The 54,113-nt window shown below is 68.4% G+C and carries 46 protein-coding genes; 27 read left to right on the top strand and 19 right to left on the bottom strand.

The window, feature by feature from the left end:
- Positions 1 to 259 precede the first annotated feature (259 nt).
- The 5 genes from ML01_RS20970 to bchI all read right to left on the bottom strand — a co-directional run bounded on the left by ML01_RS20970 (position 260) and on the right by bchI (position 7,653).
- Positions 260 to 1,459 carry an efflux RND transporter periplasmic adaptor subunit gene (locus tag ML01_RS20970; RefSeq protein ID WP_162268071.1) on the bottom strand — a complete coding sequence of 400 codons (1,200 nt, stop codon included), beginning with the start codon at positions 1,457 to 1,459 and terminating at the stop codon, positions 260 to 262.
- Positions 1,460 to 1,595: 136 nt separating this feature from the next.
- Positions 1,596 to 3,482 (bottom strand): biosynthetic arginine decarboxylase, encoded by a 1,887-nt coding sequence (speA, locus tag ML01_RS20965; RefSeq protein WP_058557340.1) that lies wholly within the window; start codon positions 3,480 to 3,482, stop codon positions 1,596 to 1,598.
- Positions 3,483 to 3,742: 260 nt separating this feature from the next.
- Complete coding sequence (gene bchO, locus ML01_RS20960; RefSeq protein ID WP_058557339.1) at positions 3,743 to 4,636, bottom strand: alpha/beta fold hydrolase BchO; 894 nt, start codon at positions 4,634 to 4,636, stop codon at positions 3,743 to 3,745.
- Positions 4,637 to 4,780: 144 nt separating this feature from the next.
- Entirely contained in the window at positions 4,781 to 6,625 is a 1,845-nt protein-coding gene (locus tag ML01_RS20955) for a magnesium chelatase subunit D (protein ID WP_082674499.1), read from the bottom strand.
- On the bottom strand, positions 6,622 to 7,653 hold the full coding sequence (gene bchI, locus ML01_RS20950; RefSeq protein WP_058557344.1) for a magnesium chelatase ATPase subunit I: 1,032 nt from the start codon (positions 7,651 to 7,653) through the stop codon (positions 6,622 to 6,624). Before bchI ends, ML01_RS20955 begins: the two co-directional genes overlap by 4 nt.
- Positions 7,654 to 7,857: 204 nt before the next feature.
- Between bchI and ML01_RS20945 the strand changes: the two genes are divergently transcribed.
- Complete coding sequence (locus ML01_RS20945; RefSeq protein WP_058557338.1) at positions 7,858 to 9,306, top strand: AMP-binding protein; 1,449 nt, start codon at positions 7,858 to 7,860, stop codon at positions 9,304 to 9,306.
- A 1,188-nt stretch (positions 9,307 to 10,494) separates the two neighbouring features.
- On the opposite strand, the gene ML01_RS20940 is transcribed toward ML01_RS20945, so the two are convergent.
- From ML01_RS20940 to pmbA, 3 genes are read right to left on the bottom strand one after another with little or no spacing between them, the layout of a single operon-like run.
- A complete protein-coding gene (locus tag ML01_RS20940) occupies positions 10,495 to 10,836 on the bottom strand; it encodes a hypothetical protein (protein WP_058557337.1) in 342 nt (113 codons plus the stop codon).
- Positions 10,829 to 11,098: a hypothetical protein gene (locus ML01_RS20935; protein ID WP_058557336.1), complete on the bottom strand. Its 270-nt coding sequence runs from the start codon at positions 11,096 to 11,098 to the stop codon at positions 10,829 to 10,831. The genes ML01_RS20940 and ML01_RS20935 overlap by 8 nt, the downstream gene beginning before the upstream one ends.
- Positions 11,099 to 11,102: 4 nt before the next feature.
- Positions 11,103 to 12,452: a metalloprotease PmbA gene (pmbA, locus tag ML01_RS20930; RefSeq protein WP_058557335.1), complete on the bottom strand. Its 1,350-nt coding sequence runs from the start codon at positions 12,450 to 12,452 to the stop codon at positions 11,103 to 11,105.
- 148 nt (positions 12,453 to 12,600) lie between these two features.
- On the opposite strand from pmbA, the gene ML01_RS20925 reads away from it, so the two are divergent.
- The 4 genes from ML01_RS20925 (at position 12,601) to ML01_RS20910 (ending at position 16,766) form a co-directional block, all read left to right on the top strand.
- Positions 12,601 to 12,861, top strand: coding sequence for an AbrB/MazE/SpoVT family DNA-binding domain-containing protein (locus ML01_RS20925; protein WP_058557334.1), 261 nt, complete (start codon positions 12,601 to 12,603; stop codon positions 12,859 to 12,861).
- The gene (locus ML01_RS20920; protein WP_058557333.1) at positions 12,848 to 13,318 is read left to right on the top strand and encodes a type II toxin-antitoxin system VapC family toxin; all 471 of its coding nucleotides are present in this window, start codon (positions 12,848 to 12,850) and stop codon (positions 13,316 to 13,318) included. Before ML01_RS20925 ends, ML01_RS20920 begins: the two co-directional genes overlap by 14 nt.
- Before the next feature lie 102 nt (positions 13,319 to 13,420).
- Positions 13,421 to 15,418, top strand: a complete 1,998-nt coding sequence (locus ML01_RS20915; protein WP_058557332.1) for an ATP-binding protein — start codon at positions 13,421 to 13,423, stop codon at positions 15,416 to 15,418.
- A gap of 199 nt (positions 15,419 to 15,617) precedes the next feature.
- Positions 15,618 to 16,766 carry an RNA-binding domain-containing protein gene (locus ML01_RS20910; RefSeq protein ID WP_058557331.1) on the top strand — a complete coding sequence of 383 codons (1,149 nt, stop codon included), beginning with the start codon at positions 15,618 to 15,620 and terminating at the stop codon, positions 16,764 to 16,766.
- 70 nt (positions 16,767 to 16,836) lie between these two features.
- On the opposite strand, the gene ML01_RS31090 is transcribed toward ML01_RS20910, so the two are convergent.
- A complete protein-coding gene (locus tag ML01_RS31090) occupies positions 16,837 to 16,968 on the bottom strand; it encodes a hypothetical protein (protein WP_256363663.1) in 132 nt (43 codons plus the stop codon).
- A 123-nt stretch (positions 16,969 to 17,091) separates the two neighbouring features.
- Here ML01_RS31090 and ML01_RS20905 point away from each other — a divergent pair, with 123 nt between their 5' ends.
- The 7 genes from ML01_RS20905 to ML01_RS29125 all read left to right on the top strand — a co-directional run bounded on the left by ML01_RS20905 (position 17,092) and on the right by ML01_RS29125 (position 29,097).
- The gene (locus tag ML01_RS20905) at positions 17,092 to 24,480 is read left to right on the top strand and encodes a UvrD-helicase domain-containing protein (RefSeq protein WP_082674498.1); all 7,389 of its coding nucleotides are present in this window, start codon (positions 17,092 to 17,094) and stop codon (positions 24,478 to 24,480) included.
- A gap of 527 nt (positions 24,481 to 25,007) precedes the next feature.
- Complete coding sequence (locus ML01_RS20900) at positions 25,008 to 25,814, top strand: Rpn family recombination-promoting nuclease/putative transposase (RefSeq protein ID WP_058557329.1); 807 nt, start codon at positions 25,008 to 25,010, stop codon at positions 25,812 to 25,814.
- 17 nt (positions 25,815 to 25,831) lie between these two features.
- Positions 25,832 to 26,722, top strand: a complete 891-nt coding sequence (locus ML01_RS20895; protein ID WP_058557328.1) for an Rpn family recombination-promoting nuclease/putative transposase — start codon at positions 25,832 to 25,834, stop codon at positions 26,720 to 26,722.
- Between the two features lie 17 nt (positions 26,723 to 26,739).
- Entirely contained in the window at positions 26,740 to 27,567 is an 828-nt protein-coding gene (locus ML01_RS20890; RefSeq protein WP_058557343.1) for an Rpn family recombination-promoting nuclease/putative transposase, read from the top strand.
- A 17-nt stretch (positions 27,568 to 27,584) separates the two neighbouring features.
- Positions 27,585 to 28,496 (top strand): Rpn family recombination-promoting nuclease/putative transposase, encoded by a 912-nt coding sequence (locus tag ML01_RS20885; protein ID WP_058557327.1) that lies wholly within the window; start codon positions 27,585 to 27,587, stop codon positions 28,494 to 28,496.
- A 17-nt stretch (positions 28,497 to 28,513) separates the two neighbouring features.
- On the top strand, positions 28,514 to 28,960 hold the full coding sequence (locus ML01_RS31460) for a PD-(D/E)XK nuclease family transposase (RefSeq protein WP_058557326.1): 447 nt from the start codon (positions 28,514 to 28,516) through the stop codon (positions 28,958 to 28,960).
- Positions 28,960 to 29,097, top strand: a complete 138-nt coding sequence (locus ML01_RS29125; RefSeq protein ID WP_162268070.1) for a hypothetical protein — start codon at positions 28,960 to 28,962, stop codon at positions 29,095 to 29,097. Before ML01_RS31460 ends, ML01_RS29125 begins: the two co-directional genes overlap by 1 nt.
- Positions 29,098 to 29,346: 249 nt before the next feature.
- On the opposite strand, the gene tldD is transcribed toward ML01_RS29125, so the two are convergent.
- From tldD to ML01_RS20845, 7 genes are all read right to left on the bottom strand, one after another.
- A complete protein-coding gene (tldD, locus tag ML01_RS20875; RefSeq protein ID WP_058557325.1) occupies positions 29,347 to 30,789 on the bottom strand; it encodes a metalloprotease TldD in 1,443 nt (480 codons plus the stop codon).
- A gap of 289 nt (positions 30,790 to 31,078) precedes the next feature.
- Positions 31,079 to 31,906: a carbon-nitrogen hydrolase family protein gene (locus tag ML01_RS20870; RefSeq protein WP_058557324.1), complete on the bottom strand. Its 828-nt coding sequence runs from the start codon at positions 31,904 to 31,906 to the stop codon at positions 31,079 to 31,081.
- 308 nt (positions 31,907 to 32,214) lie between these two features.
- On the bottom strand, positions 32,215 to 36,348 hold the full coding sequence (locus ML01_RS20865; RefSeq protein ID WP_058557323.1) for a YhdP family protein: 4,134 nt from the start codon (positions 36,346 to 36,348) through the stop codon (positions 32,215 to 32,217).
- 93 nt (positions 36,349 to 36,441) lie between these two features.
- Positions 36,442 to 37,896 carry a ribonuclease G gene (rng, locus tag ML01_RS20860; RefSeq protein WP_058557322.1) on the bottom strand — a complete coding sequence of 485 codons (1,455 nt, stop codon included), beginning with the start codon at positions 37,894 to 37,896 and terminating at the stop codon, positions 36,442 to 36,444.
- 33 nt (positions 37,897 to 37,929) lie between these two features.
- Positions 37,930 to 38,547, bottom strand: coding sequence for a nucleoside triphosphate pyrophosphatase (locus ML01_RS20855; protein WP_058557321.1), 618 nt, complete (start codon positions 38,545 to 38,547; stop codon positions 37,930 to 37,932).
- A 19-nt stretch (positions 38,548 to 38,566) separates the two neighbouring features.
- The gene (gene rlmH, locus ML01_RS20850; RefSeq protein ID WP_058557320.1) at positions 38,567 to 39,067 is read right to left on the bottom strand and encodes a 23S rRNA (pseudouridine(1915)-N(3))-methyltransferase RlmH; all 501 of its coding nucleotides are present in this window, start codon (positions 39,065 to 39,067) and stop codon (positions 38,567 to 38,569) included.
- A gap of 18 nt (positions 39,068 to 39,085) precedes the next feature.
- Complete coding sequence (locus tag ML01_RS20845) at positions 39,086 to 39,691, bottom strand: tetratricopeptide repeat protein (protein ID WP_058557319.1); 606 nt, start codon at positions 39,689 to 39,691, stop codon at positions 39,086 to 39,088.
- 261 nt (positions 39,692 to 39,952) lie between these two features.
- On the opposite strand from ML01_RS20845, the gene ML01_RS20840 reads away from it, so the two are divergent.
- The 3 genes from ML01_RS20840 (at position 39,953) to ML01_RS29120 (ending at position 41,362) form a co-directional block, all read left to right on the top strand.
- Positions 39,953 to 40,360 carry a DUF4332 domain-containing protein gene (locus ML01_RS20840; RefSeq protein WP_058557318.1) on the top strand — a complete coding sequence of 136 codons (408 nt, stop codon included), beginning with the start codon at positions 39,953 to 39,955 and terminating at the stop codon, positions 40,358 to 40,360.
- Between the two features lie 193 nt (positions 40,361 to 40,553).
- Positions 40,554 to 41,087: a TIGR02281 family clan AA aspartic protease gene (locus ML01_RS20835; RefSeq protein ID WP_058557317.1), complete on the top strand. Its 534-nt coding sequence runs from the start codon at positions 40,554 to 40,556 to the stop codon at positions 41,085 to 41,087.
- A 128-nt stretch (positions 41,088 to 41,215) separates the two neighbouring features.
- The gene (locus ML01_RS29120) at positions 41,216 to 41,362 is read left to right on the top strand and encodes a hypothetical protein (protein ID WP_156427888.1); all 147 of its coding nucleotides are present in this window, start codon (positions 41,216 to 41,218) and stop codon (positions 41,360 to 41,362) included.
- Here ML01_RS29120 and ML01_RS20830 read toward each other — a convergent pair.
- Genes ML01_RS20830 through ML01_RS20820 form a run of 3 tightly spaced genes read right to left on the bottom strand, consistent with a single transcriptional unit; the run spans position 41,356 to position 43,231 of the window.
- Positions 41,356 to 41,967 carry a CDP-alcohol phosphatidyltransferase family protein gene (locus ML01_RS20830; protein ID WP_058557316.1) on the bottom strand — a complete coding sequence of 204 codons (612 nt, stop codon included), beginning with the start codon at positions 41,965 to 41,967 and terminating at the stop codon, positions 41,356 to 41,358. The two genes, ML01_RS29120 and ML01_RS20830, sit on opposite strands and share 7 nt — an antisense overlap.
- The gene (locus ML01_RS20825; RefSeq protein ID WP_058557315.1) at positions 41,964 to 42,716 is read right to left on the bottom strand and encodes an endonuclease/exonuclease/phosphatase family protein; all 753 of its coding nucleotides are present in this window, start codon (positions 42,714 to 42,716) and stop codon (positions 41,964 to 41,966) included. Before ML01_RS20825 ends, ML01_RS20830 begins: the two co-directional genes overlap by 4 nt.
- Before the next feature lie 41 nt (positions 42,717 to 42,757).
- Entirely contained in the window at positions 42,758 to 43,231 is a 474-nt protein-coding gene (locus ML01_RS20820) for a CDP-archaeol synthase (protein ID WP_173865206.1), read from the bottom strand.
- Between the two features lie 243 nt (positions 43,232 to 43,474).
- Here ML01_RS20820 and ML01_RS20815 point away from each other — a divergent pair, with 243 nt between their 5' ends.
- From ML01_RS20815 to pilQ, 12 genes are all read left to right on the top strand, one after another.
- Positions 43,475 to 44,476, top strand: coding sequence for a uracil-DNA glycosylase family protein (locus tag ML01_RS20815; protein ID WP_082674497.1), 1,002 nt, complete (start codon positions 43,475 to 43,477; stop codon positions 44,474 to 44,476).
- A 24-nt stretch (positions 44,477 to 44,500) separates the two neighbouring features.
- Positions 44,501 to 45,112 (top strand): heme-binding protein, encoded by a 612-nt coding sequence (locus tag ML01_RS20810; protein ID WP_058557313.1) that lies wholly within the window; start codon positions 44,501 to 44,503, stop codon positions 45,110 to 45,112.
- A 182-nt stretch (positions 45,113 to 45,294) separates the two neighbouring features.
- Positions 45,295 to 46,140, top strand: a complete 846-nt coding sequence (locus tag ML01_RS20805) for a sirohydrochlorin chelatase (RefSeq protein WP_058557312.1) — start codon at positions 45,295 to 45,297, stop codon at positions 46,138 to 46,140.
- 137 nt (positions 46,141 to 46,277) lie between these two features.
- On the top strand, positions 46,278 to 46,532 hold the full coding sequence (locus ML01_RS20800) for an AbrB/MazE/SpoVT family DNA-binding domain-containing protein (RefSeq protein WP_254045344.1): 255 nt from the start codon (positions 46,278 to 46,280) through the stop codon (positions 46,530 to 46,532).
- On the top strand, positions 46,522 to 46,875 hold the full coding sequence (locus ML01_RS20795) for a type II toxin-antitoxin system PemK/MazF family toxin (RefSeq protein WP_058557311.1): 354 nt from the start codon (positions 46,522 to 46,524) through the stop codon (positions 46,873 to 46,875). Before ML01_RS20800 ends, ML01_RS20795 begins: the two co-directional genes overlap by 11 nt.
- Before the next feature lie 111 nt (positions 46,876 to 46,986).
- Positions 46,987 to 47,490, top strand: coding sequence for a signal peptidase II (gene lspA, locus ML01_RS20790; RefSeq protein WP_058557310.1), 504 nt, complete (start codon positions 46,987 to 46,989; stop codon positions 47,488 to 47,490).
- A 370-nt stretch (positions 47,491 to 47,860) separates the two neighbouring features.
- The gene (locus tag ML01_RS20785; protein WP_058557309.1) at positions 47,861 to 48,925 is read left to right on the top strand and encodes a hypothetical protein; all 1,065 of its coding nucleotides are present in this window, start codon (positions 47,861 to 47,863) and stop codon (positions 48,923 to 48,925) included.
- A 246-nt stretch (positions 48,926 to 49,171) separates the two neighbouring features.
- Complete coding sequence (locus ML01_RS20780; protein ID WP_058557308.1) at positions 49,172 to 50,245, top strand: pilus assembly protein PilM; 1,074 nt, start codon at positions 49,172 to 49,174, stop codon at positions 50,243 to 50,245.
- 31 nt (positions 50,246 to 50,276) lie between these two features.
- On the top strand, positions 50,277 to 50,885 hold the full coding sequence (locus tag ML01_RS20775) for a PilN domain-containing protein (protein ID WP_058557307.1): 609 nt from the start codon (positions 50,277 to 50,279) through the stop codon (positions 50,883 to 50,885).
- Between the two features lie 55 nt (positions 50,886 to 50,940).
- Positions 50,941 to 51,549, top strand: a complete 609-nt coding sequence (locus ML01_RS20770; protein ID WP_058557306.1) for a type 4a pilus biogenesis protein PilO — start codon at positions 50,941 to 50,943, stop codon at positions 51,547 to 51,549.
- Positions 51,546 to 52,073, top strand: a complete 528-nt coding sequence (locus ML01_RS20765; RefSeq protein ID WP_254045343.1) for a pilus assembly protein PilP — start codon at positions 51,546 to 51,548, stop codon at positions 52,071 to 52,073. The genes ML01_RS20770 and ML01_RS20765 overlap by 4 nt, the downstream gene beginning before the upstream one ends.
- A gap of 166 nt (positions 52,074 to 52,239) precedes the next feature.
- Complete coding sequence (gene pilQ, locus ML01_RS20760) at positions 52,240 to 54,111, top strand: type IV pilus secretin family protein (RefSeq protein ID WP_082674496.1); 1,872 nt, start codon at positions 52,240 to 52,242, stop codon at positions 54,109 to 54,111.
- Positions 54,112 to 54,113: the final 2 nt, after the last annotated feature.

Raw genomic sequence — 54,113 nt, 5'->3', positions numbered from 1 at the left:
CTGGCAGAAGGCCACATGCGCGGTCGTCCGCCCGGCGGCGCGTCATGGGCAACCGCTCGGCTCGCGCGCCGCAGATCGCGCGCCGGGGGCATCGAGCCCCCGGCACGCGAAGCCGGCTGGAAAGCCGGCGGTCCCAGTCCGTGCCGGCGCGGTGTCGAGTCCGCTTGTCGGTCAAGGCGCTGCTCGCCATGGCCGTTTCCCTCACCCCGGCACTCTCCCAGGGGGAGAGGGAGACTCAGGAGCGCGCTGCGCGCGACTTTTATGGTAAAGTGGTTGACTTGACTGCTTGGGCTTGGGACGAAGTGCTCACGCTCGTTGGCTCTTTCGCCGCGGTCTCGGCGCTGTCCACGCGTGGCGGCGCCGGCTGCGGGGCGATGCTCTGGCCGGGGCGCAGCGACTCGTTGCCGAGCAGCACCAGCCGGTCGCCGTCGGCCAGGTCGCCGGACAGGATCTCCAGCCGGTCGCCATTGGCGCGGCCGGTCTCGACCGACACCGGGTAGGCCTTGAGGATGCCGTCCTCCTCGCGCACGCGCCAGACCTCGCGGCTGCCGTCGGCCTTGGCGACGACGGCGTCCCGCGGCACCGTCAGCACGCTGTCCTCGGCCCCGTTCAGGTCCACGCGCACCCGCGCGGACATGCCGGGCGCGAGGCGTCGCTCCGGGTTCGGGAGGTCGATGAGCACCGGAAAGGTGCGCGAGCGGGCGTCGCCGGCGGCCACGCGGGCGAACACCTTGCCGGAGAAGGTCTGCTGCGGCAGCGCATCGAAGCGCACCTCGGCCGTCGCGCCGCGGCTGACCCGGGTGTAGTCGGCCTGCGGCAGCGTCGCGCGGATGCGCAGCCGGTCCAGCGCCACCAGCTCCACCGCCGCCTCGTCGCGCTTCGCCCACTCGCCCACCTCGACCTCGCGTGCGACGATCATGCCGGCGAAGGGCGCGGCGAGCCGATGCCGGCGCCGGATCTCTTCGGCGCTCGCCAGCGCCGCCCGCTCGGCGGCGAGCGCCGCCGCGGCGATATCCACCCGCGCCTCGGCGGAGCGGATGTCGGTCTCCGACGCGTGCCGGCCTTGCTTGAGGCGCAGCAGCTCGTCGCGGATGCGGACCGCGTCCCGGTGGTTGGCCTCCGCCTCCTGCACGCGCGCGGCGGCGGCGTCCACGGTGTGAGCCTCCAGCCGGTCATCGAGGGTCAGGATCGGGTCGCCCTGCTCCACCAGGCTGCCTTCGTCCACGAACAGCTCCGTCACCAGCCCGTCCACCTTCGGCGACAGCGCCGCTCGCCGCGGGGCGACGGTGGTGCCGGAGAGCATGGTCTGCTCGCGCAACGCCTCGCGCTGCACCTCGGCGAGGGTCACCGGGACCGTCTCCGCGGCGGCGAACGAGGCGGCGAACGAGGCGGCGCTCGCCGCCAGCGCGAGCAGCCAGAGGCGCTCGCGAGCGCGCGGCCGGCTTAAGCGGAAGCTCATCATTCGCAAGGTCCCCAGCGTTCTCTTCAGTCCCGTGAATGTGGTGTTGCCGCGCCCGTTCACGAGCCCCGCTTGCGCGACCGATCGTCCGCCCTCAGCCCTCGGCCCTCGGCCCTTGGCCCTTGGCCCTCAGCCCTTAAAGACTCCCCAGGTAGGTATAACCGTACAGCCCCGCCTTTAGCTCCAGGTACAGCCGCTCGCGCTCGCCGCGCTCCAGATCGGCGGCCTCGATGCGGCGGCGGTACCGGGCCAGCAGCTCCCGGGGCTCGAAGTGCACGTAGCTCAGCAGCTCATCGGCGGAGTCGCCGCGCTCGGGTTCGGACAGGCGATAGCCGTCCGGGGCCTGCGGGTCCAGCGCGACGTTGACGGCGTCGGTGTCGCCGAACAGGTTGTGGATGTCGCCGAGGATCTCTTGGTAGGCACCGACCAGGAACACGCCGAGCAGGTAGGTCTCCTCGCGCGGGTCGAAGGCATGCACCGGCAGGCTGGCCTCGATGCCGTCCTGGTCCACGTACTGGCTGATGCAGCCGTCGGAGTCGCAGGTCAGGTCGTGCACGATGCCGCGCTCGGTCGGCACCTCGTCCAGCCGCTGCAAGGGCACGATGGGGAAGATTTGATCGATGGCCCAGACGTCCGGCAGCGACTGAAACAGCGAGAAGTTGCAGAACAGCTTGTCCGCCAGCTCGGCGTCGATGCGCTCCAGCAGCTCGCGCTGGCGGCGGCTCGCATGCGACAGCCGCGTGCGCAGGCGCCGGCACAGCGCCGCAAAGACCTCATCCGCACGGGCGCGCGCGGCGAGGTCGAGCCGCCCGGCCGCGAAGTCCGTACGTGCGGCCAACAGCGACGCCTCCGCCCGCTCGAAGAGCTCCAGCGGTGCCGCCGCATCGGCCGCCGCGAGCGCCGCTTCGAGCGCAGCAAGGTCCGCGCTCGCGGCCGGGCCGGCGGGCGCGGGCGCGCAGGCACCGAGCCCGCTCGCGCGCTCGCGGTCCACCACGTCGGTGATCAGCACGGCATGGTGCGCGGCCAGCGCGCGGCCGGACTCGGTGACGATGTTCGGGTCCGGCAGGCCGGCGCCGCGGCAGACCTCGGCCGCGGTGTCGATGATGGCGTCGGCGTAGTCGTCGAGACCGTAGCTGACCGAGCAGTAGGCGCGGGTGTGCGTGCCCTCGTAGTCGATGCCGAGGCCGCCGCCGATGTCGAGCGTCTCCACCGCGCAGCCGCGCTCGGCGAGCGCCGTGTAGAAGCGCGCCAGCTCGGTGACGCCGGCGCGGATGTCCGCGAGGTTCGGGATCTGCGAGCCCAGGTGCGCGTGCAGCAGCTTAAGCCAGCCGAGCCCGCCGACGGCCTCAAGCCGCGCCACCAGCGCGAGCACCTGCGGCGCCGACAGGCCGAACTTGGCCCGCTCACCGCCGCTGTTCTGCCAATTGCCGGCCGCCGCGGCGGCGAGCCGCGCGCGCACGCCGATGAGCGGCTCCACGCCGAGCCGGGCCGCCTCCTCGATGACCAGCTCCAGCTCCGAGGGCTTTTCGATGACGATGTGGACCTTGAGCCCGAGCCGCCGGCCGATGAGCGCGAGCCGGATGTAATCGCGGTCCTTGTAGCCGTTGCAGATGACGTTCTCGCCGTCGGGCACCAGCGCCAGCACCGCCATCAGCTCCGGCTTGCTGCCGGCTTCGAGCCCGATGCCGCCGGCGCTCAGGATGGCGCGCACGACGCTGCGCTGCTGGTTCACTTTGATCGGATAGACGGGCCGATAGGCGCCTTGCCAGCCGCGGCGGGCCATCGCCGCCTCGAAGGCGGCGCGCATGGCTCGCACGCGGTGGCGCAGGATGTCGTCGAAGCGCACCAGCACCGGCAGCGACAGGCCCTCGTCGCGCAGGCGCTGCACGAGCCGGGTGAGATCGATCTCGGTGGCGGCGGCGGGGTCCGGGCGCACGGCGAGGTGGCCCGCGGCGTTGACGCCGTAGTAGCCCTCGCCCCAGCGGGGGATGGCGTAGATGGATTCGCAGATGGGGGTGGACATGGCCGCCGGCGTCGGTTGCGGAGATTGCGCCGCAGTCTAGCGCGATCCCGGCGCAGGGCCAGAGCCTTAAACCGATCGCACGCCGGGCGGTGGAGGTGCCGCTGTCGCCGCGCGGGCCGACTCAAGTCGGCGTACCCAAGCGGCCGGCGAGACGCCCGCGATCCCAGTCCGCGCGCTCGCCCTTTCAAACTTCACCCTTCACCCTTCAAACTTCAAACTTCACCCTTCAAACTTCACCCTTCAAACTTCACCACGTGCCGTCAGTCGAGCCCGATGGCCTCGAAAATCAGCTCCGCCACAAAGGCCGGGTCTTCTTCATGCGCGAGGTGGCCGAACCCCCCCACCCGCTTCAACTGCGCCCGCGGGTCCACGGCGAGCACGCGCTCGGCTTCCGCTGGCGGCACCGTCTTGTCGTTGCCGAAGGCGACCAGCAGCAGCTCCGGTTCCAGCTCGGGCAGCTCGCGAGCCAGCGGCTCCAGGTCCCAGTTGGCCATCATGTTCAGCGCCGCGGCCAGGTGGCCCGGGCTGGCGATGAGGCGCCGGTAGAGGTCGATGTCGCGGGTCGTGAGCCGGGAGCCCGTGCTGTCCGCGAGCCGCACGACGCCCTTGGGGTCCCGGCGCGCGCCGTTGGAGACGAACCTGGGCAGGAAGGAATTGCGGGCAAAGAACTTGGCCGCTGGCGAGAACCACTTGCCGGCGAGGCCCTTGAGCGGCAGCAGCGCACCGGAGAGGCTCACGATGAGCCGCGGCTCGATCTCGCCATCCAGGGCCATCCGCACCAGCACCGCGGCGCCGGCGGAGTGGCCGACGGCGACCTCCGGCTCCAGATCGAGCGCCCGCAGCAGCGCCCCGACGCCGGCGGCCATGCACGGCAGGCAGATCTCCTTCGGCCCCGGCGTGCCGGTGAAGGCATGCCCCGGCAGGTCCGGCGCGACCACGGTGCAGCGCTCGGCGAGCAGCGGCAGCAGCCCGCCGAAGGAGTGCGTGGACGCCGCTGTGCCGTGCAGTAACAGCAGCACCGCCCCGCTCCCCGCCACCTGCACGTGCCAGCGCAAGCCGCCCGCCTCGACGAAGCGGCTCGCATCGCGGTTCGGCCAGTCCGCGCCGTCCCGTGTCCAGTCGAGCTTGTCTTGGAGAACCTTGGCGGAAGTCATTTTTGGAAGTGGCTAGGAGCTAAGGGGAAGTGGCTAGGGGCTAGGGGCTAGGAGCTAGGAGGAAGGGGCTAGGCGCTAGTGGTCTTCCTAGCACCTAGCACCTAGCACCTAGCACCTAGCACCCAGCACCTTCCTCCTAGCACCTCAAGAAACAGCTTGTACCGCCCCCGACAACGCCCTCGCATCCGCATGCGGCAAGGGCAGATAGACCGCCCCCATCTCGCGGGCGAGCTGCTCGGCGTCGGGGCGCGGGCGGGGCGACATATCTACCACCAGGGCCTTGAGCTCCGCGGTGCGGAAGGCGCGGGCGGAGGCGAGCGCGTCCTCGGTGGCCCGGGCGCGGCCGCCGATGCCGTCGCGGGTCACGTTGGCGCGGCCGTCGGTCAGCACCACGACCACCGGCGTGCCGCCACGCCGGCGCACGCCGTCGGCGAGCTCCACGGAGGCGTCGATGCCGCACGCGAGCGGCGTGCCGCCGCCGCCGGGCAGGCCGGCGAGGCTGCGCTTGGCGCGCACCAGGGAGCGCGTCGGCGGCAGCAGCAGCTCCGCGCCGGGGCCGCGGAAGGCGATCAGCGCGACCCGGTCGCGGCGCACGTAGCAATCCGCGAGCAGCAGCTCCACGGCGCCCTTGGCCTCGGCCAGGCGATGCAGCGCCGCGGAGCCGGAGGCGTCGACGACGAAGATGGTCGTGGTCTCGGAGCGCTGCTTGTAGCGCGTGACGCGGAAGTCGTCTTGGCGCACCTCGACCAGCACGGCGGTGCCGCCGGTGCCCGCCTGGCTGCGCTGCTCGCGCTCGGCCCGGCGCAGCCGCTGCCACGGGGCCGCGGCGCGCAGCGTGTCGATGACGGCGAGCCGGGCACCGGCGCCGGGCTCACCGCGGCGGGTGCCGGCGGGGCGCCCGCGTAGCGAGCCGTTCTGGCTCGCGCCGGACTTGCCGTGGCTGCGCGAGCGCGAGCGCATGGCGCCCATCTTGAGCAGCGCCAGCAGGTTGTCCGGGATGGCCGCCTGTGCCGCCTCCAGCACGACATCCTCCAGCGGCTTGTCGATGTCCTGCTCCGGGGACTGGTTGTCGGGGTTGTCGTCCTGGTTCTCTTCCGGCGGCGGCGGCTCCTCCGGCGACGGGGCGTCGTCGGGCTCGGGCATCGGGATGCGCGTCGCGCGCGGGGCGAGCACCAGCCGCGCGGCGGCGCTGACGTCGTCCATCGCGACGGCCTCGCGGCCGGCGAGCGCCGCGGCGGCGCGGGCGATGCGCTGCGCGAACAGGCTCGTGCGCAGCGAATCGACGCCGAGCGCGAGCGCCGTGCCGCAGATGGCCTGCAGCATGTCCTCCGGCACCTCGACCTGCGGCAGGCGCGCACGGGCGGCACGGATGCCGGCCGGGTCCTGGTCGCCGGGCAGCGCGGCCTGGTACGGGAGATCGTTCAGGTCGAGCAGGACGGCGAAACGGTCCTTCAGCGTGTCGGGCACCTGCTCCTCGTCGTTCGCGCCCTCGTCCAGCGCGATGACGCCGAAGCGCGTCGGCGTGCGCGCGGTGATGCCGTCGCGCTCCACCAGCACCTCGCCGGTGTCGAGCGCGGCGCTCAGATGCGCCGCCGTGTTGCGCGCGACGCGCTCGGCCATCGCGAGCAGCAGCACGCCGCCGTCCGCCTCGGCGAGCAGGCCGCGCTCGGCCACCGGGCGGCCCGCGTGCAGGGTCGCGGCGAGGTCGAGCCCGCCCAGCAGCCGCCCGTCGGCGATGTGCAGGGGCACGCGGCGGAACGGCTCCTCCGGCGGCAGCAGGTCGCGCAGCAGCTCCAGCCAGATGTCGCGCACCGGCCCCGGCAGCGCGCGCACGGAGATGCCGCCGACGCCGACCGGGTCCACGGCGAACAGCGCTGCGGCCAGGCAGGCGTCGTCCCAGCGCGCGGCGCGCTGGGCTGCGTGTTCCGCGGCGATGGCAGCCGCGTCGGCACTCGCTTGCCCGGACGCTGCCGGGGCGGGGCTACTCATGCGCCGAACAGCTCCTGCACGGCGCGGTTCACGCGGGTCGTGGAGCCCGCGTCGTCGAGCACGTTGCGGCGCAGCCGATGTCGGAGCGCGGGCGGTGCCACGCGCATTAAGTGCTTGTCCTCGACGACCATGTCGCCCTCCAGCGCCGCATAGGCGCGGGCGGCGCGGATCAGCGTCAGCTCGCCGCGCAGCCCGTCGGTGCCGAGCTTCATGCAGAGCTGCGAGGCGTGCTCCAGCGTCGCGTCCGGCACCTCGATGTCGGGCAGCTTCTCCTTCGCGTGCTCGATCTGCTTGCGGATCTTGCCGTCCTTGCGCTTGTGCTTCTCGATGAACGCGGCCGGGTCGCGCTCGAACTCATCGCGCAGCCGCACCACCTGCATGCGGGTCTTGAGGTCCTGCGGCGTCGTGACCTCCACCGACAGACCGAAGCGGTCGAGGAGCTGCGGGCGCAGCTCGCCTTCCTCCGGGTTGCCGCTGCCCACTAGTACGAAGCGGGCCGGGTGGCGCACGCTCAGGCCCTCGCGCTCGACCACGTTCTCGCCGCTGGCGGCGACGTCGAGCAGGGCGTCGACGAGGTGGTCCTCCAGCAGATTGGCCTCGTCGATGTACAGGAAGCCGCGGTGGGCACGGGCCAGCAGCCCGGGCTCGAAGCGCTTCTCGCCGCGGGTCAGCGCGGACTCGAGATCCAGCGCGCCGATGACGCGGTCCTCGGTGGCGCCGAGCGGCAGGTCCACCACCGGCACCGCGGCCTTGCGCACCTTGAAGTGGCCGCCCCGGGCCTTGGTCTCCCGGCAAGACACGCACAGGGTGCCTTCGCTCGCCTCCGGGTCGCAGTTGTACGCGCAGTTCTCGACCACCCGCATGGGCGGCAGCAGCGCGGCGAGGGCGCGGATGGCGGTGGACTTGCCGGTGCCGCGGTCACCGAACACGAGCACGCCGCCGATGCTCTGGTCCGTCGCCGCGATCAGGATCGCGAGCTTCATCTCGTCTTGGGCGACAATGGCGGAGAACGGGAAGGCGGCCGGCATGGGTTGATCCTGGAGGCTTGAGCTGAAGACGCGTGGCGACGTGATCGGCACCGCGGTGCGGCACCGCGCCGGGCGCATGGCACCGCGGGAACCTATCCCCCGGGGTTTTTCCGGTCAAGCCGGCAGGGGACTTTGTTTGCGTTGGCGCAGCGGATTGGCTTCTCCGGACCTGCATCGGGCCATCCTGCGGGCCATCCGGCCGGCATGGCGCTGCCCCCGGGCGCGGGCGTGTTCGGCATGACCGGCGACACAACGGCAGCGGCCGGAGCCGCCGCCGTGCCCGCCGACCTGCCGGCACTCCTGGGGCCGGGGCTCTGCTGGACCCACGCGGCGCTGTCCGAGCGCGCGGCTGAGCGGGCCGCCGAGCTCGCCGCGGCCGGTCTCCAGGCCGGCGACGTGGTGCTCTGCCCGGCGGATGATCCGCTGGACCTGATCGTGCTGCAGCAGGCGCTGCTCCGCCTCGGCGCCGGCCTGCTGCCCCATCCGGCCGGGCTGCCGGCGGCCGAGCAGGCGGCCTTGGCGGACGGAGTCGGTGCGGAGTGGTGCTGGCAGCGCGCTCGGCTGCTGCCGACCGGCCGGCGGCGCGCACAGGCCGAGGCCGACGCGGCGCCCACGCTCCTGATCCGCACCAGCGGCAGCAGCGGTGTGCCCAAGTTCGTCATGTTGACGGCAGCGCAGCTCGCGGCGTCCGCGCTACGGGTCAATGCGGCGCTGGCGCTCGCTGCCGACGAAGCCTGGCTGTGCTGCCTGCCGCTCGATCACATCGGCGGGCTCGCCATCGGCTGGCGCTGTGCGCTCGCCGGCGCGGCGATGTGCCTGCCGCACGGCGACCGCCGCCTTGCCCCGGGCTTCGATGCCGCCGCCGTGGCGGCGGCGCTCTCCACCCATCCGGTGACGCACCTGTCGCTGGTGCCGACCATGCTGGCGCGGCTGCTGGACCTGCTGCCCGCGCCGCCGCCGTCGCTGAAGGTGCTCTTGCTCGGCGGCCAGGCGTTGCACCCGGCACTCGCCAGGCGCGCCGCCGACGCCGGCTGGCCGCTCTGCGTCAGCTACGGCATGTCCGAGACGGGCTCGATGGTCGCGGTCGGCCGCTGGCGGGACGACGCTGCCACGGGCGCACGGGTCGGGCCGCTGCTGCCGGATGTTGAGCTGGATCTCGATGCGGTCGGAGACGACGCGCCGCACGGTCGCCTGCGGCTCCGCGGCCCCATGCTCATGGCTGGCTACGGCAACCCGGCGCGGCGGCCCGGCGTCGGGCTCGCCGACGGCTGGCTCGTCACCGCCGACCTGGGCCGGCTGGACGCGGACGGGGCGCTCTGCATCCTCGGCCGCGCCGACGATCTGGTGATCATTGGCGGCGAGCAGGTATCGCCGGCGGCGATCGAGGCCAAGCTCGCCGGCGCCCCCGGCGTGGGGGAGGTCGTCGTCGTCGCCGTGCCGCACCCGAGCTGGGGCGCGACACTGGCCGCCTGCTGGGTCGGCCCCGCCACGGCCGACACGCTGGCGGCCTGGTGCCGAGCCGAGCTGACGCCCCGCGAGCGCCCGCGGCTGTTCCGGCAGCTCGACGCGCTACCGCTGCTGGACTCCGGGAAGCCGGATCGGCGGGGGCTGATAGAAAGGGTGAAGCCTAAAAGGGTGAAGTTTGAAGGGTGAAGTTTGAAAGGGGGAGCTAAGAGTGAAAGGGTGAAGTTTGAAGGGTGAAGTTTGAAAGGGGGAGCTAAGAGTGAAAGGGTGAAGTTTGAAGGCCGGATCGGCGGGGGCTGATAGAAAGGGTGAAGAGTGAAAGGGTGAAGCCTAAAAGGGTGAAGTTTGAAGGGTGAAGTTTGAAAGGGGGAGCTAAGAGTGAAAGGGTGAAGTTTGAAGGGTAAAGTTTGAAAGGGGGAGCTAAGAGTGAAAGGGTGAAGTTTGAAGGGTAAAGTTTGAAAGGGGAAGTTTGAAAATGCGAGGCCGAAGGCACTGGCTTGGACCTTGGGCGAAGGCAGAAACAAACAGCAACGAGGCACTACTCCCCCGACCCGGCTCAGGACCGTCTCGATCACCTGCGCTGAGGTGCGGTTTCCATGCCTATGCCTCATGGGAAGATTGATGGGCATCAGAATAGCAAACCGCGCTAAGCGCTTTGCGCGCCGCGGCGGGTATGAAGGTGCACGCGCGGCTGGCGTGCAGCGGCGCGCGAAGCCGGCTGAAAGCCGGCGCTCCCAGTCCGCGGCTGACCGGGATCGCCGGCTTTCCAGCCGGCTCGGCGCCGACGCGGCTCGATGCCGCGTCGGCGGCGTCTGGGCCGACAAAAGGGCACATGCGGTCGTCCGCCCGGCGGCGCGGCATGGGCAACCGCCCGGCTCCCGTGCCGCAGATCGCGCGCCGGGGGCATCGAACCCCCGGCGCGCGAAGCCGGCTGAAAGCCGGCGCTCCCAGTCCCAGCCGGCTCGGCGCCAGCGCGGCTCGATGCCGCGTCGGCGGCGTCTGGGCCGACAAAAGGGCACATGCGGTCGTCCGCCCGGCGGCGCGGCATGGGCAACCGCCCGGCTCCCGTGCCGCAGATCGCGCGCCGGGGGCATCGAACCCCCGGCGCGCGAAGCCGGCTGAAAGCCGGCGCTCCCAGTCCGTGCCGGCTCGCGGTGCAGGACAAATAGCCGTCGCGCGTGCAGATGAGTCTTCGGCGGAGCGTCGGTCTGGCCAGGCGCGTCGGGATCGGGATCGGAATCGGTCGCGACTCGGTTCGATTTCGATTTCGATAGCGATTTCGATAGCGACGGGCACGACGCTCGGTCGGACGTGAAGTCCCTAGCCCCTAGACCCTAGCCCCTAGCCCCTAGCCCCTAGCCCCTAGCCCCTAGCCCCTCATTTAACGATGGGAATGTAGACAAACGCCCGCGGCACGTCGGCACCGACGATGTCGATGGCGATGGGGTCGAAGAAGTTGCCGAGGTCGACAGTCTTGCCGGCGGGGTAGGTGCCGAGCGTGATCCGGTTGCCGGTGACGCGGTACTCGCCGTCGCCTGGCGGCATTTCCAGCAGGACGCGGCAGGGGGAGATGGCGCAGGTGCCGGTCTGGCCGGGCGCGACCGTGACGGTGATGGCGCCGGACGGCCAGCGCTCGAGGCCGCCGCAGCCGGCGGTGAGGGCGGCGAGCAGAGCGGCGAGCGCGCCCGCGCAGCGGAGGTGGCCAAAACGCTTAGACACCGCGCACCGCCCGGTCCATGCGCGCCTTGGCCTGTTGCCAGTCGGCATCGCCGACGCCCTGCTGCACCGCGTGCTCCATCAGCGCGTAGGCGAGGCCGCGCGCGTCGGCGCCCATGTCCTTGAGCTTGGTGAGCTTGAACAGCCAGCCGGCACGCTCGAATTCCAGCGTGTTGACCAGGGCGTAGAGCGTGAGCGCATTGGCGGACTCGGGGGCGGCCTCGATGAGGGCCACAGTCTGCGCCAGGGCATCGCCGCCGGACATCGGGCTATTCCCCCGCCACCGTCATGCGCTCGATGAGCCAGGAGCCGGTGGTGATGCTGCTCGCGAAGTCGCAGTCGTTGCCGACGGCGACCAGGCCCCGGAACATGTCGGCGAGGTTGCCAGCGATGGTGATCTCCTCCACCGGATACTGGATCTCGCCGTGCTCGACCCAGAAGCCGGCGGCGCCGCGCGAGTAGTCGCCGGTGATCATCTTGACGCCCTGGCCCATCAGCGACGTGACGAAGAGCCCACGGTCCAAGCGGCGGATCATCGCGTCGCGGTCGTCGCTGCCGAGCGCGATGCTCAAGTTGCGCGCGCCGCCGGCGTTGCCGGTGGTGGTCAGCCCGAGCTTGCAGGCGGAGTAGTGGTCCAGCAGCCAGGTCTTGAGCACGCCGTCGGTGACGACGTCCTTCGCCTTGGTGGCGACGCCGTCGCCGTCGAAGGGCGCGCTGGCGAGGCCGCGCAGGCGGTGCGGTTCCTCGAAGATGCGCACGAAGCCCGGAAAGATCGGCTGCTCCAGCTTGCCGAGCAGGAAGCTCGTCTCGCGGAACAGGTTGCCGCCGTTGATGGCGCCGGCAAGGCTGCGCAAGAGCCCGGTCGCCACGTCGGCGCGGAACAGCACGGGCACCTCGCAGGTGCCGAGTCGCCGGGCGTTGAGGCGGGCCACGGTGCGCTCGGCGGCGCGCCGCCCGACGGCCTCGGCGGGCTCCATGTCCGCCGGGGAGCGGGCGGAGGTCCACCAGTAGTCCCGCTGCATGGACTCGCCGTCCTTCGCGACGACGGCGCAGCTCAGCTCATGCCGGGTGCCGGGATAGCCGCCGACGAAGCCGTGGCTGTTGCCATACACCGAGAGCCCCGCCGTGGTGCTGAAGCTCGCGCCCTCGGAGTTGACGATGCGCGAGTCGGCGCCGCGGGCGGCGTCTTCGCAGCGAATCGCGATCTCGACGGCCTCCTCGACGGCGATGTCCCAGGGGTGGTTCAGGTCCAGGTCCGGCACCGCGCTCGCCATCAGCTCGGCCGGGGCGAGGCCGGCACAGCGATCCGCCTGCGTGTGGGTCGCGATGCTGCAGGCCTGGCGCACGGCATCGCGCACCGCGTCCGGGCTCAAATCCGACGTGCTCGCCGAGCCCTTGCGATGGCCGAAGTAGACGCTGATGCCGAGCCCGTTGTCGCGCGTGTGCTCGACGGTCTCGACCTCGCCCAAGCGCACCGACAGCTCCAGGCCGGCGGTGTTGCTCACCACCGCCTCGGCCGCCGAGGCGCCGCGGCGCTTGGCCTCTTTCAGCAGGTCTTCAATGGTCTGTTCGAGCCGCGCGAGCTGTTCGGCACTGTCGGCCGTGGCCAAGTTGGACATGATGGATGCTTTGCGCTCCCTGTTGCGTGTCACGTTGGGCGGGATTGTGGGGGGTTCGCGGCCGGTTGCAAACCGCTGTCGCGTTGTGCGCCTGCGCCGGGCGTAGTAGGCTCGCGCTTCTTACCGAGTAAGAGATCGGACGTTGAGCATGTCTACAGTCACCGTATCCGACAAGGGCCAAGTCGTCATCCCCGCCGCCATTCGGCGCCGCCTGGGCCTGGTGCCGGGCAGCAAGCTGGATTTCGAGCTGGAAGGCGACAGTATCCGGGTACGCCCATTGAAGTCGATACCGCCGTCCCGCGCCGAGGACGGCTACGGCTTGCTGCGCTGCGACCTGCCCGGGGAGCGGCGCTTGACCGATTTCGATGTGGCCGAGGCGATGCGGGCCGAGGACGATGATCGCCCTTGATACCAACGTCCTCGCCCGTTTCTATGTCGATGATCCGGGTGACCCGGAGGCCGTCAGGCAGCGACCCATCGCCCGGGCAATCATGACGCAGAGCGCGAGCCTCTTCGTGCCCCTCACCGTGACGCTGGAGCTCGAATGGGTGCTGCGCGCCTTCTACCGCTTCGAGGCGGCGCAGGTCGCGCGCGTGTTCGAGCACCTGCTCGGGCTCGGTCACGTCAACACCGAGGACTCCGAGCGCATCGCCACCGCCCTGCCGCTGACCGCGAGCGGCATGGACTTCGCCGACGCCTTGCACCTTGCCGGCAGCGGCCATTGCGAGGCCCTGTACAGCTTTGACGATCGGCGCTTCGCGCACCGCGCCAGGCGGCTGGGCAGCGCCATACCGGTCGTTGTGCCCACGACGCGGGAGGGAGCGGACGGCGGCTCCTCTGCCGACCTCGGCGCAGCGGACGAGTGACCGTCTTGAGCGCCATGTCCCGAGCGCCAAATCTCGAGCGCCATGTCCGACATGGCCATATCCGACATGGATTCGCTTGGCTGCATCTGACGGACTCCCCTTATGAGCGCGATCCTGCCCATCAACATCCGGGAACTGCTGCACTTCCGCGGTGTCGAGTCTGCGCGCGTGGAGCTCAAGAAGTCGTGGGACGAGAAGACGACCGGGCTCCAAGTCCTGCACGCTATCTGTGCCTTCGCCAACGACTTCCAGAACCTCAATGGCGGCTACGTCGTGCTCGGCGTCGCAGAGACCGGAGGTGTAGCGGAGCTGCCGCCGGTCGGTCTGGACCCTGCCGCCATCGAAGGTATCCAGCGCTGGATCCGCGGCCGCTGCAACCAGCTCGACCCGGTTTATCAGCCGGTCCTGTCGCCGGAGATGGTCGACGACCGGCACATCCTGGTGATCTGGGCGCCGGGCAGCGAGAGCCGGGTGCATCGCGCCCCGCGCAGCCTCGACAAGGGTGCCGAACACCGTGCCTATGTGCGGCTTGGCGCCGAAACGGTCGAGGCCAAAGGCGATATCGAGCGCGAGCTGATGGCGCTGACTGCCAAGGTGCCGTACGACGACCGCCGAGCCACGGACGTTGCCGTCGAGAAGCTGCGCATCGGCCGCGTCCGGGAGTTTCTGAGCGACATCAAGAGCGCCCTGTCGGACGAGCAGGAATCGCTGGAGGTCTATCGGCGCCTCAAGATCGTCTCGCCGGTAAACGGCCACTACGCGCCGCGCAATGCCGGCCTGCTCTTCTTCTCCGACGACCCGGAGGAGTGGTTCCGGGGCGCGCGAATCGAGGTGGTCCAGTTCGCCGCCGATGCATCAGGCAACGTGCTCGAGGAACGAGTCTTCCGCGGCCCGCTCCATCATCAGCTACGCGAGGCCATCGGTTATCTGCAAAGCCTCTCGACGCAGCATTTGCAGAAGCTCCCCGACCGCCCCGAGGTGAAAGGCTGGGTCAGCTTTCCGCTGCCGGCCATGGAGGAGGCCCTGGTGAACGCCATCTACCACCGCAGCTACGATGGTGAGCCGGAACCGACCAAGGTCTATCTCTATCCGGACCGCATCGAAGTCATCAGCTATCCCGGTCCGGTGCCGGGCATCAGGCCGGAGCACTTGGCGCCCGGCGCCCGCGTGCCGCCGGTGCCCGCCCGCAATCGCCGGGTGGGTGAATTCCTGAAGGAGCTGCGGCTGGCGGAAGGCCGCGGCACCGGCATACCCAAGGTCTACCGGGCCATGCAGCAGAACGGCTCGCCGCTGCCGCGCTTCAGCTTCGACACGGACCGGACGTATTTCCAGGTCACGCTGCCGGCGCACCCGGAGTATGTCGCCATCGTGGCGCTGCGGGATGCGGCGCACATGCGGGCGATCGGCGAAGAACATGCGGCAACCGAACGCATCGAAGCCGCTTTTACAGAACATCCGGCATCGGAAACCTTGGCAACCGCGCTGATCGAAGACTTGGCAGCCCAAGGACGGCTCACGGGCGCCGCCGAGGTCTTCGATCGCTTCATGGCCTCTCCAGGTTCTGTCGGCGGTGCACGTCCGATCATTGCTTTCGCGAAAGCGTTGCTCGACGACCGGCAAGACATGGAAGCGAAGCGGATCCTGGACAAGCTGCCCGCAATGATGAGCGCAGAGGCAGCATCCGACGCTGCGATCGCAGAGCGGCGGGCCGGCAGACAAGAGCTTGCGCATCGGTACTTCGATCGCGCCGGAGACGAAGTCTACCGTGACGTTCGGGCCCTGCATGAGTTCGCCCAAACCAAGATCTGGCTGGCAGAGAAGCAGCGACAGGCGCGGCCCAAGAAGCGGACGAGCCCCTATCAACGCGATGCACGACAGCGCCTGTTGCGCGAGGCGCAGGAAATGCTGAAGCGGGTTCTGCAAATGGATGCGCCACCGACTCGCCTCGCTTGGGCCTGGTTCGACTTGGGCCGGGTGTTGAACTGGATGCGGGCGCCGTGGCGGGAGATCGAGCGAGCATTCAACCATGCGATCGACTTGCAGCCGAACGAGGTCCGCTTTCGCGAAACATTCGATCGCATACGCGCGGCTCGTCGATAGCGTGTCCGGACGCCCAATCCCGGCGCCGCAGGGTTCACGTCTTGCGAGCGCAGGCAAACGCGGGCCGCCTCGTCGCACCGCCCGCTGTCTGCCTGGTGGGTGCCCGAATCCAGGATGCTATCTTCTACCGTTCTCAAGGCAGGCGCGCTGCCTTGGCAGCGCTTGGCAGCCCGCGCCCTTCTCTGCGAGACACCATCCCATGGACACTCAGACACTGCTTGACGCCTTGCGTCGCGGCGAGGACAGCCGGCAGCAATTCAAGGTCGATGTGACTAACGTCGATGCCTTGGCCGCGGAGCTGGTGGCCTTTGCCAACGCCGCCGGCGGCCGGCTCATCATCGGCGTCGACGACCGTGGCGATGTACGGGGCTTGACGCGCGACGACATCGCGCGTCTGAACCAGCTCGTATCCAACGCCGCCTCCCAAGCCGTTCGCCCGCCGATCAATCCTCTGACCGACAACGTCGCCACCGACCAAGGGCTGGTCATGGTCGTGACCGTCGCGCCCGGGCTCAACCGGCCGTACATGGACGGCAAAGGCCGCATCTGGGTCAAGAGCGGCGCGGACAAGCGTCAAGTGACCGCGCGCGAAGAGATGCAACGGATGTTCCAGGACGCGGGCCTGGTTCAGGCGGAGGCCGTACCGGTACCGGGGGCCGCGATCGCGGATTTGGACCTGCTGTTGCTGCGCGATTACCTGGAGCGCCGCTACGGTCTGCCGCTCGACACAGAGGATCTGCCTCGGTTACTGGAAAACTTGGACTTGGCGCGCAATGGCGTCCCGAACCTGGCCGGCCTGCTGTTGTTCGGGCGTCGGCCGCAGCGCTTCAAGCCGGCGTTCATGATCAAGGCGGTTGCCTTTGCGGGCACCGGGATACACGAGACGGCCTACCGCGACAGCGAGGACATCGAGGGCGCGATGCCCAACCTGTATAAGACGGCCCATGGTTTCGTGCTGCGGCAGCTGCGCCGGCTCCAGCGCGGCCAGGGCGTCAACTCGCCCGGGTTGCTCGAGGTGCCGGCGATCGTGTTCGAGGAGCTGCTGGTCAACGCGCTGATCCATCGGGACTATTTCATCTCCGCGCCGATTCGGCTGCTGGTGTTCGACGACCGCATCGAGATCATCAGCCCGGGCCATCTGCCCAACCACCTCACCACGGCACAGGTCCGCTACGGGGTGTCGAACATGCGCAACCCGGTCCTCGCCTCCCACGGTGCCTACCTGCTGCCCTACCGGGGCATCGGCAGCGGCATCCTGCGCGCCTACGCCGCCTATCCCGACATCGAGTTGATCGACGACCGCGACGGGCGGCAGTTCAAGGCGGTTGTGGCGCGACCTGAGGGCTAGTGGCTCCGGTGCCGAGATGCCCCCGGCGGCGCTCCCGTAGCCAACGCGCCGGCGCCGCCTGCGAAGGCCGTCAGCCCCCGGTCCCGCCCGCGGTCAGCCCATCCACCCGCAGGGTCGGCTGACCGACGCCGACGGGGATGCTTTGGCCGTCCTTGCCGCCGGTGCCCACGCCCTCATCGTGCATCAGGTCGTTGCCGGCCATGCTGATGCGCAGTACCGGGCTGAGTTTTGGTCGGAGCTATAATCAAGACCGTCCGCAACACGATGAGCTCATTAAACTGCGCTTGGACTGCCAACGCCCGCCTTGACCACCACCGCCTGACCAATGGAAAAATATACACGCGGAAAAGCCCGCGCCAGCATTGAATCGCTGTTTGCTCAATTTCCCTTTCGTGGGCTCATTGAAGAGTGGAACAGCGAACGTCAGTTTGGATTTGCCAGGGCATCGGGTAAACCCGAAAGGCTCCTTCTGCATCTGACCGGCAACAGTGGCCCGTTCCTGGATCGCAGCATCGACCTGAGCGGTAAGGAATGTCTCTTCGCAGTCGGCTGCTGTCCCGCTGCCCGAGACGAGCATAAAGCCCAAGCAGTGCGCTGGGTGCTCTCCGACGTACTTCCCAAACTACCGGATGACTATACGGCCGCGCGCGCGGTGGATCTGGCCTCGCGCCACGACGATGCGTTGCTGGAACTGTTGCGGGCCGATTGGTATAGAAGACTCTGGTCCGGCAACGCCCCTGGCTGTGCCCTGCAGGACCCTGAACTGCTGCGCGTCTTGTCCGAACGCATCATTCATCTCACAAGTCTGAAACGCCTCGAAGCAATCATCGGCATGCTGCCGCAGGCGCCGATGATGATCGGACCCGCCGGAGACAGGCTCTTGCCAGACCTGCTGAGGTCGGCTGAAAACCAGGTTATAGAGCTTGTGCAGCACGGTCCCTTGGGGAACCTGGCCGAATTCCTGCGGGAAGTGCCGCAGCAGTTGTCGGCAGGCTTTCACAGCGCCGCGATTGCGGGGATTGAGCGCCGCCCGCCCGGCGAGATCGCCGGCCTGGACGTTAACGCCATGCTTGATGCGCTGACGCCAGAATTGCGTCCCGATGCCGCCCGCTTGCTGGCTGCCCGCGACGCGGAACTTGCCAAAAGCTCGGTCGTGCTGCGCTGCATCGGGGCGGAGGGACAGCGGGCGCTCCTCGCAGCGCGCGCTATCGCTGTCGATATTGAGAGTGACGGCCGGCAAATTTTTCAAGTCGGCTATGCTTCCGCGAAGGATCGCCGGCTGATCGCGATTCCTGCGGATGAAGACGAACCGTCAGCGATCCGAACACTTCAATCCCTATGTGAATGCCGCTGGGTGGTTGGTCACAATATCGCCGCATGGGACTTGCCAGTACTTAGTCGGACGGGCTCTTGGTCTTCGAAGGCAATTGCCGGGATCTGGGATACATTGCTTGTTTCTTTTGTACTAGAGCCCTGGCGGCCCTATCACGCCTTGGCCACTTCCGATGCCGCCCACCGCGCGGACGCCGATGCGCAGGCTGCATGGGAGCTTTTCAACGAACAAGCAGCGGCATTGGATGGCACCTATGCCCGGCTCTTGATTGACGGATCGCCGGCGTGCTTTGCCAAGGTGCTCGACCGCGCACTCAAGCGCATGCCGAATCGGTGCTACCCGCCCGTCCCACCTTTCCTGACCGTCAATGAAGACGGGAGTCGGCCCGCCCGCGTCGTATTGCCGGAGGAACGCTTACGGGACTGCGCTTGGGTGCCGGGCGTCCGCTATGAATGGCCCTCCGGCTGCCCAGGGCCGGAAGATCGCTTGCTTTTGCCCTCGGTCCTGGAGAGACTGCTCGCCGCGAATCCCAGCTGGGGTCTGCATGAGCATCTGCTCTTCGTTGCTGTGAAGGATGCGATGCGGCACTCGGTGGAGGTGCTTCCCAGAATGCTGCCGTTTTGGCTTCGCGATAAAACTCAGTCGTTTATCGATCAAGCGATCGCCGACGCGGACTCGGAGCCAATGCCGGCCGCCCTTGCGCAGACTGGTAAATGGCGCGTAATCCCGTACTCCGCCCTGGCGCGGATGCCTTTGTCAGAGCGGAATGCATTCTTGCGGGAGGCAGAGGAGCCGTATCGCGAACTGGCACCGGTTGAACTGCTCCACCGGCAACAAATTCTGACCGATGGTGAACTGGGGCAGTTGGCGCCTGAACTGTCTACCGTGCAAGGTCTGGGCGCCGTGACCTTCGCCGCGAAGGCGCAGCAAGTCGCGCATCTGCTCGGCCATGCCCACGAAGCTGGCTGCTTGTACTGGATCGCCCATCGCGCCGTTGCAGGGACGATGTCACCTTGGAGCCTCTGGAGGAGCGGGCCCGCAATGGACGATCGAGACCTGCAGGCGGAAACGGCCCTCGCGCCTGCCCCGCCGCCCAACCTGTGCCTTCCTCGCTGGGTTGATCCCGATCTCGGCCAGCCCCTGGAGCAGGAACAAATCTGGCCAAGCAGCGCAAACCGAGCCGCGTACTGGGAAGGCGCAGTAGCGCGCTTTCTGTCCGTGCGGAACGGGACATCTGTGGCAGAGGGCGGACTGGACCTGCTGCTGATCGAGTACACCGAGGAAAAGGGGATGCTGGCGGCTTTCTTTCAGGAGCTTGGAATTGGGGTCGACCCCCAGCATTCCCCCATGCAGGCGTTAGTGCGTTCACGAGCTTACGCCGGGCGTGGGGTCGCCGTCGATACATTGGCAAGGGCTCGCGCATGGACCGAGGCGTCGGCATTGCTGGACGTGGATCTGCGTATCGTCGTCGAGGCTCTCCCGCTCGACCGTTGGGGCATGGCGGTACCCATTGTCGAGGTGGATCGTCCCGACGCCTTCGGCGAATCAGACGGCGATACCGCGGCCGAAGAGGAACCCGAGAGCAATGAATCGGACGATGTTACCGACACCGGGCAGCGTCCGTTGCAATCCTTTTCGGCGGAACAATACGACGCAGGGTTGAAGCGCTTTGGACCGGCCTGGCTTTCATCGATGTTTTACACACGGGTGATCTTCGTGATCGACCCACGTATGGCGCATCTCACCTGGGGAAAGATGGAAAAGGTGGCAGCCGATTCTGCCGCAAAAATGGCACTACGTCCGCTCACCGAGGTGCAACGGGAGCGATTTGATCCGCTTCGAGAGGCCCTAGGCGAGATCGCTCGCCAACCGCAGCCTCGAAAATTTGCCGACTATGAGAACTTCTTTGTTACCCATTGGAAACGACATAATTCGAGTATCACAGGCTTCAAGCGGGATACCCAGCGGCCGGTGATCGAGGCAATTATCAGCGATGAGAGCGACTTGTTGGTACGGCTCCCCACCGGAGAAGGCAAATCGGTCTTGTTCCAAGTGCCGGCCTTATTCGCCGGTCTGCATACGAGGCGGCTGACGCTGGTCATCGCTCCGCTGCGAGCGTTGATGCGCGACCAAGTCGTTGCGCTGTGGCGTCTGGGCTTTTTTCAATCCGTAGATTACCTGAGCGGAGATCGGGAGCCTTGGGAGGACGCAGAAGTCCTGCAAGGTCTGCTCGACAACCGCATTACGATGCTGTTTGTCGCGCCGGAGCGCTTCCGGACGGCGCGCTTTCGGCACGCTTTGCGGCGGCGCTACCAGGCCGATGAAGGTCTCCAATACTTCGTCGTCGATGAAGCACATTGCGTCAGTCAATGGGGATTCGAGTTTCGACCCGACTATCTTTTCCTTATGGACGAGTGGGCAGCACATTTTAAGCAACCCGGCGCCGAGTCGCGCGCCCTGCTGTTCTCGGCGACCGTGACCAAGGCGGTCGAGAATGATCTCATGCGGATGTGTGCGCCGCGGAACGGGCAGGCCATGCGTTCAGAGCCGACCGAGTATCGCCACCCAATCCGCGATCACATTCGGTTGGTCACAAAGCGGGTCGGACAGCCGCTGTTCGGCGACAAGGGTTCGGTTGACGCACGCTTCGGGGAGCTTGAGCGCATCGTTCGGGACGCCTCGCCGAACACTCGGAAGAGTGTTGTGCTTGTGTTCGTTGCGCGCCAACGCGACGCGCAGGACATCTCCAAGCGGCTCCGTCATGCGCTACCAGATGCGTTTCGCCCCGCCTTTTTCCATGCCGGGCTGCCTCCGGAGGAGCGGCTTTCCGTCTACAGGCGCGTCAAGGAGGGCGATGTCAATGTGCTGGTAGCGACCAAGGCCTTCGGTATGGGCATGGACATCCCGAACATCCATTGGTGTGTGCACCTTTCGCCGCCGACCTATTTGGAGGACTACCTGCAAGAGGTCGGGCGCACAGGCCGCAGCGAGCAGGCCAGAGCGGACGCGGGTCTGAACCGCGTCACATGCTCGCTCTTGTTTCACGACGACGACTTCGCCCGCAACCATGAGTTGGTACGTCGAAACCTGATCCAACCGCCCGACTTGGTGACGCTCTGGGACACGCTAGTGGGCCGAGCGGAGGCCATGCAGGACCGTCGCACCGTCGTGCTGCCAAGGGATGCGGTACCGGGGCTCACGGGTGACCGGTTGCATAAGGCCCTTTCGTGGCTTGAGCGCGCGCCGGCGTCACGCCTGAGGATCGTCGGCTACTTGCCGGACGTCTTACGCGTGGAGATTCATCCGCACACACTGAGGTCTTCCGCTTCCGGCGGAGCTTCGACCGCTCGGGTTGCCGAGTTTCTTGTAGCAACATTGTCGGGCGCGGCAGGAGTTACGGTTACGCCTGCTGCGAGCGGCCCAATTGGTCAATTGGGCGAGTGGCTTAAGGGGTTTGTCGGTTTCTTTCTCGACAGATCGCCCGGCAGCGCCGACAGAGGTGCCAATGCATCAGCCGGCGCCTATGGAGCGAAGGTCGCGATGGAACTGAACCTGGGCGCTGTGCTCCGGGGCGCTGGGCTGTCGCGCAGAGAGGAAGTGTATCGCGCCCTTGCGGAACTTGAGCGACGGGGCGCCGTGCGGATTCCCCGAAGGATCAGTTTTCGCCCCGGCAGGAACCTCGGTGCTGAGGTTATGAGTTGGGCTGCGGTGGATGCATTGCTCAAGCTGATCTTGACGGCGAGCGACCATGAGCGCGAGTTGTCCCTAGCGGAGCTTGAACACGTGGTCGAAAGACTGGCGGATGAACAGAGACGAACAGATCCACAGTCCGCTAGAGCGCAGCTTGAGGTGACGGCACGGACCGTGATTCGACTCTGCAACAAGGCCGGGCTGCGCATTCGCGAGCGGCTTAACCATGCCAATGAGCTTGTTTACGCTTATCACCTCGCGCCGGGACGGCTAAGGTCTGTGGAACGGCGGGTTTCAGACATCTGCGCCCTGGCCAAAGAAGTGTCTCGCAGGCTCAGGCCCATGGGGGACAATCCCGTCCTTGAGCTCAAAGCGCTGCTTGGATTGCTTGGCGCCCAGAACAGGTTTCGTGACCTTGCCGACGCCCTGCGCCTGCTCAGCGGTTTGTCGTTATATGCGTCTCAGCAGGAACTTGTACCCTTCAGCTATGTGCTTACGCTGGAACGGCTTGAGCCGCTGGTTGATGATCTGGAGGCATCGGCGCCAAAGGACAGGGAAATGTTCACCAGGCTCGCAGAGACAAACCGAATGGCGGAGGTGCGGTCGTTTGCGATGGAGTTGTATGCCCAACTCGATGGCGACGATCGGCGCGCCTTCGTCGACGATTACTTCGCATGCGCCGGTCCAGATGACCTTGAGGGACTCATCGCCCGCGCCGTGGGCAATATCGACGACCCGGCAGTGCCTCAGGCGATTCGCGAGATTCTTAGCAAGGTCCGAGGCTTCGCCATGGAAGAGGCCCTGACCCGCTTACACGACGGCGAGGAGCCGAGCCAGTACGCGGTTGTGACCACACCGTGGAATCGTAACCTGTTGGTCAACGCCGGACCTGGTGCCGGGAAAACCCTGGTGCTGATGACGCGGGCCGCGCACCTGATCCACCAGCAAGGTCTCCAGCCGGATCAGATCCTGATCCTCGCGTTCAACCGGGCGGTGGTTCATGAGATCCGGGCGCGCATCAAGAGGCTGTTTGATCAGCTCGGCTATGGTGCCTATGTCCGACGTCTCCAGGTGCACACTTTCCACTCGTTCGCGAAGATTTGGACACGCAAGGCGATAGCCGAGGAACCCTATGACGCGGACAGCTTGAGCAAACTGATGCCGGAGTTGCTTAAAAGCTGCCTGGCGAGGGAGGGGTTTGCGCAGGAGGTGACCCACGGGGTGCGCGCGATCCTGGTCGATGAGTTCCAGGACATGGATGATACTCGCTACGAACTGCTTAAAGTGCTCCATGGCGCTGCGGGAGGAGCGGGAATCATGGTGATCGGGGACGACGACCAGGACATCCTGCGCTGGGAGCGCAGAGCGAACCCGGTCGAGGGGCGAGAGTATTTCGAGTGGTTTCAGCGCGATTTCGTGGACGTGGATGTCCTGGACCTTCGTGTCAATTTCCGGTCTGGTCGGCAGATTGTGGAGCTCTCCCAACGGCTTTTGGCGAACGTCCTTGAAGGCGTCAGCCCTCGCGGTAAGAGCGGTGCGCAACTCAGAGCGCGCTCGACCGCGGATGCAGGATTCATCGATCAGAAGCTTGACTTGATGGCTTTGCCAGATCGCGTGCAAGAGTGCATTGACGCGGGCGAATCCATGGCAATTCTCTGTCGGACCAATTCCGAAGCGTATCAGCATTATGTTGCGCTCCGTGCTCGGTTTCCCGCTGTTCAACTTCAAGGCTGCGCGAATGTGCGATTGGCGTCGCTGCGCCATGTCGGCCTATGGCTTGACGCCTGCGAAACTAAGCTCGACCGAGATGGAGACCGGCCTCTTGACAAGCTGTTGGGGAGGGAGATCTACAGTGACTACAGCCAATGTAACATCCCGGAATGTCAACCGGACGGGGCCAGGGCCACAGGCGTATTCATCGGGTTCCTGTGGGATGCGACATCGGAGGAGAGCGGGCGCGCGACTCTTTCGGATCATGTGCAATGGGTGAGGGAGATGCGCCTTGATGATTATACGCGCGCGTTTGCCAAGTCCGAGATGAAGAAGTGGGTAGAGTATCGGCATAATCATCTCAAAGGCTCGAACGTTGTGGTATCCACTATTCACAAGGTGAAGGGCCTTGAGTTCGACCGGGTTGCCCTGCTGCCGTCCGACTCGAAGTTCAACCCTGAACTTCACGAGCAGAATTTGTGTCGGGCGGATGAGGCGCGGCTGTTCTATGTCGGAATGACGAGGGCAAAGGCACAGCTATACTTCAAGCTCGGCGACCGAGAAAACGCCTGGGTGAGCAACAAAGCACATCTGGGCAAGGCAGAGCAACGAATCCACTTGTCGGGCGCGCCAGACGAGGTTTTCCTATCCTGGCCGGGGTTCGATCAAGGCATACAGGAGTACATTCGTGAGCGGGTGCAAGTTGGTGATCGACTGGAGTTGCATTGCACTGCGGTGAGAAACCCGGCCTTCCGACACCAAGGCAAGTTAGTCGGGTTGCTCTCTACGCAAGCGGGAGCCCCTTGCGAAGGGCTACGTGGATGTTGCGAGCGGTGGTCCGGTGAGATGCGGGTTTACGCCGTTTATCGGCAGCCGGTCGATGACGCGGCCGTCGCGAAGTGGCCCGAAATCATCCCATCGTGCAGAGAGCAAGGCTGGCTGTACACGATTTTGGTGACCGGCTTTCTCAGCGGCGTGTAATGGGCGCGATCGCCAGCATCTTTGGCGTGAGGCGGCGAGGAGACCCCGACGCTCAGGCTGGAGGTGTTCTACCTGCTCCTGGTGCGCAAGCGAAGCATGCGGCCCTCCGACGTGCGCGAGGAGGGCAGCTTCGCCGAGCCGCGCATCTTTACCCGGCGCCTTGCGAGCGAAGACGCCAGGCTGGCGCCTCGGCGGCGAGGACGATCTGTACCCTAGTCTTGTCGCGGCCCGCGATGGGGAATTCCGGTGACAGTTTACTTAATGCATTGAGTACGACGGTCCCCTGCAATGGCGCGTTTACCGGATCGTGATCCGCGAACTGGCGGGGACGGTGTACTCAATGCCCTGCACCCTCGTTGCGGAGATAGCGGAGGTTCCAACACGAACCATACGAAACCGGTCGGCGATCCGCGAAGGGTTCGGTCGACGGCTGGGGTTCTGCCTCACATCGCATGTCATGCACGGTAGCTGCGGTTTCTGACCGGGCCGGCCTCCCCGTGGCGCCGGTGACAGGCTATGCTCCGCACATGCGCCACGCCATCGACCCGAAAATCGACTGCGTCTTCAAGGCCCTGCTCGGCGCGGAGGCCAACCGCGGCCTGCTCGTGCACTTCCTGAACGCCATGCTCGGCGCGGAACTGCCGGCGCCGATCGTGGACGCGGTCATCCTCAACCCCTACAACGAGCGCGAGTTCCTCGACGACAAGCTCAGCATCGTCGATGTGAAGGCGCGCGACGCGACCGGCTGTCTGTACCAGATCGAGATCCAGCTCTTGAATCTGCCGGAGCTGCCGGCGCGCATTCTCTACGGCTGGGCCGACCTCTACAGCGCGCAGCTCGCGAGCGGCGAGGACTATCTTGAGCTCAAGCCCACCTACGCCATCTGGCTCTTGGGCGAGACGCTGCTCCCGAACGTGCCCGGCTACGCGCACCGCTATCGCTTCTGCGACGCCATGGGCCGTGCGCTGATCGACCACGGCTGTATTGCGGTGTTCGAGCTGCCCAAGTTTGCCGCCGTAGAGGTCCAGACAGAAGAAGAACGCTGGCTCAAGTTCTTCGTCGAGGGCGAGCACCTGGACCCGGACAATCTGCCCGAGTGGATGAATACCCCGGAGATGCGACAAGCCATGAGCACCACGCAAGGCTTTTCCGAGAAAGAGCGCGCCTATCACGCCTATCAGGCGCGGCAGAACTACCTGCGCCAGCAGAAGACCATCCAGCGCCATATCGACGCCCTCACCGCGCAGATCGAACAGGAGCGCGCGGAAAAGCAGGCCGCCCTCGCCGAGATCGAGCGCCTGAAGGCCCAGCTCAAGGACGCGTCGGCGGACTGATAGCGGATGCTCCGCACATGCGCCACGCCATCGACCCGAAAATCGACTGCGTCTTCAAGGCCCTGCTCGGCGCGGAGGCCAACCGCGGCCTGCTCGTGCACTTCCTGAACGCCATGCTCGGCGCGGAACTGCGGGCGCCGATCGTGGACGCGGTCATCCTCAACCCCTACAACGAGCGCGAGTTCCTCGACGACAAGCTCAGCATCGTCGATGTGAAGGCGCGCGACGCGACCGGCTGCCTGTACCAGATCGAGATCCAGCTCTTGAATCTGCCGGAGCTGCCGGCACGCATCCTCTACGGCTGGGCCGACCTCTACAGCGCGCAGCTCGCGAGCGGCGAGGACTATCTTGAGCTCAAGCCCACCTACGCCATCTGGCTCTTGGGCGAGACGCTGCTCCCGAACGTGCCCGGCTACGCGCACCGCTACCGCTTCTGCGACGCCAAGGGCCGTACGCTGATCGACCACGGCTGTATTGCGGTGTTCGAGCTGCCCAAGTTTGCCGCCGTAAAGGTCCAGACAGAAGAAGAACGCTGGCTCAAGTTCTTCGTCGAGGGCGAGCACCTGGACCCGGACAATCTGCCCGAGTGGATGAACACCCCGGAGATGCGACAAGCCATGAGCACCACGCAAGGCTTTTCCGAGAAAGAGCGCGCCTATCACGCCTATCAGGCGCGGCAGAACTACCTGCGCCAGCAGAAGACCATCCAGCGCCACATCGACGCCCTCACCGCCCAGATCGAGCGCGAGCGGGCGGAGAAGGACCGCGCGCAGGCGGAGATAGAGCGCGAGCGTGCGGAGAAACACCGCGCACAGGCGGAGAAGGAACAAGAACGCGCGGAGAAGCAGGCCGCCCTCGCCGAGATCGAGCGCCTGAAGGCCCAACTCAAGGACGCGACGGCGGACTGATGGCGGATGCTCTGCATATGCGCCACGCCATCGACCCGAAAATCGACTGCGTCTTCAAGGCCCTGCTCGGCGCGGAGGCCAACCGCGGCCTGCTCGTGCACTTCCTGAACGCCATGCTCGGCTCCGAACTGCCGGCGCCGATCGTGGACGCGGTCATCCTCAACCCCTACAACGAGCGCGAGTTCCTCGACGACAAGCTCAGCATCGTCGATGTGAAGGCGCGCGACGCGACCGGCTGCCTGTACCAGATCGAGATCCAGCTCTTGAATCTGCCGGAGCTGCCGGCGCGCATCCTCTACGGCTGGGCCGACCTCTACAGCGCGCAGCTCGCGAGCGGCGAGGACTATCTTGAGCTCAAGCCCACCTACGCCATCTGGCTCTTGGGCGAGACGCTGCTCCCGAACGTGCCCGGCTACGCGCACCGCTACCGCTTCTGCGACGCCATGGGCCGTACGCTGATCGACCACGGCTGTATTGCGGTGTTCGAGCTGCCCAAGTTTGCCGCCGTAAAGGTCCAGACAGAAGAAGAACGCTGGCTCAAGTTCTTCGTCGAGGGCGAGCACCTGGACCCGGACAATCTGCCCGAGTGGATGAACACCCCGGAGATGCGACAAGCCATGAGCACCACGCAAGGCTTTTCCGAGAAAGAGCGCGCCTATCACGCCTATCAGGCGCGGCAGAACTACCTGCGCCAGCAGAAGACCATCCAGCGCCACATCGACGCCCTCACCGCGCAGATCGAGCGCGAGCGGGCGGAAAAGGAACAGGAGCGCGCGGAGAAGCAGACCGCCCTCGCCGAGATCGAGCGCCTGAAGGCCCAGCTCAAGGACGCGTCCGCGGACTGATAGCGGATGCTCCGCATATGCGCCACGCCATCGACCCGAAAATCGACTGCGTCTTCAAGGCCCTGCTCGGCGCGGAGGCCAACCGCGGCCTGCTCGTGCACTTCCTGAACGCCATGCTCGGCGCGGAGCTGCCGGCGCCGATCGTGGACGCGGTCATCCTCAACCCCTACAACGAGCGGGAATTCCTCGACGACAAGCTCAGCATCGTCGATGTGAAGGCGCGCGACGCGACCGGCTGCCTGTACCAGATCGAGATTCAGCTCTTGAATCTGCCGGAGCTGCCGGCGCGCATCCTCTACGGCTGGGCCGACCTCTACAGCGCGCAGCTCGCGAGCGGCGAGGACTATCTTGAGCTCAAGCCCACCTACGCCATCTGGCTCTTGGGCGAGACGCTGCTCCCGAACGTGCCCGGCTACGCGCACCGCTACCGCTTCTGCGACGCCAAGGGCCGTACGCTGATCGACCACGGCTGTATTGCGGTGTTCGAGCTGCCCAAGTTTGCCGCCGTAGAGGTCCAGACAGAAGAAGAACGCTGGCTCAAGTTCTTCGTCGAGGGCGAGCACCTGGACCCGGACAATCTGCCCGAGTGGATGAACACCCCGGAGATGCGACAAGCCATGAGCACCACGCAAGGCTTTTCCGAGAAAGAGCGCGCCTATCACGCCTATCAGGCGCGGCAGAACTACCTGCGCCAGCAGAAGACCATCCAGCGCCACATCGACGCCCTCACCGCCCAGATCGAGCGCGAGCGGGCGGAGAAGGACCGCGCGCAGGCGGAGATAGAGCGCGAGCGTGCGGAGAAACACCGCGCACAGGCGGAGAAGGAACAAGAGCGCGCCGAGAAGGAACAAGAGCGCGCGGAGAAGCAGGCCGCCCTCGCGGAGGTCGAGCGCTTGAAGGCCAAGCTCAAGGACGCGTCGGCGGACTGATAGCGGATGCTCCGCATATGCGCCGCCCCATTGACCCGAAAATCGACTGCGTCTTCAAGGCCCTGCTCGGCGCGGAGGCCAACCGCGGCCTGCTCGTGCACTTCCTGAACGCCATGCTCGGCGCGGAACTGCGGGCGCCGATCGTGGACGTGGTCATCCTCAACCACTACAACGAGCGGGAATTCCTCGACGACAAGCTCAGCATCGTCGATGTGAAGGCACGCGACGCGAGCTGCTGCCTGTACCAGATCGAGATAGCCTTGCCGCGGCCCAAGATCGGCGGCGCGGGTGTTGCTGCCCGAGCCGCGCTGAGCGCAGGATGCGGGCGACGAGCAGTCCACCTTGAAGCGAATCGGGAACCACGATGCAAGCGATCGAGTTCCAGACCGAAGTTCAAGATGGCGTCGTGCGCCTGCCAGCGGACGCGCAATTGGCGGAAGGACGGTCTGTGCGTGTCATCCTGATGTACGACGAGGAAGAGGATGCGGCGGTCGCGGCTGCGGAGACCGATGAGCACCGGCAGGGCGCCATCGCCAGGCTGATGCGAAACCCGCTTGTCGCGTCCGGGTTCACCCCTCTGTCGCGGGACGAGGCCCATTAGCGCTGATGCACTCCGAGATCCGCACTCGCACTGCGCACTTCTTCCTTTCGCCGAGCGGCTGCGCATCGTCAATCCCTTTGCGTCTCGAGACGCTCCAGTTAAAGCCGAGCCCGCCTCCGGGCATCGGCCAGCGTTCGCAGCGACCGAGGTCGGGCGGCGGCAGGGTTTCGGCTCACGCGGGACCGCGGCGCATGCGTCGCACTCGCGTACGCCACTGCCCAGCCCTGCTGCGGCTGACATCCGCTGTCGTCAGCCGCCGGTGCCGCCCACGGTGAGCCCATCCACCCGCAGCGTCGGCTGGCCGACGCCGACGGGGACGCTCTGGCCGTCCTTGCCGCAGGTGCCGACACCCTCGTCGAGCTTGAGGTCGTTGCCGATCATGCTGACGCGGGTCAGCACGTCCGGGCCGTTGCCGACCAGGGTCGCGCCTTTCACCGGTCGGCCGATCTTGCCGTTCTCGATCAGGTAGGCCTCGCTCGCGGAGAAGGTGAACTTACCGTTGGTGATGTCCACCTGCCCGCCGCCGAAGTTGACCGCGTACAGGCCCTTGTCCACGGAGGCGATGATCTCGGCGGGATCCTTGTCGCCCGGCAGCATGTAGGTGTTGGTCATGCGCGGCATCGGCAGGTGCGCGTAGGACTCGCGCCGACCGTTGCCGGTGGGCGCCATGCCCATCAGGCGAGCGTTCAGGCGGTCCTGCATGTAGCCGGCGAGGATGCCGTCCTCGATCAGCGTGGTGCAGGAGGTCGGCGTGCCCTCGTCATCGACGCTGAGCGAGCCACGGCGCTCCGGCAGCGTGCCATCGTCCACCACCGTAACGCCGGGGGCCGCGACGCGCTCGCCCATGCGCCCGGCGAAGGCCGAGGTGCCCTTGCGGTTGAAGTCGCCCTCCAGCCCGTGGCCGACGGCCTCATGCAGCAGCACGCCGGGCCAGCCGGCACCGAGCACGACGGTCATGGTGCCGGCCGGTGCCGGACCGGCCTCCAGATTCACCAGCGCCTGACGCACGGCCTCGCGCGCGAAGCCCAGCGCCCGGTCGTGCTCCAGGAAGAAGCTCAAGTCGCGGCGCGCGCCGCCGCCGCTGTGGGCCTGCTCGCGGCGCCCGTCTTGCTCGACGACGACGCTGACGTTGCAGCGGATCAGCGGGCGAACGTCGGCGCTCATGCGACCGTCGTCCGCGAGCACCAGGATCGTATCCTGCACGGCGACGAGGCTCGCGATGACCTGGGTCACGCGCGGATCGGCATCCCGCGCCGCCGCGTCGATGCGGTGCAGCAGCTCCACCTTGGCGGCGTCGTCCATGCTCTCGATGGGATTCAGCGCCTGGTACAGCGGCACTGGCAACGCGGCGTTGCCCGTGCGCACGCTGCCATGGGCACCGCTGCCGGCGATGGCGCGGGCGGCGTCCGCGGCCAGCGCCAGGGCCGGGAACTGGAGCTCGTCGGAGTACGCAAAGCCGGTCTTCTCGCCGGCAATCGCCCGGATGCCGGCGCCCTGCTCGATGCTGAAGCTGCCGTCGCGGATGATGCCGTCCTCCAGCACCCAGGACTGGAGCCGGCTGGACTGAAAATAGATGTCGGCGGCATCGATGGCCGGGCTGTGCAGGGCGCCGAGCAGGCGCTCCAAATGACCGTCGTCGAGCCCGGTGGGGGTCAGGATCTGGCCGCGGGCGATGGCAAGGTTGTCGGACATGTTTATGAGTACGGAGTACGCGGTACGGAGTACGGGGGGCTGGCGTCCGGGTTGCGACGAGGCATCCGGATCGGGCTCCGCGCTGTGTGGCTGTTGTCGAAACAGGTTGGGATCATCATGCCCCTGCGCAACGCTCGCACCCCGCTTCGGCCTCACCGAATCTTACACGCCCCCCGCACTCCATACTCCGCTAACGTACTCCGCAATGCCCCCGTACTCCGCACTCCCCGTACCCCGTACTCCCCGTACTCCGTACCCCGTACTCCGTACTCCGTACTCCGTACTCCTTTCAACGGCACCTCAACCGCCGATGCTCCAACACCGGAAACGTCCGCCGCACGGAGTCCTGAAAACCTCGGTCGATGGGCGAGCAGATGCAGCCGGTGCCGCGCGGCACCTGCGCGAGGATGGCGCCCCAGGGGTCCACGATCATGCTGTGACCGTGGGTCTCGCGGCCGCTCAGGTGATAGCCGCCCTGCGCGGCGGCGATGACGTAGGCCAGGTTCTCGATGGCCCTAGCGCGCACCAGGGTCTCCCAGTGCGCCTTGCCGGTGACCGCGGTAAAGGCTGCCGGCAGCGCGATGATCTCCACACCGCTGTCCAGCATGTACCGCACCAGCTCCGGGAAGCGCAGGTCGTAGCAGATGACGAGGCCAAGCCGGCCGAAGGGCGTGTCGACGACGACGGGCTCGGTGCCGGGCTCGATGGTCGCTGATTCCTGGTAGCGCTCGTCGGCGCCCGGCAGTTTGACATCGAACAGATGCATCTTGTCGTAGCGGGCGACGCAGAGGCCCTGGTCGTTGTAGACCAGCGCCGCGGCGCGCAGACGCTCCGGCGTCGATGAGCGCAACGGCACCGTGCCGCCGACGAGCCAGATGCCGAAGCGCGCGGCGATGTCGGACAGGAACTGCTGCAACGGGCCGTCGCCGTCGGCCTCCGCCAGCGGCAGCGTGTCCCGCTCCGAGCGGCCCATGAAGGCAAAGTTCTCGGGCAGCACCACCAGGGCGGCGCCCGCTTCGGCGGCGTCGCGGATGAGCCGCTCCGCCTCCAGCAGGTTGGCGTTCACGTTCGGGCCGGTGGCCATCTGCAGGGCCGCGACCCGAGGTTTTGTCGTCATTTTAGGTATCGCTCCGTCCGCGTGCGCCGGCGGGCTTGCAGTCCGGGTGACAGGCGCGTGACGATTTGGTCAGAACCCCGCAAAGATAACACCACGCCGGCCCCTGCGCGTGCTGCGCAGCGACTCGGAGTCCGCATAGGCCTTAGGAACCGTTCCGCCGGGATCGAAATCGAAATCGAAATCGCAATTGCCAGCCTTAGCGGCATTTGGCTCAAGCAGCATCGAACCGCAAAACCCTTAGGCTCGTGCGATGTCGCTCACCGTCGATCTCGATAGCGATAGCGATAGCGATAGCGATAGCGATAGCGTTAATCGTTGTCCAGGAATGGACTCGCCGGGCGTTCAAGCGCGCCGCCGCGACGCCCGCTGTGCCCGCGCTCGGCGGGCACCACGGGCGGCGCTGCATGTCCGGTCGCCTCCGGCAGCAACAGGTCCGGCAGGGAGCGCGCAGCACCATTGCCGGCGACGCGGCGCACCTGCGGCGACGACCAGGGACCGGTGACCTGGTACTCGTGGCTCGCGAGCTGATCCATCGCATCGCCGCTCAGCTTGTCGGCGAGCAGCACGGCCGCCCCCACCAGCGGTCCGCCGGCCACCGCGCCGGCGATGGCCATGCCAGTGCCGATCTTCGGCGTCACGCGCAGCGTCTGGTCGAAGGTCTCGTCGTCGAGGTCGATGACGCCGCGCACGCGGATGTCTGCCGTAGAGGCGAGGATGTCGAGCTGGCTGATGCGGGCCTCGCCGCTGCCGATGATGAGCTTGCCGCGGATCGCGTCGAACGCGAAGCCGGTGTCCACGACGTCGCTGAAGTCGAGGCTGAGGCGCCGCCCGATGGCCTCCAGGTTCAAGGCGCCGAGCATGCGGCCGACGCCCGGCTCCACCTCCAGCATGCGCCCGGCGCCGATGTCGAGGGCGAGGCTGCCGCGGGCGCGAGTCAGCGCAAAGCCCTGTGGTGCGCCGGGCCAGGACAGGGCGAGCGTCGCATCGGACGGTGCGCCGCTGAGCGCGTTGTAGAAGCCCGCGTGGCGCAGCCACTCGCCGAGGTCGTCGCTGCGCAGCTCCATGGCGATGTCCGTCTCGGTGTAGCCGGTGGCGTCCCGGGTCCAGCTACCGGTGCCGCTGGCGCTGACCAGGGACCCGGTCAGCGACAGCTCCGTGGCGCGCAGGCCGCTTGGGGTGCGCTCGGTGTCGAGCCGCAGCCGGCCGAGCTCATCCGGCCCGCGGTGCAGCGCTTCGATGAGCACGGACAGCGCGGGCAGGGCGCGTGGATCGGGGCTCGCGGGCCCTTGTGTCCGCTCGCCCCGGGCCGCGAGCAGCGGGGCGATATCAAGGTTGTCGAGGCGCACCTTGAGCGGCCCGCCGGCGCGCCCCGGCAACACCAGGCTGGCGCTGTTGCCGGCGGCGTCCACGCCGATGCGCCAGCCGCCGGCGTCGCTCGGCGCCAGCGCGGCGCGGACATCGGCGAAGCGCAGCGGGCCGACGCTCACGGCGGCAGCGCTGAGCCGAACGGGCTGCAGCGGCAGCGCCGGCGCCGCGCCGCTGTCGGCGCCGCTGCCCTGAAACAGCGCCGCGTGCTCGCGTTGCCAGGCGAGCCAGGCGTCGATGTCGAGCCGGCCCAGGTCGCCGGCCACCGCGATGCCGGGCCGCTCCGGCAGCCGCTCCGGCAGCCGGTTCAGGTCCACCGCGATGCGCGCGGGCCGCAGCGCGTCGGCGTCGCCGACGAGCTCGGCGCGGGCACCGAGGTCGCCCAAGCGCGCGCTCAAGTCGATGGGCGCACTCGGCACGAGGCGCGTCGTGACCGTCAACGGCCGTGCTGCGCCGGCCGACTTGCCGAAGGGCGCGGGCAGGTCCAGCGCGACCCCGGCAAGGTCCGACGTGAGCTCAAGATCGAGCGGCGGCGCGGCCTCGGTGGCGTCGTCGTTGGCCAGCGACGCGAGCAGCGTCCAGTCGATGCTGCCCGTCGCCAGCGTCCACCAGGGGCTCGGCAGCGCCGCGGCGAGCTTCCCGACAGCGGTGCTCCCGCGCACCTTGATCTCGGTGTCGCCAGGATCGTCGTCCCCGGCCGGCGGCTGTGTCTCGATGTCGACGGCAAGCGCCTGCTCGCCGAGCCTGGCGGCGATGCCCTCCGCGCGCAGCCCCGTGTTGTCGAAGGCAAGGGCGCCCGCGATATCCGTGAGCGTCAGATCGGCCGCCCGCAGCGTCACCGTCGCGTCGTCGCCGAAGCCGAGCTCCCCCGCGTAGCCGACCTCCCCGCCGGGCATGAGCGGGAGGTCGATGGTCAACGAAAGCGCCCCGCTGCCGCTCGCGGCCAGTGCCTCCGGGATGCCGCCGACCCTGTCCGCCAGCGGCGTATCGGCGAGAAAGTCGAGCCCGTCCGCGAGCGGCCCTGCGCCCTCCGCCTCGATGTGCAGCAGCGCCGGCACCCAGAGGTTCGGCAGCCGCGCGCTCCCGTCCAGCACCTCGACGCCGAGGATGCGGGCGCTCGCGACCTCGATGGTCAGGCCGCGCTGCTCGAAGCGCAGCGTCGCCGCGACGTCGCGCAACGGCGGCCAGTCGCCGCCGCGGCCCGGGGCGCGATCGCGCTGCATGCCCGGCTCGTCTTCGGCCGGGCGCGGCGGGTCGTAGTCGAGCACACCGTCGGCGACCCGCAGCACCAGCTCGAAGCGCCCGTCGTTGGCATCGAACGGATGCCGGGACAGGTCCCCGCGCAGCAAGAGGTCGGCGCTGTCGAGTCGGCCGGCGACGACGGCCCGCGCGAGCCAGTCCTCCAGGTCATCGCCCATCGCCGATACCGGCAGGTAGCGCGGCATCGCCGCGGCGGTGCCGCCGCGAAAGTGGCTGTGCATGTCCACGAAGGGGCCGCCGTCCGGCGCACCGAGCCGCAGATCGAGGCGGCTCAGGCTCTCTACGTCCGCGGTGTCGGCGGCCAGCGCGTTGCTCCAGAGCCGCACGCCGCCGCCGGGCTCCACCCGCCATTGCAGCAGCCCGGCGAGGCGCGTGAGCGTGAGCGGCGCGATGAGGTGCGGGCGCAGGTCCAGGTGCACGCCGTTGCCGCCGAGCGCAACGGCGCCGGCACCGGGGGCGGCGGAGAAGCCGATATCGAGCCCGTCCACGGCCGGTATTGGCCCCGACGGCGGCGCATCGCCGCCCGGCGCGGGGCCGAGCCCCAGGTCGGTGAGCCGGCCCTGCACGAGCCAATCCGGGGCCGCCGCCGCGTCGGCACCGGCCGCGGACGGCAGCACGAGGCGGAGCCTGAGGTCCTCCAACCGTCCTTCGACGCGCCCGTCGAGCACCGAGCGCAGCGCGGGCGGCAGCCGCTCCGCCAGCGCCGACGGCGCGCCGAAGCGGGCGATGCCGGCCAGCCGCGCCAGCGGCAGCCCGCCGAAGCGCACCGCCAGCGCCTCGCGGCCGGCCATGCGCAGCCGGAGCGAGGTCGTCTCCGCCCCGCGCAGGCCGCCGAAGAGCTTGAGCGTCGGCGCGTCGAGCCGCCAGCCGTCCGGCTCCGCCCGCCAGCGCAGCAGGCCGCCGATGTCGCCGAGATCGAGCTGCTGCGGTGCCGCGGCGGCGGCCGCATCCGGCGTGGCGGCGGTGCGGCGCAGCACGAGGTCGTCGAGCCAGATTCGGGTGGTCGCTCGCGTAACGCCGCCGTCTTCGAGGCCAAGCCAGGTGCTCACATGGACGCCGTCCGTCGCGAGCCGGAGCCATGCCGGCAGCCGCCCGCGCAGCACGCGGGCGAGATTGCTGCCGCGCCAGTCCGCGTAGAGGCGCCCGGACCAGCGCTCGGGGCGGGCGGCGGGCCCGGTCAGGTCCGCGAGCAGCGTGAGCTCGCCGGCGGGATCGCCGGGCGGTGTGGCGGCGACGCGCAGGCGGTGCGCGGAACCGTCGTTGACGAGGTCGAGCCGCTCAATGCCGAAGGCCAGCGCCGGCACGCCGGCGTGGGCGTCGGTGTAGAAGATCTCGCTGTCGGCGAGGCTGAGGCGTCCCTGGCGCAGGAAGAACCTTGCCGCACCGCCGTCGCCGCCGCCGAGCCTGTCCAGCCCGCGCACGCCGATGCGCCCGTCCAGACCGCGGCGCACCTCAATGCGCGCGCCCACCAGCGTGACGCCGACGATGCGCGGGGCCAGCGCCTGCAGCGAGGCACGCAGATCGAGGTTGACGCGCAACGCCCGGAGCGCGAGCAGCGGCTCGCCGTCGTGCGGGTCGCGCAGGCGCGCGTCATTGAGCGTGAGCTCCGGCCGCAGGCCGCGCAGCGTCACCCCGAGCTGCCCGACGCTGACCTCGGCACCGAGATGACGGCCAAGCCCCTCCGCCAGCAGGTTGCGCAGGCCGTCCGCATGCGGCAGCGCGAGCCTGACTGCAAGCGTCAGCACCGCGAACGCGATGATGAGCAGCGCGCCGAGGCCGATGAGCCGGCGCAGGAGCCGGACGGCGAGGCGGGTCATGTCACCGGCCCCGGCGCGGCGGTGGGCCTGCGGTGCTCGGTGACGGCGGCGCGGCGAAGCATGGACAGCGGATCGAGACCGGGTACGGCCGGCTCAGATGAGCACCACGTCGTACTGCTCTTGGGTGTAGAGGGCCTCCGCCTGCAGCCGGATGGGCTTGCGGATGAACTCCTCCAGCTCCGCAAGGTGGCCGGACTCCTCGTCCAGAAGCCGGTCGATGACCTCTTGGGAGGCCAGCACCAGCAAAGTCTCCACCTCGAACTGCCGAGCCTCACGCAGGATCTCGCGGAAGATCTCGTAGCAGGTGGTCTCGGCGGTCTTGAGCGAGCCGCGCCCGCCGCAGCAGGGGCAGGGCTGACACAGCACGTGCTCCAGCGACTCGCGGGTACGCTTGCGGGTCATCTCCACCAGGCCCAGCGCCGAGACCTCGGTGATGTGCGTCTTTGCATGATCCCTGGCGAGGCACTTCTCCAGCGCTCTCAGCACCTGGCGCTTGTGCTCGTCATCGGTCATGTCGATGAAGTCGATGATGATGATGCCGCCCAAGTTCCTCAGGCGCAGTTGCCGGCAGATGGCCTGGGCCGCCTCCAGGTTGGTCTTGAAGATGGTCTCTTCGAGGTTGCGATGGCCGACGAAGGCGCCCGTGTTGACGTCGATGGTCGTCATCGCCTCGGTCTGATCGATGACCAGATGACCGCCGGACTTGAGCTGCACCTTGCGCTCCAAGGCCTTGCGGATCTCGTCCTCGACGCCGTAGAGATCGAACAGCGGTCGCTCGCCGACGTAGTACTCGACCCGTTCGACGATCTCCGGGATGTACTTGGTCGCGAACGCGGCGGCCTTCTCCATGGTGGTGCGCGAATCGATGCGCACCCGCTCCACCTCCGGCGTCACCAGGTCCCGCAGCGCCCGCAGCGCGAGCGGCAGATCGTCGTGGATGGGGCCTACGTCGTCGCCGGCGTCGCAGCGCTCCTTGATGCCGCGCCAGAGCTTCGCGAGAAAGGCCATGTCGCGGCACAGCGCTGCATCGTCAACGGCCTCGGCGGCGGTGCGGGCGATGTAGCCGCCGGCGTCTTGGTGCTCCTCGACATAGCGCTGCAGGATCTCGCGCAGGCGCCGGCGCTCCTCGTCGTCCTCGATCTTCTGCGACACGCCGGTGTTGCCGAGCCGGGGCATGAACACGAGGTAGCGCGAGGCGATGGAGATGTTCGTCGTCAACCGCGCACCCTTGGTGCCGATGGGATCTTTGACCACCTGCACGACGATGCGATCGCCCTCGCGCACCAGGTCCATGATCTGCTCGCTGCGCGGCTCGCCGTCCTTGCCGATGATGTCGGAGGCGTGCAGGAAGGCCGCGCGCTCGAGCCCGATGTCCACAAACGCCGCCTGCATGCCCGGCAGCACCCGGCAGATGCGCCCGCGATAGATGCTGCCGACGAGCCCGCAGCGCTGCGCCCGCTCGATAATGATCTCCTGCACCACGCCGTTCTCCACCACCGCGACGCGCGTCTCGGGCGGGGTGACGTTGATGAGGATTTCTTCGCTCATTGGGGGAAGGGGCTAGGGGCTAGGGGCTAGGTGCTAGGGGCTAGGTGCCGTACTCGGTAGGACGGAGATGCACTCGGCGGCCAGCAGCGCCGCGGTCTCGAACAGCGGCAGGCCGACGACGCCAGACCAACTGCCCTCGAGGCCGGCGACGAACACCGCACCCCGCCCTTGTACCGCGTATCCACCCGCCTTGTCGCGCGGCTCACCGGTGGCCCAGTAGGCCGCCGCCTCCGTGGGTGAGATGGATCGGAACAGGACCCGCGTGTCGCCCAGCACCGTCTGCTCACGGCGGCCGAGCAGCGCGACGCCGGTCAGCACCCGGTGTGCGCGGCCGGACAGCAGCGCCAGCATCCGTGCCGCGTCGGCCGCATCGGCCGGCTTGCCGAGGATCCGATCATCGCAGATCACGGCGGTGTCTGCCGCCAGCACCGGGCGTTCATCGTCGCCGGCCAAGGCCAAGGTCCGCACCGCCCGCGCTTTGTCGAGCGCGATGCGCAGCACATAATCGCCCGGTGCCTCGCCCGGTCGCGGGCGCTCGTCCACGTCGGCGCCGCGCACGGTCGGGCGGATGCCGATCTGCGCGAGCAGCTCCAGCCGGCGCGGCGACTTTGATGCCAGGATCAAGGGTTCGGTGGCAGCGGGGGTCGGCATCGAGCTGGCCTCGGGGACATCAGCCGCGGTGATAGGGGTGGCCTGCCAATTGGCTCCAGGCCCGGTAGAGCTGCTCGGCCAGCACCACGCGCACCAGCGGATGCGGCAGCGTCAGCGCCGACAAGGACCAGCGCTGCTCGGCGCGGGCTAGGCAGTCCTCGGCGAGCCCGTTCGGCCCGCCCACCAGGAGCGCGACATCGCGCCCGTCCGCGAGCCAGTCCGCGAGTTGTGCGGCGAGGTCTTCGCTGCTCCAGGCGCGCCCGCGCACGTCCAGCGCGACCATGCGCGAGCGCGCCGGCACCGCGGCCAGCAGCCGCTCGCCCTCGTCTCGGCGCAAGCGCGGCAGCTCCCCGTCCGGCAGCGCGGCGCCCCGACCCCGGGCGCCCTTGCCGGCAAGGCCGCCGGGCAGCTCGATCAGCTCCAGCGCGCAACTTTGCGGCAGGCGCTTCGCATACTCGGCATAGCCCTCGTCCACCCAGCGCGGCATGCGCTGGCCGATGCTGATGAGGCGGATGCGCATCGGCGGGCCGGCGGCGCCTCAGCGGTCCTGCTCGGCATCGAGCAGCCCCAGCAGCCGCGCCGCCTCCTGGCCGACGTCGGAGCCCGGGTCCAGCTCCCGGGCACGGGTCAGCGCCTGCCGGCCGGTGTCCACATCGCCCGCCTGCAGCGCGACGAAGCCCAGGCTCAACTGGATGCGCTGGTGCTCGGGCGCCGCCGCGGCGCCGTCGCGGAGCACTTCAAGCCCCGCCGGGGTCTCGCCCGCGTAGTGCAGCGCCAGCCCCAAGTCGTTCTGCGCCTCCACGGCGTCGGGGTCCAGCTCCAGGATGCGCCGGTACAGCGGCACCGCCGCCGTGAAACGGCGGGCCGCGAACAGCCGGTCCGCCTCCTGCCCCAAGCGCGCCGGATCGGTGGTGGCCAGCAGCTCCGCCGCCGGCACCGCGCCGGCGTCGCCGCCCAGGGCGGCGCGCATGCGCTCGCCGAGCGCGCCCATGTCCGCGTGCGGCGCCGTGGCTGTCGCCGCCGGCGCGGCTTGCGGCGGGTGGCGCAGATAGTAGTCCCGTGTCAGCGCGAACACCGCGAAACCGTAGAAAGCGAGCCCGAACAGAAAGACGAGCCATTGCAGTGGAGTGAGCTTCGGGAACATCGTGGATGGCGGTAAGACGCGGTCCTTAAAGGGTCGGCCATGCTCGGAGCCGGCAGCGGCGCTGTCAAGGCGCAGCCGGCCGCGCCGGACATCGGTCCTTGCTCGCACACGCTAATCGTTTATCATTCAGCCGCCTGCCCCGCCGGGCGGCCAGTTGGGGCTTGCTCCCGGTGGGGCGCCCCTGCGCCGGCTGGCGCCGAGGCACCCGACCCGGCCGTGACGCCCGGCGCCGACAGACACCCAGACCATCAGGAGACCGCCATGGCCACACCTGTAAAAGAGCTGAAAGGCATGACCGATGCCGTGCTGAGCGCCCTCACCGCGCAGTCCATTACCGACAACGAGGCCCTCGTGGAGGCCGGCGCAAGCCCCGCGCAGCGCAAGACCCTCGCCGCCGCATGCGGGTGTGAGCCCGCCGAGCTGCTGGCGCTGATCAACCGCGCGGACCTGGCCCGCGTGAAGGGCGTCTCCGGCGTGTATTCGGACCTGCTGGAGCATGCCGGCGTCGATACCGTGAAGGAGCTCGCCACCCGCCGTGCGGACAACCTGCATGCCAAGCTCCTGGAGACCAACGACGGACGCAACCTCACCGAGCGTCCGCCGACGCAGAGCCAAGTGGAGGACTGGATCGAGCAGGCCAAGGCACTGCCGAAGCTCGTCACCTATTGACAGGCCCCGGCGATGCCGGCCGCAGGCGAGCGCCTGCTCGCCTTGCCGACGCTGCGTCTGCAAGCCCCTACCGCGGACCAAGCGCTGATGCCGCCGGCCCGGGACCGGGCCGAACCATGGCGGTGGGCCCGTCCGTCCGGCAGCTCCCGCCGGCGCCCCTCGTGAGCGGGCGCAGCCGCCCCATCTAGGGGCCATGGCTGAAGGTTTCCCCCGCACCGACGACATGCCCTCGCGCCTCGGCAAGGTGATGCTCATCGCCGCTTGGGTGGTGGGCCTCGCACTGTTGGTGCTGTTCTTCCAGGGCCATCTGGATCGCCAGCACAACCCCAACCCCGACCCCGCGTTGCGGGTGGACGCCGCGGGCAGGTCCAGCGTCGAGCTGCGCCAAAACCGCCTCGGGCACTACGTGACCGCCGGCAGCATCAACGGCGCGCCGGTCACCTTCATGGTCGACACCGGCGCCACCGCCGTGGCACTGCCGCTGGAGATCGCGCGCCGGCTGGAGCTGCCGCTGCTGCCGGGCGGCATGAGCAAGACCGCCAACGGCGTCGTGCAGACCTGGAGCACGCGGCTCGACAGCATTGCCGTCGCGGGGCTGACCGCACACAACGTGCGGGCCGTGGTCATGCCGAACATGCCAGGCGACGAGGTGCTGCTCGGCATGAACTACCTGCGCCGCTTCGAGCTGATTCAGCGCGGCGACACGCTGACGGTGCGGGAGCCTTAAAGGGGCAAGGGCCAAGGGCCAAGGGCCAAGGGCCAGGGGAGCCTGCTTTGGCCCTCGGCCCTCGACCCTTGACCCCCGCATGGCGTCGGACTGGCCGGGCGCGTCGGGATCGGTCGCCACTGGGTTCGATGCTGGACTTGCACTTTGCCGCGGAGGTCGGCCGGCGCTGGCTGCGTCGGCTGTTTGCGGACGGGCCCGTCACGCAGGGCATGCAGATCGCGGGTCTGCCGGTGCCGCCGCGCAGCGAAGACAGCGGCTTCGGCGTCGCCTACTGAGGGCGCGTCGCGTCTCCTCGGGCGCCCTGCTTCGCCTCGCGCCGCAGCCGCAGCGCCGTCACGAGGCCCGCGATGTTGGAGCGATCCTCCGTCAGGACGAGGCTGATCGCGATCTCCTCCAGCGCGGCCAGCACCGCGAGCACGGCGGCGATGCGAAACGGCCACGGCGAGATGTCGAGCAGCAGCAGGTAGAGCCCCGCCGCCGTCGCGACCACGGCAAGCCGCACCAGCCAGGTGTGATAGCTGGTGAAGTGGCGAAACTTGATCCACCCGGCCAGCGCGGGCAAGGTAAAGCTCGCGATCAGCGCCAACACGGCAACCCGCTCCGCGCGCACCACGTCCGGCCACAGCAGCGGCAGCGACGCGGCGATGACGGCGTAGATGGTCACATCCGCCCAGGAGTCCAGCATCGCGCCGAAGCGGCTCGCCTGCCCCAGCAGCCGCGCCAGCGTGCCGTCCACCGCATCGCTCGCGAAGCAGGCCGCGAGCAGCCACAGCCAAGCATCGCGATGGCCAGCGAGCGCGAGCAAGAGCAGCACCGGTGCCGCGCCCAGCCGGAAGAAGCTGAGCAGGTTGGGCAAGGTCAGGCGCGAGGACTCGATCATAGGCGGAACCAGGCCTGCAGCGGCGTGTGGTCCGACAGTGTATGCCAGGGCGCGAGCCCCAGGCGCTCCGCCGCCACCGGAGCGACGCCGCGGCAGTAGATGCGGTCCAGCGGCAAGAGCGGCGCCATCGCCGGCCAACTGCGGGCGTGGCGGCCGTGCAGGGTGCGGAAGGCCTCCCGCAGGCCGAGCGCGGCGTTGAAGTCCCGCTCCGCGCGGCCGGACCAGTCGTTGAAATCGCCGGCGACGACGAGCGGCTCATCGTGCGGCACGTGCGCCTCGATACGGGCGCACAGCCGCCGGATCTGCGGCCGGCGCTCGGCGCCGAAGAACCCGAAGTGTACGCAGACCACGTGCACCCGCTGCCGCGAGGGCGGGACCTCGATGACGCCGTGCAGCAAGCTCCGGCTCGCGGCAAACGGATAGGGTGAGACGCTGATGTTCTCCCATTCCACGAACGGATAGCGGCTCAGGATGGCGTTGCCGTGGTGGCCGTGGTCGTAGAGCGCGTTACGGCCGTAGGCGTGGTGGGGCCAGACGGTGTCGGCGAGAAACTCGAACTGCGGATACGCCGGCCATTCCAGCACCCGCGCGGCATGGCTGTCGTGCTGGCCAAGCGCCTCTTGCAGGAACACCACGTCCGCGCCCGTCCGCGGCAGGGCCTCGCGCATCCGGTGCAGCACGAACTGCCGGTTGCCCATGCTAAAGCCCTTGTGGATGTTGTAGGTCAGGACGCTGAATTGCGGGGTCATGCGGCGCTCGGGGTGGCGTTGCCGGCCATGGCACGCGCCGCTCACCAGGGGCGGCGGCGGATGCGCAGCCGATACAGAAGCGGCGATGCGAGCCGACTGAACAGGGTGAACAGCATAACCAACAGCAAGAGATCAAGCGCGCCGAGTCCAAGGGGCCACATCAGGCCGAGGCCCGGCAAGAGCGCCTCCGGCACCTGGTCCAGGATCCCGGCCGGGCTGCCCGGCGTCCGCCCAAGCCTGCGCTTGATGAAGCTGCTGAGCAGGTCGCCGGCCATGGCCAGCCCCGCCGCGGCGAGCCCGATGCCCGGCGCCAGCCCCAACAGCGGCGCGAGCAGGGCGCCCGCGAGCAGGGCCGCCGCGAGCCCGCGCCAGGTCTTGGAACTGCCGAACAGCGGCGCGCCGTCGGCGAGCACGCGCCCGCCGTCCACCCGCGCGGCGCCGCGCGCGCCAAGCAGCGCGCGCGCCAGCACCGGCGCCCCATTGGCGGCGATGATCAGGACAAGCAGCTCCCACATGACGGTCGTGCTCCGCTGCGGCGGTGCAGGGGCGGCGCTGCCCCTGCAAAGCATATCGGTCTTGGCGGAGAATGCCGCTAAACGGGTGCGCGCGGCACTGGGGCGGTCCCTTATCCTGCGGGGGCAGGGCCGAGGGCCGAGGAACCCGCCTCGGCCCTCGGCCCTCGGCCCGTCTTCCTCGCCCTTCTTCCTCGCCCTTCTTCCTCGCCCTTCGCCCGCCTGGAGCAATTCATTCTAAAAATCATGCATGAAGCTCGCCGACTCGCTTACCTGAACGCCATGGGCGTCGATGTCTGGCGTCTGCGCGGGGCCGAGGCGGCGTCGTGGGCGGAGGACGCGCCCCTAGTGCTTGCGCCTGCGCAGCCCGCGCCGCCGCTCGCCAAGCCCGCACCGAGCCCGCCCCCGAGCCCAAGCGCGCCGCCGGCACCGGCCGTGAGCTCGCCCGCGCCGCCCCCCGCCCCGGCCGCGACAGCGCCGCCACCCCCTGCACGGGCCGCGCATCCTGCACCGGCCGCGCATCCTGCACCGGCCGCGCAAGCACCGATCGACGACGAGCCGCCGCCCTGGTCCGATGCCGATCTCGCCGAATTCCCCGCCGATGACCTCGAAGCGGGGCTCGACCTCGATCTGGCGCTCGGGGCCGCGCCACCGGCCGCCAATCCGGTGGCAGCGATGGACTGGCCGGCGCTGGAGCAGGCCGTGGCCGGCTGCCGCGCCTGTGGGCTCTGCGCGCGGCGCACCAATACCGTGTTCGGCGTCGGCGACCGTGCCGCCGCGGTCATGTTCGTCGGCGAAGGGCCGGGCGCCGATGAGGACCGCCGGGGCGAGCCCTTCGTCGGCCGCGCCGGGCAATTGCTGAACCGCATGCTCGCCGCGGCCGGCTGCAAGCGCGAGCAGGTCTACATCGCCAACGTCGTCAAGTGCCGGCCGCCGAATAACCGCGATCCCAGCCCCGATGAAGCCGCCGCCTGCCGGGCCTATCTGGAGCGTCAGATCGAGCTGGTGGCGCCGCGGCTCATCGTCTGCCTCGGGCGCGTGCCGGCTCACAACCTGCTCGGCACGGCCGAGGCGGTCGGGCGGCTGCGCGGGCGGCTGCACGCCTTCGGGCCGCGCCGCACGCCGCTGCTCGTGACCTATCACCCGTCGTACTACCTGCGCTCGCCGGAGCAGAAGGTTCACGGCTGGCAGGACTTCCAGCGCATGCTGGCATTTCTGGCCGCGGATTCGGCGCGGCCGGCCAACTGAGTCAAGAACTCCAAGACAGACGCAATGCTCAAGCTCTTCGCCATCATCGCCATCGGGCTCGCCGTGCTCGCCGTCGGCGCGCTCCTGGTCTTTGTCTATGTCATCCAGAACGTCGAGCAGCCCGAGTATGTGCTGCTTCGGCAGGACGGGGACTTCGAGCTGCGCTATTACCCCGCGATGACCGTCGCCGAGGTGCGCCGCGAGGGCGATCGCAAGGAGGCCCTCGGCGCGGGCTTCGGCCCCCTCGCCCGCTACATCTTCGCCAAGGAGCGCGACGGCGAGAAGATCGCGATGACGGCCCCCGTCATCCAGCAGCCGAGCACCGAAGGCACCGCGGACGGCCGCTGGAGCGTCGGCTTCATCATGCCGAAGGCCGCCGTCGCCGCCGGCCTGCCGGCGCCGGCGAGCCCCGACGTGCGCCTCACGGAGCTGCCGCCACGGCGCGTCGCCGCCGTGCGCTTCAGCGGCCGCACCACCGACGAGCGCACCGCCGAGCACCGCGAACGCCTCGAGAACTGGATGACGGCCCAAGGCCAAACCGCCATTGCGCCGCCGATCTACGCCTACTACAACGACCCGATGACGCCGGGTCCGCTGCGCCGCAACGAGATCCTGTTCGAGGTGGCTGAACAATAAGGGCCGAGGGCCGAGGGAGCCCGCCTCGGCCCTTGGCCCTTGGCCCTTGGCCCTTGGTTCAATACGCCGACGAGCGGGCTGCGCAAGATGAGGCGCCGCGCCCTGGCCGGTCTGAGGCTCTGCCTCCCTAGCCCCTAGCCCCTAGCCCCTAGCCCCTAGCCCCTAGCCCCTAGCTCCTCTCCATGATTCTGCTCGACAACGGTTCCCGCCGCGCCGCGGCCACGCTGAATCTGCGCCGCCTCGCGCAGCACCTCTCCGAGCGCCTCGGCACCGAGGTGCATCCGGTGTCGGCGCTGCACTCCTCGAAGATCCCGCCGGAGCAGCTCGGCGGCGAGCCCGCCTGGACACTGGAGGGCTATCTCGACGCCCGGGCCGCCGCGGGCGAGCGCAGCTTCGAGATCCTGCCGCTCTTCTTCGGCCCGAGCCGCGCCATCGGCGACTTCATCCCGGAGGTGGCGGGCCGCGTCGCCGCCGCGCATGGTCCCATCGAGGTCCGCATCGCCGATGTGCTCTGCCCGCTGCCGGCAGGGGAGCCCCGGCTCGCCGACATCCTGGCCGACAACGTCACCGCGGCACTCGGCGACGGTGCGGAGCGCTCGCCGACGCACGTGCTGCTGGTGGACCACGGCTCGCCGCTGCCCGCGGTCACCGCCGTGCGGCATTGGCTCGCGGAGCGCTTGACCGAGCGGCTGGGCGCCGAGGTCAAGGTCGGCGAGGCCGTCATGGAGCGCCGCGAAGGCGCCGACTACGACTTCAACGGCCGACTGCTCGCGGAGGTGCTGGCGGATATCGGCAGCGCCGGCGAGCCGCGCTCCGTCGTGCTCGCCATGCAGTTCATCTCGCCGGGCCGACACGCGGGCGCCGGCGGCGACATCGACGACATCGCCGCCGCGGCGGCGGCGGCGCACCTAAGCCTCGACGTGCAGAGCACCCGGCTCATCGGCGAGCACCCGCTGTTCGTGGACATCCTCGCCGACCGCGCGGCAGAGCTGCCGACGCGCCCGGCGATCGTGCTGACGGCGGGCTGAGCATAGCTGCGAACAGGGCCGAGGAAGCCCTCCTCGGCCCTCGGCCCTTAGTTCGCGGCGTGCCCTTGTCGATCTGAGGCTTTACAGGCCTAGAATGGGAGGCACGTCGGGCGTCCTTACATCTGCGGGGTCACTTCATGCACGCCGACAACAGCAATTTGGTGCCGCTCATGGGAAAGATCACCGCAAATGGCCAGACGACCGTGCCGAAGGAGGTCCGCGACGCCCTCGGCGCGGCGCCGGGCGATACCTTGGCCTGGGAGATCGAAGGCGACGGTCGCGTCCACGTCCGCCGTGCGGCGCCGCTCGATTTAGACTATCTCAGGAGCTTGGAAGGCACCTTGGGGGAGTGGTCGTCGCCCGAGGACGATGAGGCCTTCCGTGACCTATAACGCGCTCGACGTCGTTCGCGTTCCTTTTCCGTTCACAGATCGCGCTGCGCGCAAGGTCAGGCCTGCCGTCGTATTGTCCGACAGCATCGCTTTCAACACGCGGGCCGGTCACAGCGTTTGCGCCGTGATCACCTCTGCCCAGCGCAGCGCTTGGCCCTTGGATCTCGTCATCGAGGACCTTGCCGCAGCCGGCTTGTCCAACCCCTGCCTGGTGCGGATGAAGCTCTTCACGCTGGATCATCGTTTGGTCCTCGGCAAGCTCGGCAGACTCGCGGGTGATGATGCCGCGCGACTGCGGCATCGCCTCGGAATCCTGTGCCCGCAGGCGCCTTTCGAGCATTGATTGCGGCCCTCGACGCTGGCCAAATCGACCGTGGCCCGCGACAATGCTCGGCCACGCGCGGTGAGCGCTGTGCTTGCCGTCCCTCCCGCAGCAGAACCCATCAATACTCCCGTGAAACACTGGCTCTGGCTCTCCGCCGCCGTGCTCGTTCTGGACCAGCTCAGCAAGTGGCTGGTGCTGGCGGCCCTTGAGCCCTATCAGGTCATCGAGCTGGTGCCGAACCTGAACCTGACGCTGATGTTCAACACCGGCGCCGCGTTCAGCCTGTTGTCCGACGCGGGCGGCTGGCAGCGCTGGTTGTTCGCAGGCTTCGCGGTGGCGGTGACGGTGGCGCTGTTGATCTGGCTACTGCGGCTTAAGCCCGGTGAGGGCTGGCTGGCGGTGGGTCTCTCGCTGATCCTCGGCGGCGCCGTCGGCAACCTCATCGACCGCGTGCTGCTCGGGCACGTGGTGGATTTCATCCAGGTGTATCTCCCGTTCCTGCCTTTGGCCATGTTCAACCCCTGGCCGTCGTTCAACGTCGCCGACAGCGCCATCAGCGTCGGCGTCGTGCTACTGCTGATCGAGAGCTTCCGCGCCCAGCGACACACGGACGGAGCCGCCGCGAAGGGCTGACGGGCAGGGTCAAGGCGCATGGACCCCGGACAGCTCACCGCCCGCGCAATGAGGCGCCACCGCGCCCGCCTCGGCGCGTTGCTGCTGTGTGCCTGCACGGCGCCGCCGCTCGCGGCGCAAGCGCCCGCGCCGGTGCTGGCGCCGCTGCCTGAGACGCTCACCATCGCGGCGCCTAGTCTTGCGCAGCCCGCTCGTCGGCGCGTTGAAGCAAGGGCCAAGGGCCAAGGGCCGAGGCGGGCTCCCTTGGCCCTTGGCCCTCGGCCCTTTCGCCTGCAAGCGCCGTGTCGTCGTGAAACTTGACTCATCTGCAAACATTCGCCGCCGTCAAGCAATCTAGGATGACAGCATCCCCCGCCACCGGAGTGCCTCGATGCCCGACCGCCCCGCCCCGTTCCGCCCAGGCCGGCTGCGCCTGTGGGCGCAGGCGCTCGTCTCGCGGCTGCGCGTGCAGAGCGCCGAGCGCCGGCTGCACGAGAGCGCCGTGCACCTCGCCTGCGAGCGCATCGTCTCGCAGGTGAACCCGACGCTGCGCGGCCTGCCGGGTTATCGGCGCCGGCTGTTCCCGGTGGCCGAGCGCCTCCTCGCCCACGGCGAGTCGCTGCTCTCTGCCATTCCCGGTCCGGTGACGCTGGACCCGGCGAGCTGGGCCGCGGACCCGCTCGTCAATGCCCTATTCGGCAATCTCTCGCAACTGCAACAGGTGCTGTCCGGCCGCGCCGTGCAGCGCTGGCTGCAGGACCATCCCGCGGCCGACGGCGAGCTGTTCGGGCTGCTGCTGGCCATGCCGCAGGAGCGCCGGCAGCTCGGCATGGCGCTCATCGGCGATCGGGTGCAGCGCGACGTGCAGCAGACGACGCTCGGCTTCACGGACATCGAGGTCGCCGCCGTGGCCGACGGCATGGACGCGCTGCGCCGGAGCCTGCTGCAGCCCGTGGTCGACGTCATGGTGTCCATCGGCCACGCGCGCATCGAGGCGCGGGAGGAGCGCATTGCCCAGCTCGACGCGGCGGTGCGCATGCTCAAGCTCAAGCTCAAGGTCGTGAACCCGCGGGTGGGCGGCGTCGACCTCGTGCTCGGCAGCAGCAGCGCGCACCTCGCCGAGCAGGCGCGCCTGCGGGGACGCATCGACGACGCCGAGCGGGACCTCGCCGACGCGCGCCGGGGCCTGGCTAACATTGAGGAGTATCTGGATTGCCTCATCAATGAGCTGGACCATCCGGAGCGCGAGCTGCATTTCGAGACCATGCGGCTTTGGCTCGACCGCATGAACATCATCCGCGACCGCTGCACCGAGGGCGCGCACGAGATCGGCCTCGTGCGTGCCCGCCGGCCAGACCGCCCCGGCCGCATCGCGCTCTACGTGCACTTTCCGCGCCGGCTGGTGCAGGACCCGGACCAGCGGCTGGCGGACATCGCGCGGCAGATCGGCGGCTGATGCCCCGTCCGCGCGCCCACTGGCCGGCCTGCCGACGCTGCCGGCAGGGCCATTGCCGCTGCTGCGGCCGGCCGCGCAGACAGCCGGCTCCTGCAACTGTCCAATATTCTGCCGCGGCGGTCGGCCACGGACCAGGAACCGGGGCCTACCTCACATACGAAACAGGTTTTGTCTGATATAGTTAGAGGCGAATTCGTAGCTGATTTATCAGGTGTGGGGCAAAGGCCCCCAGCGTGGCGGGCAAGCATGTTCGGCATCGGGCGCAAACAGCGGGCACTCCTCGGCATCGACATCAGCTCGACGGCCGTGAAGATCATTGAGCTGTCGCAGACCGTCGGCACCGCAGCGGAGCTCTATCGCGTCAATGCCTTCACCATCGAGCCGCTGCCAGTCAATGCGGTGGTCGAGAAGAAGATCTCCGACGTGGATGTCGTCGGGCAGACCATTCAGCGGGCCGTCGCCCGGGCCGGCACCAAAACCAAGCGCGCTGCCTGCGCCGTGGCGGGGTCCGCCGTCATCACCAAGGTCATTGCCATGTCGGCGGCGCTGTCCGACGCCGAGATGGAGATGCAGATCCAGTTGGAGGCGGATCAGTACATCCCCTATCCGCTGGAAGAGGTCAACATCGACTTCGACATCCTGGGCAGCTCGCCGAACAACCCGGACATGGTGGACGTACTGCTGGCGGCCTCCCGGCGCGAGAACGTCGACGACCGCGTGGCGGCGCTGGAGCTCGCGGGGCTCACGGCCGCCATCGTCGACGTCGAGGCCTACGCCATGGAGAACGCCTGCGCCTTGCTGCTCGGGCGCTTCGACGACGAACGCCAAGACCAGACCGTCGCCATCGCCGATGTCGGCGCCACCACGACGACGCTGCACGTGCTGCACGACGGCAAGACGGTCTACACCCGGGAGCAGAACTTCGGCGGCAATCAGTTGCTCGACGAGGTCGAGCGCCGCTACGGCTTAGCCCGTCCACAGGCCCTGGAACGCCTCGAAGAGGGCCGGCTGCCCGAGAATTTCACCACCGAGGTGCTGGGGCCGTTCAAGGAGGCGCTGGCGCAGCAGATCGCCCGCGCGCTGCAGTTCTTTTACTCTGCGAGCACCTTCAACCGCACCGATCAGGTCATGCTCGCCGGCGGCGCCGCGCGCATCGACAAGATCGACGAGCTGGTGGAAGAGCGGCTCGGGTTCCCGGTGTCCATCGTCAACCCGTTCGCCGCCATGGCGCTCGGTCCCGGCATCGACCCGGCCGCGCTGACCAAGGCGGCGCCGGCCATGATGATCGCGACCGGACTGGCCTTGCGGGCATTCGACTGACACGCGCATCTGACAAGACACGCATCTGAACATGGCACGCATTAACCTACTGCCATGGCGCGACCAGGAGCGCCGCCGCCGGCAGCGGAACTTCTTCATGGCCACGGGTGCGGCCGTGGCGCTGGTCCTGCTGGTCGGGCTTGGCGTGCGCATGCAGTTCGAGAGCATGATCGCCGCGCAGCAGTCCCGCAATCAGCTCCTCACGCAGCAGATTGCGCAGCTCGACCAGCGTATTCGCAAGATCCAGTTGCTCGAAGAGACCAAAGCGGACCTGCTCGCGCGCATGAACGTCATCCAACAGTTGCAGGAGAGCCGCCCGGAGGTCGTGCACCTCTTCGATGAGCTCGTGCAGGCCATTCCCGACGGCGTCTTCCTCACCGGCGTCACGCAGCAGGGCGCCCGCGTCGAGGTGGAAGGGCGCGCGCAGTCCAATGCGCGCGTATCGGCCTTCATGCGCAACATCAACGCGTCGGCGTGGATCAACGATCCGGTGCTGCTGGTCATCGAGAACAAAGACCAGACCGGCACCGGTTTCAGCCATTTTCGGCTCAGCTTCCAGCAGCGGCGCGCGGACCCGGACGCCGCGCCCGCGGACGGCCAGGTCGGCGTGGAGGCGGGGCGCCGGTCCGTATCCGGCTGACGGGCGCAGGGAGCCTGTGCCGCCGCGGACCGCGACCAACAGTACGAGAAGCAGCGTGGAACTCAGCGACCTCAACGAACTGGAGCTTAGCAACATCGGCGAGTGGCCGGTGCCGGCCAAGGCCGCCCTGATTCTGGTCCTGTGCGCGCTGCTCGGCTGGGCCTGGTACTACTTCATCGTCAAGGACCAGATAGCCCGCCTGGACACCGTCAGGGCCGAGGAGCTGACGCTGCGCAAGACCTTCGAGGACAAGCAGGACAAGGCCGCGAACCTGGAGGCCTACGAGCAGCAGCTCGCCGAGATGGAGGAGTCCTTCGGCGCCATGGTGCGGCAGTTGCCGGACCGCACCGAGGTGGCGGGGCTGTTGGTGGATGTGTCGCAGACGGGCCTCGCCGCCGGCCTGGAGTTCGAGCTGTTCCAGCCCGCCGGCGAGCAGAACAAGGACTTCTATGCCGAGCTGCCGATCCGCATGCGCGTCAACGGCCGCTATCACGAGTTCGGCCGCTTCATCAGCGGTCTTGCGGCGCTGCCACGCATCGTGACGATACACGATGTCAAGATTTCGTCCCCGGGCGGCGGCAACGCGAGCGGCGGCGACGTGCGCTTGGGCATGGAAGCCACGGTGAAGACCTATCGCTATCTGGAAGAGGCGGCGCTCCAATGATGCGCGCGGCGCGTTTGGCGGCGCTGGCGGCGGTCGCGGCCGTGCTTGCGGGCTGCGGCAAGGCCAACCTGGACGAGCTGAACGATTACGTGGCGCGGGTCAAGGCGCGCCCGCCGGGGCCGCTGGAGCCGATCCCGGAGGTGCCGCAGGTGGACACCTTTCTGTATGAGCCGGGCAATCGCCGCGACCCCTTCGTGATGGACGATCGCACGGCCCAGGCGACCATGCCGCGGCCGGGCTCCGGCATTGCGCCGGACCCGCTGCGCCGGCGCGAGGAGCTGGAGCAGTACGCGCTGGACTCGCTGCGGATGGTGGGCACGCTGGAGCAGCACAACACCCGTTGGGGCCTCGTCATGACGCCCGACGGCGTGCTGCATCGGGTGCGGGTCGGCAATTATCTGGGTCAGAACAATGGTCAGATCACCCAGATCAGCCCCGAAGGCATCGCCCTGACCGAGATCATCGGCGAAGGCCCGGGGGCTTGGCGCGAGCGGGAGCAGACGATCTCCCTCAGGGCGCAGTAACAGGCGCAGGGGCTTTGCCTGCGCAGGGAGTGCAAGCGGCCGCACCCCGCCGGCGAACAGCCGGGGGGCGGCGGTCGCACCATGCCGCCGCGCGGCCCGGTCGCGAGGCGGTGGCGGATTCAGTACGCCAGTGTCCGACAACGCCGTCGGATGCGGAGAGACAGCCATGCGAGCAACAACAGGCCGGACAGATCCCTTCGCGCTGAGGCGGGCAGCGCCGCCTGCGCGCGCTCGAACCTGGCTTGCCCGCGCCGCGCAGGTGCTGCTGCTGCTCGGTGCCGGCGCCTTCGCCCCGGCCGGGGCCGCGGTGCTCCAGAACGTGGAGTTCGCGTCGCTGCCCGGCAATCAGGTGGAGGTGGACCTCGTGTTCTCCGGCGCCGTGCCCAGGCCACAGGACTTCGCCACCGAGAACCCGGCGCGCATCGCCATCGACTTCCCGGGCGTCAGCAGCGGCCTGAATCAGAGAAACGTGCCCATCGGCCTCGGCGTCGCGCACAGCCTGGTGGCCATTGAGGCGAGCGACCGCACGCGCGTCGTGATTAATCTCAATGACTCGGTGCCCTATGAGATCAACACCCGCGGCAACCGCGTCACCATCTCGCTGAACCCGGAGCGCTCCGCCCCGGTGCCGACCCAAGCGCGGCGCATCGGCCCCACCACCGGCCCGGGTGCCGCGAGCCGGCAGCCGGCGCGCGGCGCCGTGCGCGATATCGACTTCCGCCGCGGCACCGGCGGCGAGGGGCGCGTGATCATCACGCTGCCGTCCGCCGAGACCCAGGTCAGCGTGCGCCAGGAGGGGCAGGACGTGGTTGTGAATATCCCCAATACCGACCTGCCCCAGCGCCTGTTCCGGCGCCTGGACGTGGTGGACTTCGCCACGCCGGTGACGGCGGTGGAGTCCCGCGGCGCGGGCGGCAACGTGCAGGTGGACATCAAGACCTCGGATCAGTTCGAGTACCTCGCCTACCAGACCGATAACCTGTTCACGGTGGAGTTCCGCGCGCTGACGCAGGCGGAAAAGGAAGAGCTGGACCGCCAGAAGATCGTCTATTCCGGTGACCGGCTGTCGCTGAATTTCCAGGACATCGAGGTCCGCGCGGTGCTGCAGTTGCTGGCCGACTTCACCGGCCTGAACCTGGTCGCGAGCGACACGGTGCGCGGCAACATCACGCTCAGGCTCAAGAACGTACCCTGGGATCAGGCGCTCGATATCATCTTGAAAACCAAGGGCTTGTCGATGCGCCAGACGGGCAACGTCATCATGGTGGCGCCGACCCAGGAGATCGCGGCACAAGAGAAGCTGGAGCTGGAATCCAAGCAGCAGATCGAGGAGCTGGCGCCGCTGCGCTCGGAGTTCATTCAGGTGAACTACGCCAAGGCCGGGGACTTCGCGACGCTGCTCAAGTCCGAGGAAAACAACCTGCTGACGCCGGACCGTGGCAGCGTCACGGTGGACGCCCGCACCAATACACTCTTGGTGCAGGACACCGCCGCGAGGCTGGAAGAGGTGCGCCGGCTGATCAATCAGCTCGATGTGCCGGTGCGCCAGGTGATGATCGAGTCGCGCGTGGTCATCGCGAATGATAACTTTGCCCGGGATTTGGGCGTGCGGTTTGGGCTGTCGACGTCGATGGGGGCTTACGAAAGAAATGAGCTCTTGATTACCGGCGGGCGACCAAACACCAGTCCTCCTAGTGGCGCTCCTTTCGCTGACTTTGACGCAGGCCCATTCGGGGGCAGCGCAACGGAAGAGGGGGAGACTATTTCGGGTGATCCGACGGGCCAGCGTAAGCCTTTCAACTCCGTTGTCGAGTTCCCGGAAGGTTCATCCCTTCCCTCCCTCATGGTCAACCTCCCCGCTAACGCCAACCCCGCCGGCGCCTTCAACTTCGTACTCGGCAAGGTCGGCTCCCACCTGATCCAGCTCGAGCTCTCCGCGATGCAGCGCGAGGGCCGCGGCGAGATCATCTCCTCACCCCGCGTCGTCACGTCGGACCAGAAGCAGGCAGTCATCAAGGTCGGCACCGAGATCCCTTAGTG

Source organism: Thiohalocapsa sp. ML1 (genome assembly GCF_001469165.1).
GTDB lineage: Bacteria > Pseudomonadota > Gammaproteobacteria > Chromatiales > Chromatiaceae > Thiohalocapsa.
This window is presented reverse-complemented; position numbering and strand designations above follow the sequence as displayed.

Coding starts and splice junctions, on each gene's coding strand:
- ML01_RS20970 (WP_162268071.1), bottom strand. CDS start 1,459: ATGAGCTTCCGCTTAAGCCGGCCGCGCGCTCGCGAGCGCCTCTGGCTG.
- speA (WP_058557340.1), bottom strand. CDS start 3,482: ATGTCCACCCCCATCTGCGAATCCATCTACGCCATCCCCCGCTGGGGC.
- bchO (WP_058557339.1), bottom strand. CDS start 4,636: ATGACTTCCGCCAAGGTTCTCCAAGACAAGCTCGACTGGACACGGGAC.
- ML01_RS20955 (WP_082674499.1), bottom strand. CDS start 6,625: ATGAGTAGCCCCGCCCCGGCAGCGTCCGGGCAAGCGAGTGCCGACGCG.
- bchI (WP_058557344.1), bottom strand. CDS start 7,653: ATGCCGGCCGCCTTCCCGTTCTCCGCCATTGTCGCCCAAGACGAGATG.
- ML01_RS20945 (WP_058557338.1), top strand. CDS start 7,858: ATGGCGCTGCCCCCGGGCGCGGGCGTGTTCGGCATGACCGGCGACACA.
- ML01_RS20935 (WP_058557336.1), bottom strand. CDS start 11,098: ATGTCCGGCGGCGATGCCCTGGCGCAGACTGTGGCCCTCATCGAGGCC.
- pmbA (WP_058557335.1), bottom strand. CDS start 12,452: ATGTCCAACTTGGCCACGGCCGACAGTGCCGAACAGCTCGCGCGGCTC.
- ML01_RS20925 (WP_058557334.1), top strand. CDS start 12,601: ATGTCTACAGTCACCGTATCCGACAAGGGCCAAGTCGTCATCCCCGCC.
- ML01_RS20920 (WP_058557333.1), top strand. CDS start 12,848: ATGATCGCCCTTGATACCAACGTCCTCGCCCGTTTCTATGTCGATGAT.
- ML01_RS20915 (WP_058557332.1), top strand. CDS start 13,421: ATGAGCGCGATCCTGCCCATCAACATCCGGGAACTGCTGCACTTCCGC.
- ML01_RS20910 (WP_058557331.1), top strand. CDS start 15,618: ATGGACACTCAGACACTGCTTGACGCCTTGCGTCGCGGCGAGGACAGC.
- ML01_RS31090 (WP_256363663.1), bottom strand. CDS start 16,968: ATGGCCGGCAACGACCTGATGCACGATGAGGGCGTGGGCACCGGCGGC.
- ML01_RS20905 (WP_082674498.1), top strand. CDS start 17,092: ATGGAAAAATATACACGCGGAAAAGCCCGCGCCAGCATTGAATCGCTG.
- ML01_RS20900 (WP_058557329.1), top strand. CDS start 25,008: ATGCGCCACGCCATCGACCCGAAAATCGACTGCGTCTTCAAGGCCCTG.
- ML01_RS20895 (WP_058557328.1), top strand. CDS start 25,832: ATGCGCCACGCCATCGACCCGAAAATCGACTGCGTCTTCAAGGCCCTG.
- ML01_RS20890 (WP_058557343.1), top strand. CDS start 26,740: ATGCGCCACGCCATCGACCCGAAAATCGACTGCGTCTTCAAGGCCCTG.
- ML01_RS20885 (WP_058557327.1), top strand. CDS start 27,585: ATGCGCCACGCCATCGACCCGAAAATCGACTGCGTCTTCAAGGCCCTG.
- ML01_RS31460 (WP_058557326.1), top strand. CDS start 28,514: ATGCGCCGCCCCATTGACCCGAAAATCGACTGCGTCTTCAAGGCCCTG.
- ML01_RS29125 (WP_162268070.1), top strand. CDS start 28,960: ATGTACGACGAGGAAGAGGATGCGGCGGTCGCGGCTGCGGAGACCGAT.
- tldD (WP_058557325.1), bottom strand. CDS start 30,789: ATGTCCGACAACCTTGCCATCGCCCGCGGCCAGATCCTGACCCCCACC.
- ML01_RS20870 (WP_058557324.1), bottom strand. CDS start 31,906: ATGACGACAAAACCTCGGGTCGCGGCCCTGCAGATGGCCACCGGCCCG.
- ML01_RS20865 (WP_058557323.1), bottom strand. CDS start 36,348: ATGACCCGCCTCGCCGTCCGGCTCCTGCGCCGGCTCATCGGCCTCGGC.
- rng (WP_058557322.1), bottom strand. CDS start 37,896: ATGAGCGAAGAAATCCTCATCAACGTCACCCCGCCCGAGACGCGCGTC.
- ML01_RS20855 (WP_058557321.1), bottom strand. CDS start 38,547: ATGCCGACCCCCGCTGCCACCGAACCCTTGATCCTGGCATCAAAGTCG.
- rlmH (WP_058557320.1), bottom strand. CDS start 39,067: ATGCGCATCCGCCTCATCAGCATCGGCCAGCGCATGCCGCGCTGGGTG.
- ML01_RS20845 (WP_058557319.1), bottom strand. CDS start 39,691: ATGTTCCCGAAGCTCACTCCACTGCAATGGCTCGTCTTTCTGTTCGGG.
- ML01_RS20840 (WP_058557318.1), top strand. CDS start 39,953: ATGGCCACACCTGTAAAAGAGCTGAAAGGCATGACCGATGCCGTGCTG.
- ML01_RS20835 (WP_058557317.1), top strand. CDS start 40,554: ATGGCTGAAGGTTTCCCCCGCACCGACGACATGCCCTCGCGCCTCGGC.
- ML01_RS29120 (WP_156427888.1), top strand. CDS start 41,216: ATGCTGGACTTGCACTTTGCCGCGGAGGTCGGCCGGCGCTGGCTGCGT.
- ML01_RS20830 (WP_058557316.1), bottom strand. CDS start 41,967: ATGATCGAGTCCTCGCGCCTGACCTTGCCCAACCTGCTCAGCTTCTTC.
- ML01_RS20825 (WP_058557315.1), bottom strand. CDS start 42,716: ATGACCCCGCAATTCAGCGTCCTGACCTACAACATCCACAAGGGCTTT.
- ML01_RS20820 (WP_173865206.1), bottom strand. CDS start 43,231: ATGTGGGAGCTGCTTGTCCTGATCATCGCCGCCAATGGGGCGCCGGTG.
- ML01_RS20815 (WP_082674497.1), top strand. CDS start 43,475: ATGCATGAAGCTCGCCGACTCGCTTACCTGAACGCCATGGGCGTCGAT.
- ML01_RS20810 (WP_058557313.1), top strand. CDS start 44,501: ATGCTCAAGCTCTTCGCCATCATCGCCATCGGGCTCGCCGTGCTCGCC.
- ML01_RS20805 (WP_058557312.1), top strand. CDS start 45,295: ATGATTCTGCTCGACAACGGTTCCCGCCGCGCCGCGGCCACGCTGAAT.
- ML01_RS20800 (WP_254045344.1), top strand. CDS start 46,278: ATGCACGCCGACAACAGCAATTTGGTGCCGCTCATGGGAAAGATCACC.
- ML01_RS20785 (WP_058557309.1), top strand. CDS start 47,861: ATGCCCGACCGCCCCGCCCCGTTCCGCCCAGGCCGGCTGCGCCTGTGG.
- ML01_RS20780 (WP_058557308.1), top strand. CDS start 49,172: ATGTTCGGCATCGGGCGCAAACAGCGGGCACTCCTCGGCATCGACATC.
- ML01_RS20775 (WP_058557307.1), top strand. CDS start 50,277: ATGGCACGCATTAACCTACTGCCATGGCGCGACCAGGAGCGCCGCCGC.
- ML01_RS20765 (WP_254045343.1), top strand. CDS start 51,546: ATGATGCGCGCGGCGCGTTTGGCGGCGCTGGCGGCGGTCGCGGCCGTG.
- pilQ (WP_082674496.1), top strand. CDS start 52,240: ATGCGAGCAACAACAGGCCGGACAGATCCCTTCGCGCTGAGGCGGGCA.